This window comes from Streptomyces sp. NPDC050161 (assembly GCF_044460025.1).
Classification (GTDB): domain Bacteria; phylum Actinomycetota; class Actinomycetes; order Streptomycetales; family Streptomycetaceae; genus Streptomyces.
Genome location: NZ_JBITJM010000001.1, coordinates 625810 through 682944, shown reverse-complemented (window position 1 = coordinate 682944; position 57135 = coordinate 625810). Strand labels below are relative to the sequence as shown.

Below are 57135 nucleotides of genomic sequence, written 5' to 3'. Positions count from 1 at the left end.
TCCGGGCTGACCGCGTCGCGGATGTCCGCGGCCTGCTGCATCAGTTCCTGGTCGATACCGAGGCGGCCCGCGGTGTCGACGATGACGATGTCGTGGACCTTGGTCTTGGCGAACTCGATCGAGTCCTTGGCGACCTGGACCGGGTCGCCGACGCCGTTGCCCGGCTCGGGCGCGTAGATCGCGATGCCGGCGCGCTCGGCGACGACGGAGAGCTGGTTGACGGCGTTGGGGCGCTGAAGGTCGCAGGCGACCAGCAGCGGGCTGTGGCCCTGGCCCTTGAGCCAGTGGCCGAGCTTGCCGGCGAGGGTGGTCTTACCCGCGCCCTGGAGGCCGGCCAGCATGATGACGGTCGGCGCGGTCTTGGCGAAGCGCAGCCGGCGGGTCTCGCCACCGAGGATGCCGACGAGCTCCTCGTTGACGATCTTGACGATCTGCTGGGCCGGGTTGAGGGCCCGTGAGACCTCGGAGCCGCTGGCGCGCTCCTTGACCTGCTTGATGAAGGCGCGGACGACGGGCAGCGCGACGTCGGCCTCAAGGAGGGCGATACGGATCTCGCGCGCCGTGGCGTCGATGTCCGCCTCGGAGAGGCGGCCCTTGCCCCGAAGGTTTTTGAAGGTACTCGCCAAGCGGTCGGAAAGCGTATCGAACACGGCGGTCGTCGATCCTCGGGGTCGGGGGCGGAGACAATCGCCTCCTAGGGTATCCGGCCCGGCAAGCGTGCCACCCTGGCCGGTCGGATTCGCCCGGACGGCCCCGTCAGCGCAGGGCCCTCTCCACCGAATCGGCCAGCGCCGCCGCTTCCGTCTCCGTCAGCGGCGAGCCGTCCTCGTGTGTGACGTAGACGGTGTCGACCGCGTCCGCGCCCAGGGTGCTCACGTGCGCGCTGCGCACCCGTACCCCGGCCGCGTCCAGGGCGCATCCGATGCGGTGCAGCAGGCCGTGGGTGTCGTGCGCGCGGACCTCGATGACGGTGGCGGTGCGGGAGCTGCCGGGGACGGCGGTGACCCGGGGCGGCGGGGCGAGGAGTGCGCGGGAGCGGCGTGCGTAGGCGCGTTCGCGTTCGGCGAGGCGGGCGGGGATGTCGAGGGAGCCGTCGAGGGCCCGTACGAGGTCGGCGCGGAGCCGGGCGGCCTGGGGAAGTGAGCCGTATGCGGCGGCCACCCGCCAGCTGAGGAGGAGGACGTGGCCTTCGCCGACGGGGTCGATGGCGCGCAGGTCGGCGGCGCGGACGGTGAGGCGGTGCAGGGCCAGGACGCCGGTGGCGGCGGCGAGCACACCGGGCCTGTCGGGGACGGCGATGAGCAGTTCGACGCCGACGGGCTCGGGTGCGGCGGTCGCGTCCTGCGGTGTCGCGGCGGGCGGGTCGGCGCGGGGGTGCAGGGCGAGGACGGGTTCGCCGGTGCGGGCGGCTTCGACGGCCAGCCGTTCCTGTTCGGCCGTCGGCGCGTCCGTGCCGCTCTCCGCCGCGGGTTCGCCCGCGAGCTGTGCCGCGACGCGGCGGACGAGGTCGGCGACGAGGCCGCCGCGCCAGGCGCTCCAGGCGGCGGGCCCGGTGGCGAGCGCGTCGGCCTCGGTGAGGGCGTGCAGCAGTTCCAGGGTGCCGGTGCTGCCGACGGCGGTGGCGACGGCGGTGAGGGTGTCGGGGTCGTCGAGGTCGCGCCGGGTGGCGGTCTCGATGAGCAGCAGGTGGTGGCGTACGAGGGTGGCGATGACGGCGGTGTCGTGGCTGTCGAAGCCGAGCCGGGTGGCCGTGTCGCGGGCGATGGTCTCGCCCGCGACGCTGTGGTCGCCGGGCCAGCCCTTGCCGATGTCGTGCAGCAGGGCGGCGACGAGCAGCAGGTCGGGGCGGTGCACGCGGCGGGTGAGTGCGGCGGCCCGGACGGCGGTTTCGACGAGATGGCGGTCGACGGTCCAGGTGTGGACGGCGTTGCGCTGCGGGCGGCAGCGGACCCGTTCCCAGTCGGGCAGCAGCCGCGTGACGATGCCCTCGGCCTCCAGGGATTCCCACACGGGCACGGTGGGGGCGCCCGCGCCGAGCAGGGTCACCAGCTGTTCGCGTGCCTCGGCCGGCCACGGTACGGGCAGGGCCGCCCCGGCGGCGGCGCAGCGGCGGACGGCGTGCAGCGAGAGCGGCAGCCCGGCCTGGGCCGCGGCGGCTGCGGCGCGCAGGATCAGGGCCGGGTCGCGTTCGGGCCGTGCGGTGCGGGCCAGTACGGCTTCGCCGTCGAGTTCGACGACGCCGTCGGCGAGCGGGGAGCGCTCTCCCCTGCCCGCGGTGCGGCTGCCGCTGAGCAGGCCGCGCAGCAGCGGACGGACGGACCGGGCGCGCAGTACCCGGCCGGCCTCGCGCCAGGTGACGTCGGTGGCGTAGGAGATCGTGCGGGCGGCTTCGTAGGTCTGCCGCAGCAGGGTGTCGGCGTCGAGCACGCCGAGGGCGGCGGCGACCTGGTCCTGTTCCTGGAGGGCGAGCCGGTCGGTGGCCCGGCCGGTCACCAGGTGGAGCGCGTCGCGGGTGTCGAGGAGGCGGGTGCGGGCGGCTTCGAGGCCGTCGCGGGGGGCGTCGGCGAGCCAGGAGGCGGCGACGGCGCGGAGTGCGGTGGCGTCGCGCAGTCCGCCGCGGGCGTCCTTGAGGTCGGGTTCGACGAGGTATTGGAGTTCGCCCTGCCGGTCGGCGCGTTCGCGCCACAGGTCGTGGAGTTCGGGCAGCCGCTTGGGTGCGCTCTCGCGCCAGTCGGCGTAGGCGGTGGTGCGCAGTGCGGCGGTGAGTGCGGGGTCTCCTGCGATGTGCCGGGCGTCGAGCAGGCCGAGCTGCACCTTCAGGTCGTCGCGTGCCGCCTTGCGGGCCTGGGCGGGGGTGCGGACGGAGTGGTCGAGGTCGATGCCGAGGTCCCAGACGGGGTACCAGAGGTGGTCGGCGAGTGCGGCCACGGCGGCGGGTCCTGCCCGGCCGTCGTGGAGCAGGAGGAGGTCGAGGTCGCTGCGCGGGGAGAGTTCGCCGCGGCCGTAGCCGCCGACCGCGACGAGGGCGGCGCCCGGCACGCCGGATGCCGCCGACGCCGCGGTCAGCAGGGCGGCCAGCCAGTCGTCGGTGAGCCGGGCCAGTGCGGCGCGGCGGTCGGGGCCGCGCGATGCGGGGTCCTGGAGGAGTCGCAGCCGGGCGCCCGGGTAGCCGCCGTCCTGGGAGGCAGGGTGCGGTGCGGGTGCGGCGGTGTCCTCGGCGCTGTCGGTCAACTCGGGTGCTCCTCGGTCGTGGTCCCCCGCGTGTTTCCGGCCCCCGGTGTGTCCTTGTCCGCCGTCGTCACAGGGCGTCGGGGCCGCGCTCGCCGGTGCGTACCCGGACCGCGTCGTCGACGGGGACGCTCCACACCTTCCCGTCGCCGATCTTGCCGGTGCGGGCGGCCTCGACGACGACGTCCACCAGCTGTTCGGCGTCGGCGTCCGTCACGAGGACCTCGATGCGGATCTTCGGCACCAGGTCGACGGTGTACTCGGCGCCGCGGTAGACCTCGGTGTGGCCGTGCTGCCTGCCGTAGCCGCTGGCCTCGGTGACGGTCAGGCCGTGCACGCCGAACGACTGGAGTGCCTCCTTCACCTCGTCGAGGCGGTGCGGCTTGATGACTGCCGTGATGAGCTTCATGCGTCCACCTTCTTCGCCGTGTCCGGGCCCGTGCCCCGGTCCGTGCTCTGCGTGTGTGCCGGGGCCGGGACGGCCTTGCGGGCCAGCACGCCGCCGCCCGCGCCGGTGAAGTCGTACGCCGTCTCGGCGTGCGCGGCCTGGTCGACGCCGGTGATCTCCTCGTCCTCGGCGATCCGGAAGCCCATCACCCGGTCGACGGCCTTGGCAAGGAGGTAGCTGACGACCAGGGAGTAGAGCAGGACGCCGAACACGCCGACGGCCTGCTTGCCGAGCTGTTCGAGGCCGCCGCCGTAGAAGAGGCCCTTGGCCTTGCTCTGTACGCCGCCGGTCGCGAACAGGCCCACCAGCAGCGATCCCGCGATGCCGCCGACGAGGTGGACGCCGATGACGTCGAGGGAGTCGTCGTAGCCGAACCGGTACTTCAGGCCGACCGCCATCGCGCACAGCACGCCGGCGATGGCGCCGACGGCGAGGGCACCGAGCGGGCTGACCGCGCCGCAGGCCGGGGTGATCGCGACGAGTCCGGCGACCGCGCCGGATGCGGCGCCCAGGGTGGTGAAGGCGCCGTGCCGCAGCTTTTCGTAGGCGAGCCAGCCGAGCATCGCGGCGGCGGTGGCGACCTGGGTGTTGACGAAGGCGACGGCGCCGACGCCGTCGTCGTTGCCGAGCCAGGAACCGGCGTTGAAGCCGAACCAGCCGAACCAGAGCAGGCCGGCGCCGAGCATCACCAGGGGCAGGCTGTGCGGTCGCATCGGGTCCTTCTTGAAGCCGATGCGCTTGCCGACGACCAGGAGGACGCCGAGCGCCGCGGCGCCCGCGTTGATGTGCACGGCGGTGCCGCCGGCGAAGTCGATGACACCCAGCTTGAAGAGCCAGCCGCCCTCGCCCCACACCCAGTGGGCGACGGGGAAGTAGACGACGGTGACCCACAGGGCGGTGAACAGCGTCCAGGCGGTGAACTTGACGCGGTCGGCGAGCGCCCCGCTGATCAGCGCGGGGGTGATCACCGCGAACATCAGCTGGAAGACGGCGAAGACGTAGACGGGGACGGTGGTGGAGCCCCACAGTTCGGTCAGGCCGATGCCGCTGAGCCCGGCGAAGTCGCCGTCCCAGCCGATGACGCCGCCGCGGTCGGAGCCGAAGGCGAGGCCGAATCCGTACAGGACCCAGAGGACCGTGACGATGCCCAGGCTGATGAAGCTCATCATCAGCATGTTGAGCACGCTCTTGACCCGGACCATGCCGCCGTAGAAGAAGGCGAGGCCGGGCGTCATGACCATCACGAGTGCGGAACAGATCAGCAGGAACCCGGTGTTGGCCGGGCTCAGTGTGACCTTGTCGGCCGCGAGGCCGTCTGCGAGCGTCAGGATGCCTGGGGGCATCGGCGTCTCCTCGTCGTCGATGCGGCCCGTGCGGGGTGCCGTGCCAGGGCGGGCCGTCGTTCGTCACGAGGCTGTCGCAGCGCGGTTTCGGCCACCACCCGCCGGTGTTTCGCCACCGTGACGAAGGCCGCGCCGGTGTTACGCGCGGGTGAATTCCCGGTCCCGCCGGGCGGCTGCCCGTACGGCTCGCCGCCCCCGCCGTGGCACCGGGCGGCGCCCGCGCGGACACTGCCGCTCGTGCCGCTGGACGTGGCCCGGCCGCGGTCGCCACCCGTGTGACCTGGCGTGGGGAAGCCGAGTCGGGCTGTACGGGGTGGTGGCCGCGGCCGGGGGCTGGGGGGCGGGTGCCGTCAGACGGCCTCCGATTCGGGGAGCTGCCTGGCCAGTTCGTCGCTGAGCCGGATCACCTCGGCGACGCCGTCGTAGTCCCGTACGGCGCTGTCCACGGTCTTCCGCAGCCGGGTGTTGACCCGTTCCGAGCGGACCTGCTGGGCGAACGGGATCGCCTGCTGCGCGAGCTCGGCGCACCGCTCGGGCTCCCGCTGGAGCAGGTGCACGGAGGCCATCCCGATGAGGTTGAGTGCATACGACCGCTGGTGCTCGGGGTCCTTGCCGAAGAGTTCGACCGCGCGCTCCATGATCGGCTCGGCGAGCGAGGCGTAGGTGGGGCTGCGGCCCGCCACGTAGGCGAGGTCGCGGTAGGAGTGGGCGTTCTCGGCGTTCAGTTCGGCCTCGGAGAAGAAGCGGATCCAGTCCGGCTCGGGCTCGCCCGGCACGGTGTCGGAGAAGGTGTCCTCGGCCATCCGCACGGCCCGCTTGACCTTGCTGGGCTGGCCCATCCCCGCGTACGCGCGCGCCTCCATCGCGTACAGCATGGCCTGGGTGCGCGCGGTGGCCGTCTCGCGGCTGCCGTACTGGGCGAGGTGGATCAGCTCCAGCGCGTCGTCAGGGCGGCCGAGGTGGATCATCTGCCGGCTCATGCTGGAGAGGATGTACGAGCCGAGCGGCCGGTCGCCGGCTTCCTTGGCGGCGTGCAGGGCGAGCACGAAGTACTTCTGGGCGGTGGGCTGGAGCCCGATGTCGTAGCTCATCCAGCCGGCCAGTTCGGCCAGTTCGGCGGCGACGTTGAACAGCCGCCTGGCGATGTGCTCGGGCTGCGGTTCCTGGAGGAGGTCGGTGACCTCGTGCAGCTGGCCGACGACGGCCTTGCGCCGCAGCCCGCCGCCGCACTGCGCGTCCCACTGCCGGAACATCGCGGTGGTCTGCTCCAGCAGGTCGAGTTCCGGTTCCGACAGCCGCGCCGGGCGCCTGCCGCGCTCCTGGCCCGTGTCGGCTCCGTGCGCGCCCGGCGTGGCGGGGACCGGCACCAGCCAGCGCTGCATCGGCTCGATGAGGGTGGGCCCGGCGGCCAGCGCGAGGGAGGTGCCGAGGAATCCGCGACGCGCCAGCATCAGGTCACTGCGGGAGAACTCGCTGATCAGGGTGACGGTCTGCGGCCCGGCCCAGGGCAGGTCGACGCCGGAGACGGACGGGGACTGGCGTGCGGAGCGCAGGCCGAGTTCCTCGATGCCGACGACGCAGCCGAAGCGTTCGGAGAACAGCTCGGACAGGATCCGTGGGATGGGCTCGCGCGGCTGTTCACCGTCCAGCCAGCGGCGGACGCGTGAGGTGTCGGTACTGATGTGGTGTGCGCCCATCTGCCGGGCTCTGCGGTTGACCTGCCGCGCCAGTTCGCCCTTGGACCAGCCGCTGCGCACAAACCATGATCCCAACTGCGCGTTGGGACGCTTTTCGGCAGTGCCGCTGCCGTTGCCGCCCACTGGAACGCCCCCAAACGTTGTCGCCCGCCGCGAACTCTCCACAGGAGGCCGCCTGTTGCCGCATCTTCCCCGGGCACCTCCACCCGACCACTGAATCCGGCCACCTCGTCCGGCCGGATGCGGCGCGGTCCTTGCCACCGGCATACCCGTGCGAACGATGCCACTTCCGGGTTCGTGTACTGAACGTAATCCGACGATCACGCTCCTCGCGAGGTCGATCGCAGAAACGCCACCATTCGCCACCCCTTCGAATGAACTCCCGGCCTGCTCCGCACGATTGACTTGACACCGGTCGAGCACGATCGGACGGATCGGGGTCCGCAGCGGTGCCCGCGCCCCGGCGCACCACCCCTGGAGCGGCGCCCCTCTCGGGGGCCCCGCGGGCCCGGCGGCCCGCCAACGGAACGTCACTGCACGGCACTTGACTCCGCCCGTCGGCTCGCCACCACCGGCACACACGCACCACCCGTAGGAGAGGGCATGGACTTCACCATCGGCGGCATCCGGGAGATCCGGTCCGGCTCACGGCGCCGCGCCCGCTCACCCGAGAGCACGGCGGTGGCGGAGTACACCGGCCTGTGGGGCTGGGACGTCGTCCCCGGCGCCCGCGCGGCACGCACCGGCAGCGGCCGTACGGACTGCTCGTGCGGCGACGCCGACTGCCCGGCCCCCGGCGCGCATCCGCTGTCCTTCGGCCGTGAGGTCCCCGCCGGGGCCACCCTGGAGAGCGCGGTCGACGCCTGGTCGCGGACCCCGGGGGCGGCGGTGCTCCTCCCGGTGGGGCGGTCGTTCGACGTGCTCGACGTCCCCGCGGACGCGGGCCGGTGCGCCCTGGCGCGCCTGGAACGGATGGGGCTGCCGCGCGGCCCGGTGGCGCTGGCCCCCACGGGGCGCGCGTGGTTCTTCGTCGCCCCCGGTGCCGCCGCCGGACTACCCGATCTGCTCTACCGGACGGGCTGGGACGACGCGGCGCTCGACCTGCGCCCGCTGGGGGACGGCGACCACCTCACCGCTCCCCCGTCCGACCTCGGCGCGCTCGGCCCGGTGCGCTGGCTGCGCCCGCCCACCCTGGACACCGCGGGCCGCCCGCCGCAGGCCCGGTTGCTGCTGGGCACGCTCGCGTATGCCTGCCAGCGGTCGGTGCGCCGTCCGGTGCGCTGAGACACCGGGTACGACGGGCCGTCCGGCAGCCGGGCGGGACGACGGACACCGCGGGCCGGGAACCGGGAGCCGGAGCGCACGCCGGTGGCGGGGGCGCACGCCGGGCGTGGAGCACTGCGCCGGACAGGGTGATCGCGCGCCGGGCGCGGCGGCCGTACCGCCGCGTCCGCGGTGGCCGGCGACCCCGGATTTCCCCTCACATATGACCGAAACCGTGTTCCGCGCCACTGCGTTCGCCGCCCGCCCGGCCCCGCCGGACCGCCGCCCGCCCGCACAACGGCACCGGCCTCCGCCGCCCGCTCCTGGCGGGTGACGGAGGCCGGTGCGTTCCGGGCTCCGGGGAGCGGTCGTGCGCTCCTGGTCCGGGGATTCAGTCGCCGATCAGCGCGTCGACGAACGCCTCGGGCTCGAACGGCGCCAGGTCGTCGGCGCCCTCGCCGAGACCGATGAGCTTGACCGGCACCCCCAGCTCCCGCTGGACCGCGACGATGATGCCGCCCTTGGCGGTGCCGTCGAGCTTGGTCAGCACCACACCGGTGATGTCCACGACCTCGGCGAAGACCCGCGCCTGCACCAGGCCGTTCTGCCCGGTGGTGGCGTCCAGGACGAGCAGCACCTCGCCGACCGGGCCGTGCTTCTCCACGACCCGCTTGACCTTGCCCAGCTCGTCCATCAGACCGGTCTTGGTGTGCAGCCGGCCTGCGGTGTCGATGAGGACGACGTCGGCGCTCTCCGCGATGCCCTCCTTCACCGCGTCGAAGGCGATGGACGCCGGGTCGCCGCCCTCGGGGCCGCGGACCGTACGGGCGCCGACCCGCTCGCCCCAGGTCTGGAGCTGGTCGGCGGCGGCGGCACGGAAGGTGTCGGCCGCGCCCAGGACGACGGACTTGCCGTCGGCGACCAGGACCCGGGCGAGCTTGCCCGTGGTGGTGGTCTTGCCGGTGCCGTTGACGCCGACGACCATGACGACACCGGGGATCTCGCCGCCGCCGTTGCCGATGCCGTTGCCGGTGTGCACGGAGCGGTCGGCCTCGGTGCCGATGAGGGTGAGCAGCTCCTCGCGCAGCAGCTCGCGCAGCCCCTCGGGGGTGCGGGTGCCGAGGACCTTGACCCGCTCGCGCAGCCGGTCGACCAGTTCCTGGGTGGGGGCGACGCCGACGTCCGCGGTGAGGAGGGTGTCCTCGATCTCCTCCCAGGTGTCCTCGTCGAGGTGTTCCCGGGAGAGCAGCGTCAGCAGGCCCTTGCCCAGGGTGTTCTGCGAACGCGAGAGCCGGGCGCGCAGCCGCACCAGGCGGCCCGCGGTCGGCTCGGGGATCTCGATCTCCGGGGCGGCGGGCGCCTCGGGCTCGGCGACCGGCGCCTCGGCCACGGGGGCCTCGGCGGTCGGCAGGCCGACTTCTTCGATGGTGCGACGGGGTTCGTCGCGTGGGGTCTCGGCTTCCTCACCGACCTGCGGCTCTGCAGGCGGCGCGGTGACGGATGGCGTAGGGGAGGCGGCCGGCGGGGACGGCGGCAGCTGCTTCTTCTTGCGGCTGCTGACGACGAGCCCGCTGATCGCGCCGAGCGCGACCACGGCGATGACTACAGCAAGGATGACGATTTCCATAACCCCCCCAGTATCAGCCACGCACCGCCGCCCGTGGCCGCACGCGCCGATCCCGTGGGCGCCGCGTCCCGATCCGGTCCTGCGGCCGGGTCAGGGGTGCGCACGGGGCCGACGAGACCCCGGACACTGTCCGAAAAGTGCTGGTCAGAGCGGTACGGGCGGTCCGGTTCGGGCTTTCGTCGGAAGTGGTCGGGGCGCCTGCTCGTCGGTGGATCCAAGTGGACGTACGGCGCGAAGTTGGACCAAAGTACGATGGTGGACGGCTGCGCAACGCGCGTAGAGTCCTGCCAACCGAAGCTGGCCGGGCACCACAGCCGCTGCCTTGGCGCCTCTCTTCCGGGGGTGCCTCCCAGATCCCGCGCACGGAGACACCTGCACCATGGGCACCACGTCCACTCCCGAAACCGACGGCGCCGTCGAGACACGAGGCATCGAGCCCGTACCCGACAGCGAACGCCACGGCCGCGTCCGCGAGCTCTTCCCCACGTGGGTCGCGGCCAACATCAGCGTGCTGCTGCTCACCATGGGGGCCTCCCTGGTGGTCACCAACGGGCTGAACTTCTGGCAGGTCGTCCTGGTGGCCGCCATCGCCGTGTCGATCGCGTTCGGCATGGTCGGCGTGCTCTCGGTGTCCGGGAAGTGGGGCGGTGCGCCCGGCGCGATGCTCTCCCGGGCCACCTTCGGCGTCCGCGGCAACTACTTCCCCGGGGCGATCCTGTGGGTGGCCCGCTTCGGCTGGGAGACCATCAACGCGGTCACCGGCGCGTACGCGGTGCTGACGGTGCTGAACCTGCTGTTCGGCGTCCGGAGCAACAACGCCCTGATCGTCATCACCCTGCTCGCCTTCGTGGCCTGCACGTTCCTGGTCAGCGGGATGGGCCGCAAGGCGCTGAACATCTGCAACCGGTACTCGACGTATCTGTTCGGCCTGTTCACGGTGATGGTGCTGGTCTACCTGATCGCCACGATGGACTGGCACGCGATCTTCACGAAGAAGGCGGGCACCACCGCGATGGTGATCGCCGGCATCGGCACCATCGCGGCGGGCGGCATCAGCTGGGTGCCCACCGGCCCCGACTTCGCGCGCTACCTGCCGCACTCCGCGTCCGGCCGCAAGATCGTCGGCACCACCGTCTCCGGCGCGGCCCTGGTGCTGCTCCCGATGGTGCTGATGGGCGGTGTGATGGCGGTGTCCAACCCGAAGCTGGCCGGTCAGAACACCGACCCGATGTCGTTCCTCGGCACGATCCTGCCGACCTGGCTCGCGGTCCCCTACCTGGTCACCGCGCTGGTCGGGATGGTGCTGATCAACAGCCTGTCGATGTACTCCGCCGGCTTCACGGCGCAGACCATGGGCGTCAAGCTGCCGCGGGCCCTGGCGGTGAGCATCAACGCCGTCATCAGCCTCGTCGGCGGCCTGTTCATGATGCTGGTGGCCAAGGACTTCATCGGGCAGTTCATCACCTTCCTGACGCTCCTCGCGGTCTCCTTCTCGGCCTGGATCGGCGTCTACGGCGTGGACATGGCCCGCCGCCGCGCCCTGGCGGTCCGCTACGACGCGGAGAGCCTGATGAACACCGGCCGCGGCAGCCGCTACTGGTACGCAGGCGGCTTCTGCTGGCAGGCCATGACGGCCTGGGCGGTGGCGCTCGCCGCGGGCATCTGCTTCACCAAGGTCCAGTGGTTCACCGGCCCGCTGGCCACCACCTGGATCGGCGCGAACGGCCTGGGCTGGGCGGCCACGATCCTGATCGCGGCGGCGCTCTTCGCCCTGCTGCCCCGGCCGAAGGAGACCGTCCGGGCCGACGGCCCGCGCACCTCCGGCGCCCCCGAGGAGCAGCACCCGGCCGAGGTCGGCTGACCACGACCGCACGGCAGCCGCAGCCCCGGGGAACCGCACCGTTCCCCGGGGCTGCGGCCAACCCACGCCCCGGCGGCCGTGGTTGACTCCCACTCCCACCCCCTAGAAATCTGACGTCGCGTCAGTTAGCGTCCCCTGCGCCACCCACCCGGCGAAGGGGACGCTGCCATGCCCGTCACGGTCCTGCGCTTCAATCTCGTCGACCCCTCCCCCACCGCCGACACCCTCGGCGCCCGCTACCGCGCCGCGCTGGAGATGGCCGCGTTCGCCGACGACCGCGGCCTGACCACCGTGCAGACCGAGGAACACCACGCCACCACCAACGGCTGGATGCCCGCACCGCTCGCCTTCGCCGGCGCGGTCTTCGGCGCCACCCGCCGGATCAACGTCACCGTCTCCGCGCTGATCACGCCGCTGCACGACCCGCTGCGGCTGGCCGAGGACATCGCCGTGCTCGACCTGCTCAGCGGCGGCCGGCTGGTCACCGTCGCCGGAATCGGCTACCGGCCGCAGGAGTACGCGGCGCACGGCAAGGACTGGAAGGGCCGCGGCGCGCTCCAGGACGAGGTGCTCGCGACGCTGCTCGCCGCCTGGACCGGCGAGCCGTTCCGCTACCGGGACCGCACCGTGCAGGTCACCCCGCGCCCGTACACCCGGCCGCATCCGCTGCTGCTGATCGGCGGCAGTTCCCGGGCCGCGGCCCGCCGCGCCGCCCGTCTTGGCCTCCCCCTCTTCCCCAGCGCGCACCTGCCCGAGCTGGAGGCGTACTACCACGAGCGGTGCGCCGCGTACGGCACCGAGGGCTGGGTGCTCCAACCGGCCGCCCGCACCTGCCTGTTGCACGTGTCGGACGACCCGGACCGCACCTGGGCGACGTACGGGGCCCACCTGCTGCACGAGGCCCGCACCTACGCGTCCTGGCAGTCCGACGACATCCGCTCGGCCGTACGCTCCGGCGCGCGGGATGTGGCGGAGCTGCGCGCGGAAGGCATCTACCGCGTGGTCACCCCCGACGCGTGTGTGCGGATGGCCGAAGAGGCGGGCCCGCAGGGCTCGTTGGTCCTGCACCCGCTGTGCGGCGGGATGCCGGTGGACGAGGGCTGGCGGTCGTTGCACCTGTTCGCCGAGCAGGTGCTGCCGCGGATCGGGGCGGGGGCCGGCGGCGGGGGCTGAGGCGGCGGCCGGCCCGGGGACCGGCCGCCGCCCGGAGTTCAGCCCTCCGGGTAGAAAACGAACAGGGTGCAGCCCTTGGCGGACTGCGGAATGTGCCAGGATCCGGCCGGCGCGTGGATGAACGTGCCCGCGGGGTGCGCGCAGTCCCCGTCGTGGAACACCCCGTCGACCACGAAGACTTCCTCAGGTCCCGGCTCGTGCAGATCGACGCCTTCCCAGCAGCTCCCCGGATCCAGCTCCACGACCATGGCGCTGGCACCGTTCTCGCCGGTCCACAGCGGCCGGCAGCGGATCCCGGGGAACACCTCCTGCACGGGGGCGTCGGCCACCGTACGGTGCAGGTATCCGGCCGTGCCGCCGACCGCACCGCCCTGCGCCGGCAGCGGCACGCCGCCGTCCACGACCGTTGCCGTCGTGCCGGTCTCCGCGGCCCCACGCGTATCCGTATCCATGTCCCTGTCCATATCCCTGTTCATACCCATCGTCTTCTCGATATCCGCCCCCGTAGCGCTGATCCTGTCGGGTATCGCGGGGGATATCCACGGCTCCGGCATCCGGGCGTGGCGATCGGTACGGGAGTTGACGCCGCCATTACGCGGCGCTGCCCCGGCTCTCCGAATGAGCCGGGGCAGCGTCCACGTGCGAGGAGAAGGACTGGCGGGGTGGTTAGCCCATCTCCTCCAACGCCTTGCCCTTGGTCTCCTTCACGAACTTCAGCACGAAGGGGATCGAGAGCAGGGCGAAGAACATGTAGATCACGTAGGTGCCGGAGAGGTTCCAGTCCGACAGGCTCGGGAAGCTCGCCGTGATGGCCCAGTTGGCGATCCACTGCGCGGATGCGGCGACGCCCAGCGCGGCGGCGCGGATGCGGTTGGGGAACATCTCGCCGAGGAAGACCCAGACCACGACGCCCCAGGAGAGGGCGAAGAAGAGCACGAACCCGTGGGCGGCGATCAGGGCGACGGCGCCCTCGGTGCCGGGCAGCGTGCCGGCCGCGGTCTTGGCCGAGAAGGCCCAGGCTTCCAGGGCGAGCGCGACGGCCATACCGGCCGAGCCGATGAGCGCCAGCGGGCGGCGGCCGATCCGGTCGACGAAGATCATCGCGATCACGGTGCCGATGATGTTGATGATCGACGTCGTGAAGCTGTAGAAGAACGAGCTGCTCGGGTTGATGCCGACGGACTGCCACAGCGTCGACGAGTAGTAGAACGCGACGTTGATGCCGACCAGTTGCTGGAACACCGACAGGCCGATGCCGACCCAGACGATCGGCAGGAAGCCCTTCTTGCCGCCGAGCAGGTCGGTGAACTTCGACTTGTGCTCGCGGTGCATCGCCTCCTCGATCTCGACCACCCGCGCGTCGAGATCGACCGTCGTGCCCTCGACGTCGGCCAGCACCTTCTTGGCCTTGTCGACCTTGCCGACGGAGATCAGGAAGCGCGGCGACTCGGGAATGACGAAGGAGAGCAGGCCGTAGACGAGCGCCGGGACGACCATCACGCCGAGCATCCACTGCCACGCCTCGAAGCCGGCGAGCTTGCCGCGCTGGTTGCCGTCGGCGAGGTTGAGGATGCCCCAGTTGACGAGCTGGGAGACGGCGATGCCGATGACGATCGCGGCCTGCTGGAAGGAGCCGAGCCGGCCGCGGTAGGCGGGCGGCGACACCTCGGCGATGTAGGCGGGGCCGATGACCGAGGCCATGCCGATCGCGATCCCGCCGAACACCCGCCACATGGCCAGGTCCCAGAGGGCGAACGGCAGGGCCGAGCCGATCGCGCTGATGATGAACAGCACCGCGGCGATCTGCATCACGCGGATGCGGCCGATGCGGTCCGCGATCCGGCCGGCCGTGGCAGCGCCGATGGCGCAGCCGATCAGCGCGATGGCGATCACCTGGGCCAGGATGGCCGACCCGACGTCGTAGCGCCCGCGGATCGCCTCGACGGCACCGTTGATCACGGAGCTGTCATAGCCGAAGAGGAAGCCGCCCATCGCGGCAGCCGCGGTGATGAAGATGACATGGCCGAGGTGTTCCGGCTGGGCCTTGCGGCCTTCCGGGACCGCCGGCTGCGCGGTGCTGGTCAACGTGTACTCCAGTGGCCCGGCTGCGCTGCCGGGCGTAGGGGGCTGGCCCTCCCAGTGGCGCATACGTTGGGGACACCCACCACTTGAAGGTAAAAACAACGTTGCCGAGACTATGCCTTCAAGTTTCTAAGTCAATAGGGCGTGATGGATTTGTTTCACGGCACCACAGAGCCCACTTCATTCAAGTTCTGAAGAGAGGCTGGCTGACCTCAGCAAAGGCCCCCGCGGCCTCAGTGCAGCCGCTGGCTGATGACCTTGGACACCCCGTCGCCCTGCATCGAAACGCCGTACAGGGCGTCGGCGACCTCCATCGTCCGCTTCTGGTGCGTGATCACGATCAGCTGGGAGCTCTCCTGAAGCTCCTCCATGATCCCGATCAGCCGCTGGAGGTTGGTGTCGTCGAGCGCCGCCTCCACCTCGTCCATCACGTAGAACGGGCTGGGCCGCGCCTTGAAGATCGACACCAGCAGCGCCACGGCCGTCAGCGACCGCTCGCCGCCGGACAGCAGCGAGAGCCGCTTGACCTTCTTCCCCGGCGGGCGCGCCTCCACGTCCACACCGGTGGTCAGCATGTTGCCGGGGTCGGTCAGCACCAACCGGCCCTCGCCGCCCGGGAAGAGCCGCGCGAAGACCCCCTCGAACTCCCGCGCGGTGTCCTCGTACGCCTCGGTGAAGACCTGCTCGACCCGCTCGTCGACCTCCTTGACCACCTGCATCAGGTCGGCCCTGGTCTTCTTCAAGTCTTCAAGCTGTTCACTGAGGAAGCGGTGCCGCTCCTCCAACGCCGCGAACTCCTCAAGCGCCAGCGGGTTCACCTTCCCGAGCTGCTGGTACGCCCGCTCGGCCGCCTTCAGCCGCTTCTCCTGCTCGGCCCGTACGTACGCCACCGGCAGGTTCCGCGGATGCTCCGGGTCATCGGGCAGCTGCTCGCCGTCGGCGGCGGGCGACGGCGGCACCGGCTGGTCGGGGCCGTACTCCGCGACCAGACCGGCAGGCTCCACCCCCAGCTCCTCCAGCGCCTTGGTCTCCAACTGCTCGATCCGCATGCGCTTCTCGGCGCCCAGCACCTCGCCGCGGTGCACCGAGTCCGTCAGCTTGTCCAGCTCGGACGCCAGCTCCCGGCTCCGGCCGCGCTCCGCCACCAGGGACTGCTCGCGCTCCCCCTTCGCCCGCTCCGCCGCCGCCCGCTCCTCCTCGGCCCGGACGACCGACACCTCGACGTGCGCCAGCAGCTGCCGCGCGCCGGAGGCGACCGCGGCGGCCACCTCCGCCTCGTGCCGCAGCCGGGCGCGCCGCTGCTCGGCCCGCGCCCGCGCCTCACGCTCCGCCCGCGCCCCGCGGTCCAGCGCGTCCGCGCGCCCGGCGAGCGCCTTCACCCGCTCCTCGTGCGTACGCGCCTGGAGCCGCGCCTCCATCTCCGTCTGCCGCGCGTTCGCGCCGTCCGCCGCCAGCCGGTCCCGTACCGAGGTGTCCGGCTCCTCATCGGCCGGCTCCTCCTCGGCGACGGCCAGCCGTTCGGCCAGCTCCTCGGCCTCCTCGGTGGCCCGCAGCAGCGCCTCATCGGCCTTCGCCGCCGCGGCGGCGGACCGCTCCGCCTCGCCCGCGGCGGCCCTGGCCTGCCCGCCGAGCCGCCCCAGGTCCCCGGCGATCCGCGACTTCTCCCGGTCGGCCGCCCGCCGCCCGGCATCGGCCTCCTCGACCTGCGCGGCGGCGACGGTGCGCCGCTCGGCCGCCGCCCGCTGCTCCTGCGCCAGCGCCGTGCAGCGGGTGGCCAGTTCCGCCAGTTCGGCCGCCGCCTCGTCGACGGCCGCCTGCACCTCCAGCAGGCTCGGCGCACCGGCCGACCCGCCGTGCGCGAAGTGCGCGCCGAGCACGTCGCCCTCGCCGGTGACCGCCGTCAGCTCCGGCCGCGCGGCGACCAGATGCTCGGCGTCCTCCAGCGTCCCGACGACCACCACGTCCCGCAGCAGCCGGTGCGCCGCGTCCGCCAACTCCGTCGGCCCGCCGACGAGTTCGGCGGCCCGCACCGGCGCGCCACGGGGCCCGGGAACCCGGTGCGCCGCGTCCTGCCCCGCGCCGGACGGCCGGGCCGGCCCCGGCACCCGCGGGGATTCCTGCGGCCCCGCACCCCCGTCCGTACGGGCCGACGCGGTCTCCTGCCCGGACGCCGCACCCGCGGGCACGGACTGCCGTGCCTCGTCCCCGACGGCGGCGCCGAGCAGCATCGCCGCCCGGCCCGCGTCCTGCTCCCGCAGCAGACGGATGGCACCCGCAGCGGCGGTGGGCCCGGTGAGCGCGACGGCATCGGCGGCGACCCCCAGCGCGGCGGCGACCGGGATCTCGAAGCCGGGCGCGATGGTGAGCAGTTCGGCCGCGGGCCCGAGCAGGCCGGTCAAGGATCCGGCGGCGGCGAGCAGGGCGCCGCTGCCGTCCTTGCGGCGCAGGCCGAGCGCCAGCGCGTCGTGCCGGGCCGATGTCGCGGCCCGCTGCCGCTCGGCCGAGGTCAGCGCCTCACGGGCGGCGCTCAGCGCCTCCTCCGCACCGGCCAGCTCCCGCCGGGCCGCCGCGTACCGCTCGGCGGGCTCCGCCTCCCCCGCGCCGGTCCCGTCCACCTCGGCCTGCAGCTGCTCGTACTCCTCCTGGGCCGCCGCCGCACGCCGCCCGGCGTCGTCCCTGGCCTCGACGAGCCGGCCGATCTCCGCCTGCGCCGAAGCGGCCCGCCCGCGCGCCGCGCTGACCTGCCCGCTGAGCCTGGCCAGTCCCTCGCGCCGGTCGGCGATGGCACGGGCCGCGTCCCGCAGCCGCCGCTCCTCGTCCGCCAACTGCCGCTCAAGACCGGCACGGTGCTCGACGGTGTCCTCCAGCGCCCGGCTCGCCGCGTCCAGCGCGGCCGTCAACTCCGCCTCCTGCTCCCGGATCCGGGCCGCCTCGCGCTCCATGTCCTCCGGGTCGCGCCCGCGCCGCTCGTCCGGCGGCGCCGCCGAAGCGCTGGCGACCCTGGCCTCGGCCAGCGAGACCGTGCCGCGCACCCGCTCCGCGAACCGCGACAGCTCGTACCAGGTCTGCTGGGCCCCCTGCACCCGCGGCGCCAGCGTACGGACCTCGTCCTCCAGCACCGCCTCGCGCCGCTGCGCGACACGCAACCGGGCCTCCGCCTCTTCCTTGCGCTGCTTGAGCGCCGCCTCATCGGCGATCTCGGCGTGCAGCGCGCGGCGCAGCGTGACGAGGTCGTCGGCGAGCAGCCGCAGCCGGGTGTCGCGCAGATCGGCCTGGATCACGGCGGCCCGCCGGGCGACCGCGGCCTGCCTGCCGAGCGGCTTGAGCTGACGGCGCAGCTCATCGGTCAGGTCCTGCACCCGGGCCAGGTTGGCCTGCATCGCCTCCAGCTTCCGCAGCGCCTTCTCCTTGCGCTTACGGTGCTTGAGTACACCGGCCGCCTCCTCGATGAACGCCCTGCGCCCCATCGGGTCGGCGTGCAGCACGCCGTCCAGCTGGCCCTGGCCGACGATCACGTGCATCTCCCGGCCGATGCCGGAGTCGCTGAGCAGTTCCTGGATGTCCAGCAGCCGGCAGGTGTCACCGTTGATCTGGTATTCGCTGCCGCCGTTGCGGAACATGATCCGGGTGAGGGTGACTTCGGCGTACTCGATGGGCAGCGCCCCGTCGGAGTTGTCGATGGTCAGCGAGACCTCGGCGCGGCCCAGCGGCAGCCGCCCGGTGGTGCCGGCGAAGATGACGTCTTCCATCTTGCCGCCGCGCAGCGATTTGGCGCCCTGCTCGCCCATGACCCAGGACAGCGCGTCCACGACATTGGACTTGCCGGAGCCGTTGGGGCCCACGACGCAGGTGATGCCCGGTTCGAACCGGAGTGTCGTGGCGGAGGCGAAGGATTTGAATCCCCGCAGGGTCAGACTCTTGAGATGCACGCCGTTGGACTCTACCGGCCGCCTCCGGGCGGGCCGTCCCAACATTCCGCCCCCGGCGACCGCCGCGTACCGGGCCGCCGTTTCCTTTCGGTTTCACCGAGTGTGGCGCAGGGCACATCATGCGGTAAGGGAGGGCCGGAACGGGAACGAGGAGCGGAAACGACGAAGGGACGCCGAAGCGTCCCTTGCAGATCCTGCTGAGTGATGCCTCAGGCGGCTGGTGCGGCTCGCCGGCCCTGAGGACGGGGTCAGGTGAGCGCGGGCTCCGCCTGGGGTACGTCGATGCCGTCGAGCATCGAGTCGTCGTGACGTGCGGCAGCGGACAGCATGTCGTTTTCGGCCTGCATCCGGATCAGTTCGGATTCCAGGTCTTGAACGCGCTGCTGAAGCCGTCGCATCTCGGAGAGGACTCGGGGGTCGGAGCCGCCGACGTAACCGAGAAGCGCCTTTGCCATGATGGATGGTCCTCCACAATGAGTGACCGACCGAAGCGGTTGGGTCGTGAGGGATTCGCACCCGCGGTGCTTGTCATTTATGGGGTTCTGAATGCCAAACAGCTAAGGTGCGCGGGGATTCCAGAGTCTCACCAAAAGTTTTGACGGTCAACACGATCACACCGCGTATCCACGGGCGCCCGAGAGTGCGCCGCCTCGAAGGCATGGCGCCGACTCCCCAGAAAGGCCCCGCCGGGTGTGGAGATCATCCGTACAGCGGCAGCCTTGCACGGGTCGGCCGAGTTGGCAACCACCAGCCGAAATATCCCGTGAGCGGGCACCAGGAACGGGCCACGAAGATCATTTTTTGCGCGGCACGGAGGGATTTCCCGGGATCGCTCAGCGGATCGCGAAGCCGTCGTAACCCCCGCGCGGGGTGTCCCATATCTCAGTGACGCCGTCGACCCGGCCGGGCGTGTCTCCGGTGCGCAGCCATTCCAGCAACTGCTCGCAATGGTCCTTGGGGCCTTCGGCGACGACCTGGACCCGGCCGTCCCCGAGATTCAGCGCGAATCCGGCGAGGCTCCCGATGCGCAGCGCGTTGGCGCGGGTGAACCAGCGGAACCCGACGCCTTGTACCTGGCCGCGCACCCAGGCGGTCAGACGGACATCTTCGTTCATGTGTGCACGGTAACCGGCCAATTGCCCACCGAGCACATCGCCCCCGTAGCCCATGGCGTACAGTCGCCCGGCAATCGCGTTCACCCGTATGGGTGAAGCATGTTGACGCTGAGGACGGAAGGAAGTCAGCGGATGGGCCGCCATCGACGCTCTGCTCCCCACGCCCCGGAACCCGTGGGAGCGCCGCCTGTTGGCGCACCGCACCCGGCCGGGCCCGTGACGTCCGCGCGCGGACGCCGTGCGGCGCGCGGGCGCCGCTCCGCGCCGGTACGCACCGGGCTGCTCGGCGCATCCGCCGCGGTCGCCATGGGCACCGTGGCGGTCGCCTCCGGGCTGCTCCCCGGGGGCGGGCCGTTCGAGGTGGGCGGCGGTGACCGCAGCGAGCGGGTGCGCGCCGACGCACTGCCTGACACCGGGCCGCAGGGCACCGAATCGGCGGCGCCCAGCGAGCGCGCCACGCACCCCGCGAGCCGCGGCGGTACCCGGTCGGCGGCGCCCGGCACCGACCGCCCGGCCTCCGCCGCCGCACCGTCCGCCACCCCGTCCCCCGGGCGGTCCACCGCCTCCGCACCGGCCCGTGACGGTTCGCCGCACGCCGGGCGGCACGGTGCGAGCTCCCCCGGCACCGCGTCCGCGACGCCGGGGACCACCGCGTCCGCGAGCCCGAAGAAGGCCCCGGCCGCCGGGTCTTCCGCGCAGGCGCAGGTGCTGTCCCTGGTCAATCAGGAGCGGGCACAGGCGGGCTGCTCGCCGGTCCGCGCGGACGGTGAACTGGCCTCCCTGGCGCAGGCGTTCAGCGACGACATGGCCGCGCGCGACTTCTTCGACCACACCGACCCGGACGGCGCGAGCCCCTGGGACCGCGCCCGCAAGGCCGGCGTCTCCGACCTCGGCGGCGAGAACATCGCCCGCGGCCAGCCCGACGCCCGCGCGGTCATGGAGTCCTGGATGAACAGCCCGGGACACCGCGCCAACATCCTCAACTGCGACTACCGGACCCTCGGCGTCGGCATCCACACCGGCCCCGGCGGCCCCTGGTGGACGCAGGACTTCGGGTTCTGACCGGGCGGGCCGGTATCCCGGCCCGCCTCCTTGTGCCGCGTCGGGCGGGGCCCGGCGCGGCACAGGTCACGGCCGCGGCGGTCGCTGGCAGCGCGGGCAGAAGTAGCTGGAGCGGTTCATCCAGGGACGGCGGCGGATCGGGGTGCCGCACCGGCGGCAGGGTTCGTCCTCGCGGCCGTACGCGTCCAGCGAGCGCTCGAAGTAGCCCGATTCGCCGTTGACGTTGACGTAGAGGCTGTCGAAGCTCGTGCCGCCGACGTCGAGGGCGGCGGTCATCACCTCCCGTACGTGGCCGAGGAGTTCGGCGGTGCGGGGGCGGGTGAAGGGGGCGGTCGGCCGCTCGTAGTGGAGGCGCGAGCGCCACAGCGCCTCGTCGGCGTAGATGTTGCCCACGCCGCTGATCAGCGACTGGTCGAGCAGGGCGCGCTTGATGGTGGTGCGCTTGCGGCGCAGCGCGTCGTGGAAGGCGTCGTCGTCGAAGGCCGGGTCGAGCGGGTCGCGGGCGATGTGCGCGATGGCGTCCGGGAGCTGGTCGGCGTCGCCGGGGACGGTGTCGTGCAGCGAGAGGCCGCCGAAGGTGCGCTGGTCGACGAAGCGGAGTTCGGTGCCGGCCGCCTCGTCGGGCACCGGGGTGTCCGTGTCGTCGAAGCGGATCCTGATGCGCAGGTGCTTCTCGTCGGGGGCGTCCTGCGGCTGGACCAGCAGCTGGCCGCTCATGCCGAGGTGGGCGAGGACGGCGAGGCCGTGGGTGACGGAGGTGGTGACCGTCGGCGCGATGCCTTCGGCTGCGGTCTGCGCGGCGGGGCCGCCGCCGGTCACCGGCAGCCAGAGGTACTTGCCGCGGCGACGTGCGACGCCGATCCGCAGCCCCTTCAGCCGGGCTGCGAAGTCGGCCGCGCCCGCGGTGTGCCGGCGGATGGCGCGCGGATGCAGCACCTCGACGGTGTCGACGGTGCGTCCGCTGACCCAGCGCTCCAGTCCGCGGCGTACGACCTCGACCTCGGGCAGCTCGGGCACGGGGGCTCCTCACGTCTCGGGAAAGACTTCTGACCCCGTCCGGAGCGGCGGCACCGCTCCGGACGGGGTCAGAAAGGGGTTGTTCAGCCTGCCGACGACGCGGAGTCGCCGGAAGCCGGGGCCTCGTCGGCGGCGGCCGGCGACGTCTCGCCAGCGGGAGCCGCTTCCTCGGCCTTGGCCGCTTCCTCCGCCTTGGCGTGAATGGCACGCCACGCGGACTCCGCCGCCTGCTGTTCGGCTTCCTTCTTGCTGCGGCCGGTGCCGGTGCCGTACGAGACACCACCGACGCGGGCAGCAGCAGTGAACGTCTTCTCGTGGTCGGGGCCGGTCTCACTGACCAGGTACTCCGGGACGCCGAGACCTTCGGTCGCGGTGAGTTCCTGGAGGCTCGTCTTCCAGTCGAGGCCGGCGCCCAGGCTGGAGGACTTCTCGATGAGCGGGTCGAAGAGCCGGTGCACCAGCTCGCCTGCCGCGTCGAGTCCCTGATCGAGATAGACCGCGCCGATCACCGCTTCGAGGGTGTCGGCGAGGATCGATGCCTTGTCCCTGCCGCCCGTGCCCTCTTCGCCCCGTCCGAGGCGGATGAAGGCGCCGAGGTCGAGGCCGCGGCCCACCTCGGCGAGCGCACGCGAGTTGACCACCGCGGCCCGGAGCTTGGCCAACTGGCCTTCCGGGAGATCGGGGTGGATGCGGTACAGCGTGTCCGTGACCACCAGGCCGAGCACCGAATCCCCGAGGAATTCGAGCCGCTCGTTGGTGGGCAGACCGCCGTTCTCGTATGCGTACGAGCGGTGCGTCAGCGCACGCACCAGAAGGGCGGACTCGAGGTGGTACCCGAGCCGCCCTTCCAGAAGCGTGTGGGACGAGGCCGTGTCCGCCGGAGTCGGTTCATCCCGCTTACGGGACGACGAATGGGCGTCTTCCGCCTTTTTGGGGCTAGACACAGTGCCTGTCACCAGCCGCTCAGACCTCGAGGACCTGGCGCTTGTTGTAGGTGCCGCAGCTCGGGCACGCGATGTGCTGCTGCTTCGGCTCGTGGCAGCGCTCGCACGCCACCAGGGTGGGGACCGCAGCCTTCCACTGCGACCGGCGGTGGCGCGTGTTGCTGCGCGACATCTTCCGCTTCGGAACAGCCACGGCTACTTCTCCTGAGGTTCATCCCCGCCGACGCGGGGGTCATTGTCGATCTCGCCGTCCTGGTCGGACCCGACGAGTCCCTGCAATGCCGCCCAACGGATGTCGACGGCTTCATGGTGGTGGTCCGGGTCGTCCGCGAGCCGCACTCCGCATTCGGAGCACAGACCCGGGCAGTCTTCCCGGCACACCGGCTGCAACGGCAGTGCGAGCACCACCGCGTCCCGCAGCACGGGTTCGAGGTCGAACATGTCGTCCTCGAGGGAGAGGGTGTCCTCCTCGTCCTCGGCGTCGTCGCCGGATTCCGCGGGGCGGGTCCGGGCGTCGGCGTCGGGGTAGGCGAACATCTCCTGGAAGTCCGCTTCGAGCTCTCGCTCCAGCGGCTCCAGACACCTTACGCACTCCCCCTTCACGGTTGCACGGCCGGTGCCTGTGACAAGCACCCCGTCCATGACCGATTCCTGGCGGAGTTCGATGGCGATCGGGGCGCCCTCGGGCACACCGATGACCTCGTTGCCGAGGTCCCTGGGGGCCTCGGCGGTGCGGGAGAGCCGCTTGAGCGCGCCGGGACGACGGCCCAGCTCGCGTGTGTCGAACACAAGCGGGGAACGGTGGTCGAGGCGGGCGTTGATGGCTTCCTGCTTTCTGTACTGCGGAGGAGCCGCCCGTCACCGGATCGGCGAGTGGGCAGCAGCGATCGCGGATGTACACGCGACCGAACAGCCAGGATACTGGACGGGCCCCGATAGGCCCAATCCGCTCCCCTTCGGCCGTCGGACCCGCTACTGGCGGCCCTCTTCGTACTGCCGCAGCTGGTCGAGGTTGATCATGCTGGTGTCGAACAGGCTGGTCTCGTCCAGGGCGCCGGCCTGCGGGGGGTGCCCCTGCGCGGCGTGGTCCTGCGGGGCCTGCTGGGGCTGCGGCGGTGCCTGCTGCGGGACGTAGCCGGCCTGGGGGTCGTAGCCCTGCTGCTGGGGCTGCTGCCAGCCGTAGCCGTACGGGTCCTGCTGCTGGGCGTACTGCGCCTGCTGGTAGGCGTACGCCTCCTGCTGCTGGGTGTAGCCCTGGTCCTGGTAGTAGCCCTGCTGCGGCTGGAGCTGGGACGGGTAGGGCTGCTGTTCCTGCTGCGGCACCTGGGGCTGGGCGGGGGCCTGCTGCGGGGGCTGTGCGGGGGCGATGTCGGCGAGCCCGGCGAGGTAGTCCGCGTCGGCCTGGTGGCCAGCGGTCTGCGCGTCGTCCTGGGCCGCGAGGTGGGCGCCGAGTTCGTCGATCGCCCGCGCGCCCTGGAGCTTGTCGCGGCCCCGGCCGACCGCTTCGAGCGTCTTGGTCAGCACGGCCTGGAAGGCGCCGAACTTGGCGTCCACATAGGCGTCGGCGCGCTGGGTGAGGGTCGCCGGGTCGGTGCTGCGCTCGGGCGCCTCGGTGTCCGCGTAGCCCTGCTCGTCGAGCCCCGGGCCCCGGCCGAGCAGCTTCTCGCGACCGCGGTCGACGGATCCGATGGTCTTGGTGAGGACGACCTCGAAGTTGGCGAGCTTGCTGTCGACGTAGTCGTCGGCCTCGGCGCGGATCTCCTCGGCCTCCCTGCGGGCCTCGGACAGGATGCGGTCGGCCTCGTCCTGGGACTGCCTGGCGACCTCGGTGTCGGAGATCAGCGAGCCGCGGTGGGCGTGCGCGGACTCGATGATCCGCTCCGCCTCGGCGCGCGCCTCCTCGACCATCTGCTCCCGCCCGCCGAGCAACTCCTGGGCCTGCGCGAGCGATCCGGGCAGCGCGCCGCGCACCTCTTCCAGCAGGGCGAGCAACTCGGCGCGGTTGACGACGCAGGACGCCGACATGGGCACGGAACGGGCGCTGCCGATGGCCTCGACGATCTCGTCGAGCTTCTTCTGCACGTCCACCTTGGACTCGCCACTCTCTGAAGGGATGGAACGAGGGACGGGACGACTGTACGGCCACGGACCGCCGGTCCGACACCTACTGACGCCCCGTCAGCCCTTCGTCACGGGCCTGCGTGGCCCGCGCGGCGGTCTCACTGCTGCCGGAGCCGCTCGGTCAGCGCTTCGAGGACGAACCCCGGGACGAGGTGGGCGACGTCGCCGCCCCAGGCCGCAACCTCCTTGACGAGGCTGGAGGAGAGGAAGCTGTAGGTGGGGTTGGTGGGGACGAACAGGGTCTCCACTCCGGAGAGCCCGTTGTTCATCTGGGCCATCTGCAGCTCGTAGTCGAAGTCGCTGACCGCGCGCAGGCCCTTGACGATCGCGGGGATGTCGCGCTGCTTGCAGAAGTCCACGAGCAGTCCGTGGAAGGACTCGACCTCAACGTTGCCGTACTCGGCGGTGGCCCGGCGGATCAGCTCGATCCGCTCGTCGACCGTGAACAGGCCCTGCTTGGACTGGTTGATCATCACGGCGACGTGGACGACGTCGTACAGCTTGGAGGCACGGGCGATGATGTCCAGGTGACCATTGGTGATGGGGTCGAAGGACCCCGGACAGACGGCGCGGCGCAACTCTGGTTCCTCGCTCTCCGATGCGTTCATGACACGCGTTCCGCCGTCTCGTCAGCGGACGCCGGAGCGGCGCGACCGTACCAAAGCGTCCCCTCGCCGTAGCGACGGGCCTTGATCGCTTCGAAACCGTCCGGCCAGGGAAACGCGCCGCCTCTGGTGCTCCGTTCCACGGTGACGAGTGCGTCGTCCACAAACCAGCCCTGACCACGGAGTGTGAGCAGGATCTCGCACAGCTCGGCGTCGGTGACGGCGTACGGCGGGTCGAGGAAGGCGATGTCGTACGGGTCGCCGGGCGGCGGGGCGGCGGCGGTCTGTTCGGCCTTGCCGGAACGGACTTCGGCGCCCGGCAGGCCGACCGTGCGGACGTTCTCGCGGAGGGTGCGGACGGCGCGCGGGTCGGCCTCGACGAGCAGGACGTGCGCGGCGCCGCGGGACAGCGCCTCCAGGCCGACGGCGCCGGAACCGCCGTAGAGGTCGAGCACCCGGGCGCCGGTCAGCGGTCCGTCCAGTGATTCCCAGGTGGAGAAGAGGCCCTCGCGCGCGCGGTCGGATGTCGGGCGGGTGCCGTTTCCTGGTGGCACGGCCAGGCGGCGTCCGCCGGCCGTGCCGGCGATCACGCGGGTCATGGGGCCTGTCCTTACGTGGTGCGGGTCGGTGGTGGGGCGGCGGCCAGGGTACGGCGCCGCTCCCCCACGATATTCCCGCCGAGGCCGGCGGGCGCCGCGGCCCTCGCCCGCGGCCCCGCTCCGCCGGCCGCCGGACACCGCGTCCCGGCCCTTCCCGTCTCAGCCCTTGTCGAGGTACTCCTCCCGCTCGGCGTCCAGCAGCGCGGACAGCGCCGTTCGCAGTTCCGGATGGCCGTCCAGCGCGGGATCGGCGGTGACGACGGCGGTGGCCTCCTCGCGGGCGGCGGCGATGACTTCCTCGTCGTCGATGACCGAGAGCATCCGCAGCGAGGACCTGACGCCGGACTGGGCCTGCCCCAGGACGTCGCCCTCGCGGCGCTGTTCGAGGTCGATGCGGGAGAGTTCGAAGCCGTCGAGGGTGCCGGCGACGGCGGCGAGCCGGGCGCGCGCCGGACTGGCCTCGGGCATCTCGCTCACCAGCAGGCACAGTCCCGGCGCCGCGCCACGGCCGACCCGGCCGCGCAGCTGGTGCAGCTGGGAGACGCCGAAGCGGTCGGCGTCCATGATCACCATGGCGGTGGCGTTCGGGACGTTGACGCCGACCTCGATGACGGTGGTGGCGACCAGGACGTCCAGCTCGCCGGCGGCGAACCTGCGCATCACGTCGTCCTTGTCGTCGGGCGCCATCCGGCCGTGCAGCGCGGCCACCCGCAGTCCGGCCAGCGGTCCCGCGGTGAGCTGGGCCGCGATGTCGAGCACCGCGAGCGGGGGGCGCTTCTCCTCGCCGTCCGGCGGCGGTTCCTCCTTGCCCGCCGCGCTCTTCTTCCCGCTCCCCTTGGCCGGTTCTTCCTCGTCGCCGATGCGCGGGCACACGACGTAGCCCTGGTGCCCCGCCGCCACCTCTTCACGGACCCGCTCCCAGGCCCGTGCGAGGAAGTGCGGCTTGTCCTTGGCAGGCACGACGTGGCTGGCGATCGGCGAGCGTCCGGCGGGGAGTTGGTCCAGGACGGAGGTCTCCAGATCGCCGAAGACGGTCATGGCGACCGTGCGCGGGATGGGGGTCGCGGTCATCACCAGGAGGTGCGGCATGCGCTTCTCCCCCTGGGAGTGGCCCTTGCCGCGCAGGGCGTCGCGCTGCTCGACGCCGAAGCGGTGCTGTTCGTCGACGACCACCAGGCCGAGGTCGTGGAACTGCACCTTGTCCTCGATCAGGGCGTGCGTCCCGATGACGATGCCGGCCTCGCCGGTGACGAGGTCGAGCAGCGCCTGGCGGCGGGCGGCCGTCCCCATGGAGCCGGTGAGCAGCACCACTTTGGTGCCGTGCTCGGCGCCGCCCAGCATGCCTCCTTCGGCCAGCTCCCCCATCATCTCGGTGATCGAGCGGTGGTGCTGCTGGGCGAGCACCTCGGTCGGCGCGAGCATCGCGGCCTGCCCGCCGCTGTCGACCACGCCGAGCATCGCGCGCAGCGCCACCATGGTCTTGCCCGAACCCACCTCGCCCTGGAGGAGGCGGTGCATCGGGTGGTCGGTCGCCAGGTCGTCGAAGATCTCCCGGCTGACCTTCTGCTGGCCTTCGGTGAGGGTGAAAGGCAGCTCGGCGTCGAACGCGTCGAGGATGCCGTCCTTGCTCAACGGGCGGGGCACCGCGGGGAGTTGGGTCTCGGCGATGCGGCGTCTGGCCAGCGCGACCTGGAGGACGAACGCCTCGTCCCACTTCAGCCTGGCGCGCGCGTCCGCGATGTCGGCCTTGGTGCCCGGCCGGTGGATCTTGAGCAGCGCCTCGGGGAGCGGCACCAGGGCCCGGCCCTCGCGCAGCGCGTCGGGGAGCGGGTCGACGGCCTCCTGCGCGCTGGGCAGCACCGCGTCGACGGCCTTGGCGAGCTTCCAGGACGCCATCTGCTGGCAGGCGGGGTAGATCGGGATGAGCTGCCCGGCGAAGGCGTCGACGGCCTCGCTGTCCGCCTCCTGGTCGAGGAGTGCGTATTCGGGGTGGGCGAGCTGGAGTTTGCGGTTGAAGACCGAGACCTTGCCCGCGAACATCGCGCGGCGTCCTGGCAGGAGTTCCTTGTGCGGTTTGTGGACGCCCTTTCCGAAGAAGACCAGTTGGAGCCGTCCGCTGCCGTCGGTGAGCGTGACTTCGAGACGCTTGCCCCGGCCGCCGTTGAACGTCAGCACGCGGGCGTCGGACACCTGGGCGACGACCGTGACGTGTTCGTCCAGCGGGAGGTCGGCGAGGCGGGTCAGCTCGCCGCGTTCGGCATAGCGGCGGGGGTAGTGGTGCAGGAGATCGCCGACGGTGTGCAGGCCGAGGTGCTCGGCGAGCACCTTCGCGGTGGTGCCACCGAGGGTTTTCTTCAGGGATTCTTCGAGCGCGGCCACGGGATCCATTGCACACCATGCCTCTGACAACGGACCACCTCGCCGCCGCACCGCACGCCGCGGAATGCGGGGGAATACCGGTGGAATGCGCGCGGAATGCGTGCGGCGCGGAATGCCGGGGGCGGTGCGCGCGGTTCTCGCCGCCGCTGTTCGGCGCCGCCTTTCCGGCCGCTATTCGACGCCGATGAGCAGCGGCGGCGCGTACCGGCCGCCCTCGTAGACGACGGTGTCCACGGCGAGAAAACGCTCGCGTACGTGGCGCTCCAGGTCTTCGGCGAGCCCTTCGGGAGCGTGCGCGCCGAGTACCAGGGTGACCATTTCGCCGCCCGCCGACAGCATCCGGTCGAGCACCGTCAGCGCGGTCCGGGTCAGGTCGCCGCCGATCACCGCGACGTCGCCGTCGATCAGGCCGAGTACGTCGCCCGCCTGGCAGACGCCGGCCATCGTCCATGCCTGCCGCTCGGCGACGGCGAGTTCGGCGTAGCGGGTGGCACCGGCGGCCGAGGTCATCGCCACGGCGTCCTCGTCGAAGCTGCGGTCCGGCTCGTGCACGGCGAGCGCCGCGATGCCCTGGACCGCGGAGCGGGTGGGGATGAGCGCGACCCGTACGCCCTCGGTGCGGGCCGCTTCCGCGGCGGCGGCAGCGGTGTGCCGCAGTTCGGGGTCGTTGGGCAGCAGCATCACCTCGCGGGCGTGCGCCTGGCGGATGGCCTGCACCAGTTCGCCCGACGCGGGCGGCTCCCCCGGGCGCACGGAGACGGCCCGCGCCCCGGCCTCCTCGCACAGCACGGCGAGCCCCTCGCCCGACACCACGACGACCACCGCGCGGGCCAGCATCGCGGGCGCGGCCTCCCGGGCGTCCCCGGCGCCGTCGAAGTGGGTGATGCGGATCCGGTACGGGCGGCCCGCCTCGATGCCGGCTTCGACGGCGGCGCCCGCGTCGTCGACGTGGACATGGACGTGCCACAGGCCGTCCCCGCCGACCACCACCAGGGAGTCGCCGAGACCGTCGAGCCTGGCGCGCAGCCTGGCCACCTCGGCGTCGCCCGCCTCCAGGAGGTAGATCACTTCGAAGGCGGGCCCCGGTGCGTGCGCGTGCTCGGTCGCGGAGCAGCCATCGGCCACCGCGGCGGCGCCCGCCGCCTCGGGGAGCGGCGCGTCGGCCCGTACGGTCACCGGCGCCGCGGTCACCTCCCCGGACAGGGCGTCGGCGAGCGCGCCCAGGAGCGCGACCAGGCCGCAGCCGCCCGCGTCCACGACACCGGCCCTGCCCAGCACGGCGAGCTGCCCGGGGGTGGCCCGCAGCGCGGTGCGGGCGCCGTCGTGGGCGGCCCGCGCCACCGTGGCGGCGTCGGGGGCGGTGCCCGCGTCCCGCTCGGCGGCGTCGGCGGCGGCGGTCGCGACGGTCAGTACGGTGCCCTCGACGGGGTGGGCGACGGCTTCGTACGTGGCGGCGGCGGCCCGGCGCAGCGCCCGGCTCAGGGTGGCGGGCGGGCAGCCGGGGCCCGGCTCGTCGGCGGCCAGCACCTCCGTCATGCCGCGCAGCAGCTGCGCGAGGATCGTGCCGGAGTTGCCGTGGGCCCCTATCAGGGCGCCGTGCGCCATGGCGCCGATGGCGTCGGCGAGGCAGGGGGTGGTGTCCGCCGAAGCGTGCCCTTCGAAGGCGGCCTCCACGGCTCGGGCCGCGGATTCGACGGTCAGATAGAGGTTGGTGCCGGTGTCGCCGTCCGCCACGGGGTACACGTTGATCGCGTCGATCCGTGCGCGCTCCCGGCCGAGCGCCTCCAGGGCCAGCCCGCACCAGGCGCGGACCGCGGCGGCGTCGAGCGGGTGCGGCACGGTGTCCTCCTGGGGCTTGGGGTGCCCCGCACAGTAGCCGCGGTCACACCGGGAGGCCGGGGCGGGGGCCGGGGCGACCGTGGTAGTTTCGTTCTACGGGAGCGGCCGTTGTATGCTGCTCCGGTTGCCCGATGAGAATCGGGCCATTCCTCTCCTGGCGGCGCCGGTCGGTCAATGCACTCGGCTCGTCGGGATTTACCGTAAGTGCATCTGAAGTCTTTGGAGTGACCCGTGGCTGCCAACTGCGACGTCTGTGGCAAGGGGCCGGGCTTCGGCAAGAGTGTCTCGCACTCGCATCGCCGTACCAACCGTCGTTGGAACCCCAACATCCAGACGGTGCGTGCAGTGATCGGGCGCACGCCGAAGCGGCTGAACGCCTGCACCTCGTGCATCAAGGCCGGCAAGGTCTCGCGCTGACGTCTTAGCCGTAGCGCAGCCAAGCCGGTTGCTTGACGGAAGCCGGTCCACCGAAAGGTGGGCCGGCTTCCGTCTTTTCCGCGTTCCCTGGGACGCGGAAACGGGGCGGCTGCTTCCGGTGAGGTGAACGGCGTCGCCGCCCCGGGAGTCCGCCCCGTGCCGCCGCGTCCTCAGCCGTCGCCGCGCAGCCGCCAGCCGTGGTCCACGGGTCCGATGCCGGTGCCGAGCCGGAAGCCGGCCGCGAGGGCGCCGGTGACGTAGTCCTTGGCGGCGGCGACCGCCTGCGGGACGGTGTCGCCGTGGGCGAGGCGGGCGGCGACGGCGCTGGCGAGGGTGCAGCCGGTGCCGTGCGTGTGCCGGTTGTCGTGCCGCGGGGCGCGCAGCCAGTGTTCCTCGCTGCCGTCGGTGAGCAGGTCGACGGCGCTGCCGGCCGCGTGGCCGGGGCCGGTCGGCAGGTGGCCGCCCTTGATGAGGGCCCAGCGCGGCCCGAAGGCGAGGATCGCGTCGGCCGCCCGCCGCATGCCGGATTCCTCCTGGACGCGGACGCCGGTGAGCTGGGCCACTTCGTCGAGGTTGGGGGTGGCGACGGTCGCGGTCGGCAGCAGCTTGGTGCGGACCGCGTCCAGGGCGGTGGCGGCGAGCAGCGCGTCGCCGTGCTTGGAGACGCCGACCGGGTCGATGACGACGGGCACGTCGAGTTCCGCGAGCAGCCCGGCGACGGTCTCCACCAGTTCGGGCGAGGAGAGCATCCCGGTCTTCACTGCCTGTGTCCCGATGTCGTCGACGACGCTGCGGAACTGGGCCCGTACGGCCTCGGCCGGCAGGTCCCACGCGCCCTGCACACCGAGCGAGTTCTGCGCGGTGACGGCGGTGAGCACGCTCATGCCGTGCGTGCCCAGCGCGAGCATCGTCTTCAGGTCGGCCTGGATGCCCGCGCCGCCCCCGGAGTCGGAGCCGGCGATGGTCAACACGCGGGGTGGGGTCTGCATGCCGCCGAATCTACAAGCCCGTCGTGTGCGGGACGGGCCCGGCCCCCGCGGCCTATTCGGCGTCGCCGTTGTCCCCGAAGTGGTCCCAGCCGGCCTTCGCCCAGGGGGCGCCGTCCACCGTCACCTGCGGCAGCGCGGACGGATGGAGCACCTCGCCGATGACCTTCCACCGGGCGGGCAGCTTCACGTCGGCGGGGAAGGTCGCGACGATCGCGTGGTCCTCGCCGCCGTTGAGCACCCACTGCATGGGGTCGACGCCGACGGCCGTGCCGATGTCGGACATCTGCGTGGGGATGTCGATCTTCGCGGAGCGCAGGTCGATGCGGACCTTGCTGGCCTCGGCGATGTGCCCGAGGTCGGCGACGAGACCGTCGCTGACGTCGGTCATGGCGGTGGCGCCGAGCCCGGCCGCCGCGGGGCCCGCGTGGTACGGCGGCTCCGGGCGGCGGTGCGCCTCGACGAAGGCGCGCGGGGAGCGGAAGCCGCGGGAGAGCACCGCGAATCCGGCGGCTGACCAGCCGAGCCAGCCGGTCACCGCGACCACGTCGCCGGGCTGGGCGCCCGCCCGGGTCACCGGTTCGGCGTTGCGCAGGTCCCCGAGCGCGGTGACCGAGACCGTGATGGTGTCACCGCGTACGACGTCGCCGCCGACCACCGCCGCACCCGCGACCTGGCACTCGTCGCGCAGCCCGTCCATCAGCTCGGTGACCCAGGTGGCGGGGAGTTCGGCGGGGACGACGAGACCCAGCAGGATCGCGGTGGGCACCGCGCCCATGGCCGCGATGTCGGCGAGGTTCTGGGCGGCGGCCTTGCGGCCGACGTCGTATGCGGTGGACCAGTCGCGGCGGAAGTGCCGGCCCTCCAGCAGGATGTCGGTGCTGGCCACGACCCTGCGGTCGGGTGCGGTGACCACGGCGGCGTCGTCGCCAGGACCGATCCGTACCGCCGGGGTGGAGGTGAGCCGGGAGGTCAGCTCCCTGATCAGCCCGAATTCCCCCAGCTCGCCCACGGTGCCCTTCATGCTGTTGCCCTTCTCATGCGTACGGACGGCCCGTACTCCGCTGACGACTGCGCCGCACCTGCCGCGTTCACCGCGCGGGTCTCCCCGCTCCGCCCGGTGACGCGGTACCGTGGCGTCTCTTCTCTTCCCACATGATCCTCGAAGCCGCCCTGGAGGTGCCGTGGTACAGGCGTACATCCTGATCCAGACCGAGGTCGGCAGAGCTTCGGCGGTCGCCGAGGTGATCGCGAAGATCCCTGGAGTGATCCAGGCCGAGGACGTGACCGGCCCCTACGACGTCATCGTGCGCGCACAGGCCGACACCGTCGATGAGCTGGGCCGCATGGTGGTGGCCAACGTGCAGCGGGTGGACGGCATCACGCGCACCCTGACCTGCCCGGTCGTCCATATCTAGCTCCCGTATGCTCGGCCGGGTGATCTCTTCGCGCCGCTGGTCCCTGGTACTGCCCTCGCTCACCGTGCTGTGCTGCGCGGTGGGCTGTTCCGCTGCGGCCGAGGTCACACCTCCCACGCCCGAAGGCGCGTCCGTCCGGCACTGCCGGGCCCTCCACAAGGAGTTGCCGCAGACCGTCGACGGGCTGAAGCGGACGAGCGCGGAGCCCGCGTCGGACTTCACTGCCGTATGGGGCGATCCTGCCGTGCAGCTGCGCTGTGGAGTACCGAAGCCCGCCGACCTGACGCCCGGGAGTGAACATTACAACCCCGACTCCACTGCCGCGGAAGTCAACGGCGTCAAATGGTTTTTCGAGAAGCAGGACGACGGGTACCGCTTCACGACGGTGTTGCGGAAGACGTACGTCGAGGTGAACGTCCCCGGGAAGTACGCACCTGAGGTCAATACGCTCACCGATCTCGCCGCCGCGGTGAAGAAGACCGTCCCCGAAGGGGTCTGAGCCGGGCCCCTCCGTCGGGGCCCGGCGCCGGACGTGCGGTGTCAGCGCAGGCCGGTGGAGCGGCGCAGCGCCGCCTGGAGCAGCCGGTCGATCAGCTCGGCGTAGTCCACTCCGCTCTTCTGCCACATCAGCGGGTACATCGAGATGGGCGTGAAGCCGGGCAGCGTGTTGATCTCGTTGATCACGAACTCGCCGTTGTCCTGAAGGAAGAAGTCCGCCCGGACCAGCCCCTCGCAGGACGCCGCCTCGAAGGCCGCGACGGCCAGTTCCTGGACCTCGGCGGTCTCGTCGGCGGTCAGCGGTGCGGGCACCAGACCGGCGGCCGAGTCGATGTACTTCGCCTCGAAGTCGTAGAAGTCGTGCGCGGTGACCGGCGGGATCTCGGCCGGCACGCTGGCCCGCGGCCCGTCGTCGAACTCCAGGACCCCGCACTCGATCTCGCGGCCGCTCAGCAGCGACTCGACCAGGATCTTGGGGTCGTGGCGGCGTGCCTCCTCGACCGCGTCGTCCAGTCCTGCGAGGTCGTCGACCTTGGTGATGCCCATCGACGAGCCGGCGCGGGCGGGCTTCACGAACAGCGGCCAGCCGTGCTCGGCGGCGAAGTCCACGATCTTCTTGCGGGCCGCCGCGGGATCCAGCTCCCACTCGCGCGGGCGGATGACCTCGTACGGGCCGACCGGCAGCCCGAAGGAGGTGAACACCCGCTTCATGTAGTCCTTGTCCTGGCCGACGGCCGAGGCGAGCACGCCCGAGCCGACGTAGGGGATGCCGGACAGTTCCAGCAGTCCCTGGAGGGTGCCGTCCTCGCCGTACGGGCCGTGCAGGACGGGGAAGACGACGTCGACCTCGCCGAGCGCCTTGGGGACCGAGCCCGGTTCGCTGTAGACGACTTCGCGGTTGGTCGGGTCGACCGGCAGCAGGACGCCGCCGTCGGTGGACTCGGCGAGTTCGGCGACGCTCGGCAGCTTCCGGTCCGCGATGGCCATCCGCTCGGGGTCGTCGGCGGTCAGCGCCCAACGGCCGTCGACGGTGATGCCGATGGGCAGCACGTCGTACTTCTCACGGTCGATGGCGCGCAGGACGGCTCCCGCGGTGACCACGGAGATCGCGTGCTCGGAGCTGCGGCCACCGAACACGACGGCGACACGGGGCTTGTGGGGAGGTGTCTGGCTGCTCATATCGGGTTGAGGGTACCTGCTGTCGGACAGGGAGTCGGTGCGGCTGCGGCCGTTGGCGGCGCTGTGTCCGCGCGCGGCCCGGGACGCGGTGTCCGAGCCGCCCGCCGGGCCCGGCGGGCGGAAGGTGGCGTCAGTGCCGCTCGGGCTTGGCGCTGCGCGACATCAGGTCCTTGAGGGCGACCAGCGGCGGCTTGCCCGCGTGCACGATGTCGACGACCGTGTCGGTGAGCGGCATCTCGACGCCGTGCCTGCGGGCCAGATCCTGCACGGATTCACAGGACTTGACGCCCTCGGCGGTCTGCTTGGTGACCGCGATGGTCTCCGCCAGCGACATGCCGCGGCCGAGGTTGCGGCCGAAGGTGTTGTTGCGCGACAGCGGCGACGAGCAGGTGGCGACGAGGTCGCCCATGCCGGCGAGGCCGGCGAAGGTGTGCTCGTCGGCGCCCATGGCGAGGCCGAGCCGGGTGGTCTCCGCGAGGCCGCGGGTGATCAGCGACGCCTTGGCGTTGTCGCCGAGCCCCATGCCTGCCGCGATGCCGACGGCCAGCGCGATGACGTTCTTGACCGCGCCGCCCAGTTCACAGCCGATCACGTCGGTGTTGGTGTACGGGCGGAAGTACGGGGTGTGGCAGGCGGTCTGGAGCCGGCGGGCGACCGCTTCGTCGGCGCAGGCGACGACGGCGGCGGCGGGCTGCCGGGCGGCGATCTCCTTGGCGAGGTTGGGTCCGGTGAGCACCGCGACGCGCTCCGCCGGGGCCTTGGCGACCTCCTCGATGACCTCGCTCATCCGCTTGGCCGTGCCCAGTTCGACGCCCTTCATCAGGGAGACCAGGACCGTGTCGGAGGGCAGCAGCGGCGCCCAGTCGGCGAGGTTGGCGCGCAGCGTCTGGGAGGGTACGGCGAGGACGGTGAAGTCCGCGCCGTCGGCCGCCTCCGCCGGGTCGGTGGTGGCCCGTACCGATGCGGGCAGCTCGACCCCCGGCAGGTAGTCGGGGTTCGTCCGGCCGTTGTTGACGGCGTCGACGAGGCCCGAGCGGCGTCCCCACAGGGTCACCTCGCAGCCCGCGTCGGCGAGCACCATCGCGAATGCGGTGCCCCAGGACCCCGTGCCGTAGACGGCGCAGCGCGTCACTTGCCTTCATCCTCCTGTGCCTGCTGGGTGCTTCGGGCCTGCTGCGGTGCGGCGGCCGGCGTCGCGGCCTTCGCCGCCTCGCGGGCGGCGCGGCGCTCGCGGGCGATGGTCTTGCGGTGGTCGTACGGCTCGGCGGGGGCGTCCTCGCCGCGAACCTCCGCCAGTTGCACGGTGATCGCGGCCATGATGACGTCGGTGACCTCGCGCAGCACCTCGGCCGTGGGCTCCTTGCCGTAGTACGCGCTGAGGTCGACCGGCGGCCCCGCCTGCACCCGCAGCGTCTTGCGCGGCAGGAGGCGGAGCTTCTTCTCCTTGGCGTACGGCGGCATCACGTCGTTGGCGCCCCACTGTGCGACCGGAATCACCGGCGCCTTGGTGAGCAACGCCACTCGCGCGGCACCGGTCTTGCCCTGCATCGGCCACATCGCGGGGTCGCGGGTCAGGGTGCCCTCGGGATAGAAGGCGACGCATTCGCCCTTCTCGATGGCGGCGACCGCGGCGCGGAAGGCCGTGGCGGCGTCGGTGGTTTCGCGGTAGACGGGGATCTGTCCGGTGCCGCGCATCATCAGGCCGACAAAGCCGCTCCGAAAGAGCCCGGCCTTGGCCAGGAATCGGGGAACCCGGCCGGTGTTGTACTGATAGTGCGCATACGACAGCGGATCGAGATACGAGTTGTGGTTGACCGCGGTGATAAATCCGCCGTCGGCCGGAATGTTCTCCATTCCGTGCCAGTCCCGCTTGAACAGAACCAAGAGCGGCGGTTTGCAGATGACCGCGGCCAAGCGGTACCAGAAGCCGATTCTGCGGCGGGACACTGGGACACCCTCCTTGTGGGGACCTGCTGAGCTGCTGCGAGCCGGCAGCCGCACAAGTGTCGCCCCAGGTACCCGCTATGTCGAGAACACCGTAACCCCGCGGCTCCCGGAGAGCTGCGGCAGCAGGGGAAAATGAAGCCGATGCGAAGAGACGGAGCGGATGTGGTCTGGAGCCTGGTCGTACCACTGAAACCGCTGGTGCGGGCCAAGAGCAGGCTTTCCCGGGCCGCCGGTGAGGAGTTCCGGCCCCGGTTGGCGCTCGCTTTCGCACTGGACACCGTGACCGCCGCGCTGGCCTGCGCCGACGTCGCGGATGTGGCGGTTGTCACGGACGATCCGCTGGCCGGTGAGCGGCTCGCGGCGCTCGGGGCGCGCATCGTGCCTGACACACCGGCCCGCGGACTCAACGCCGCGCTCGCCCATGGCGCGAGTGCGATACGGGCCCGCCGCCCGGACGCCGCGGTCGCCGCCCTGAACGCGGATCTCCCCGCGCTGCGGACCGCGGAACTGGCGCGGGTACTCCATTGCGCCGCGCTATTTCCCCGCGCATTTCTCGCCGATGCCGCGGATATCGGCACCACACTTCTCACCGCGAGTTCCGGCGTGGAATTGGCACCGGCATTCGGCGGCTGCTCACGGGCACGCCACCTCGCGTCGGGTGCGCGCGAGATCACCGCGGCGGACACCGCTTCGGTCCGCAGGGACGTGGACACCGGCGAGGACCTGCGGGCCGCGCTCGCGCTCGGCGTGGGGGCGCACACCGCGCTGCTGGCCGGTGCGGCGGACGGCGCCGGGGATGCGGGCCGGAGCGGGCTGTGCGTCCGTCTCAGAGCGTCTGAAGGGTGACGAGCGTGATCCGGCGGGCCTCGCCCTCGCCGGTGACCTCGATCCGTACCCGCTGCCCCGGCCGCAGCAGGCGCAGTCCGCCCGCGTCGAAGGCGGCGGCGTCGAAGGGCACCGGGGTGCCGTCGTCCAGCAGGACGCTGCCGGAGCGGGAGTCGGAGTCGTAGGTGTACGCGGTGGCCTGCATGGGACAGAGCCTAAGGCAGCGCGTCCGGGGGCGGACCGGCCGCCCGTGCGGTCCGCGCTGAACCGCCCCTGAACGCGCCGCGGGCCGGGCTCCCCGAAGGGAGACCGGCCCGACGCGTGGCGTCGCCGCTGCTGGAATTACCGCTTGCGGGCGGTGGTCTTCTTGGCGGTGGTCTTGCGCGCTGTGGCCTTCTTGGCCGGTGCCTTCTTCGCCGTCGCCTTCTTGGCGGGGGCGGTCTTCTTGGCAGTGGTCTTCTTGGCGGTGGCCGTGGCCTTCTTCGCCGGTGCCGCCTTCTTGGCGGTGGTCTTCTTCGCCGCGGCCTTCTTGGCGGTCGCGGTGGCGGTCGCCTTCTTCGCCGGTGCCGCCTTCTTGGCGGTGGTGGTCTTCTTCGCCGTCGCCTTCTTGGCGGTGGCCGTGGTCTTCTTCGCCGCGGCCTTCTTGGCGGTGGTGGCCTTCTTCGCGGCGGCCTTCTTGACCGTCGTACGGGTGGAAGTACCGCCCGAAAGGCTGCCCTTGGGGGCCTTCTTGACGGCCACATCGTTCTTCGGGAGCTTCTTCGAGCCGCTCACCAGGTCCTTGAAGCCCTGGCCCGCGCGGAATCGCGGCACGGAGGTCTTCTTGACCCGCACCCGCTCACCCGTCTGCGGGTTACGGGCGTAGCGGGCCGGGCGGTCGACCTTTTCGAACGACCCGAATCCGGTGACCGAAACGCGGTCGCCGGAGACAACTGCACGGACGACTGCGTCCAGTACGGCGTCCACCGCGTCCGCGGCGTTCTGACGGCCGCCGAGCTTGTCGGCAATGGCTTCTACGAGCTGCGCCTTGTTCACGTCTTCCCCTTCGGAGACATTGCTGGAACGAAAGATTCCAAGCTTTTTCGCACGTTAGGCAGATATATACCGCAAATCAAACACGAAACGGGCTAATCACCCTTGTGCCGCAACGAACTCGAACCTCACGTACTTCCGTCGGTGTGCACGTCTTCGGGATAACGACCTTCATCGAGGTCGGCCATGAACCACTCCAGACGCCTTGCCGCGTCCGCAAGATCGTGTTTTGCCGCGGCCGTGATGACGAGCAGCTTCCGGGTCAGCGCCATCCGTACGCCCTCCGGGACTTGCAGTGTCCGCACTCTTGCGTGTGCGTCCTTGAGCCGGTCGGCGACGTGGCCGTAGAGCTTGAGTTGGCCGTCGCGTTCCATGCGCTAATTGTGCCATCTGCGGCGAGTTGTCGCTTCACGGGGCCTCAACAGCTGCCTCGACAAGCTGATGCGCCCCCTGCCAACTTCACAGGGGGCGCATCGTACGCAATATGTCTTTGAGCCAAAAGCCCGAGGTCAGACCTCCACTGTACGCGGTTTGAACGACGGCCTGTTCGCCTCGTACTCCACGATGGAGGACTCCTCCCGAAGAGTGAGGCTGATGTCGTCCAGCCCTTCCAGCAGCCGCCAGCGGGCGTTCTCGTCCAACTCGAAGTCCGCGCTGATGCCCTCGGCCCGTACCTGCCGGCCCACCAGGTCGACCGTCACCTCAGTGGTGGGGTCGGTCTCGGCGAGCTTCTGCAGCCGGTCGACGGTCTCCTGCGGCAGGACCACCGTCAGCAGCCCGTTCTTGAGGGAGTTGCCACGGAAGATGTCCGCGAACCGCGAGGAGATGACGGCCTTGAAGCCGTAGTTCTGCAGCGCCCAGACGGCGTGCTCACGCGAGGAGCCGGTGCCGAAGTCGGGGCCCGCCACCAGGACCGTGGCGCCCTTGTGCGCCTCCTGGTTGAGGACGAAGGCGGGGTCCTTGCGCCACGCTTCGAACAATCCGTCCTCGAAGCCGTCGCGGGTGACCTTCTTCAGCCAGTGCGCCGGGATGATCTGGTCGGTGTCGACGTTGCTGCGGCGCAGCGGGACGGCCCGGCCGGTGTGGGTGGTGAAAGCTTCCATGGTTATCGGACTCCCGCGGGCGTACGAACGTCGGTGTCGGACAGGTCGGCCGGTGAGGCCAGATGGCCGAGAACCGCTGTTGCGGCGGCAACCTCGGGCGAGACCAGGTGCGTACGGCCTCCCTTGCCCTGCCGGCCCTCGAAGTTGCGGTTGGAGGTGGACGCGGAGCGCTCGCCCGGTGCCAGCTGGTCGGGGTTCATGCCCAGACACATCGAGCAGCCCGCGTGCCGCCACTCGGCGCCGGCCGCGGTGAAGACCTTGTCCAGGCCCTCGGCCACGGCTTCCAGCGACACCCGGACCGAGCCGGGAACGACCAGCATCCGTACACCGTCGGCGACCTTGCGGCCCTCCAGGACCGAGGCCGCGGAGCGCAGGTCCTCGATGCGGCCGTTGGTGCACGAACCTACGAAGACGGTGTCGACGGCGATCTCGCGCAGCGGCTGACCCGCCGTCAACCCCATGTATTCCAGGGCCTTTTCGGCGGCGAAACGCTCCGAGGCGTCCTCGTACGAAGCGGGGTCGGGGACGTCCGCGGAAAGCGGTGCGCCCTGACCGGGGTTGGTGCCCCAGGTGACGAACGGCGCCAGCTCGGACGCGTCGATGACGACCTCGGCGTCGAAGACCGCGTCGTCGTCGGTGCGCAGCGTCTTCCAGTACGCGACGGCCGCGTCCCAGTCCGCGCCGTCGGCCGGGGCGTGGTCGCGCCCGCGCAGGTAGTCGAAGGTGGTCGCGTCGGGGGCGATCATGCCCGCCCGCGCACCGGCCTCGATCGACATGTTGCAGATGGTCATCCGGGCTTCCATCGACAGCTTCTCGATGGCGGAGCCGCGGTACTCCAGGACGTAGCCCTGGCCGCCGCCGGTGCCGATCCTGGCGATGATCGCCAGGATCAGGTCCTTGGCGGTCACACCGTCGGGCAGCTCGCCCTCGACGGTGATCGCCATCGTCCTGAACGGGGCCAGCGGCAGCGTCTGGGTGGCCAGGACGTGCTCGACCTGGCTGGTGCCGATGCCGAACGCCAGGGCGCCGAAGGCTCCGTGGGTGGAGGTGTGGCTGTCACCGCAGACCACGGTGGTGCCGGGCTGGGTCAGTCCCAACTGCGGTCCCACGACGTGGACAACGCCCTGCTCGACGTCGCCCAGCGGGTGCAGCCTGACGCCGAACTCCGCGCAGTTCTTGCGCAGCGTCTCCAGCTGGGTGCGCGAGACCGGGTCGGCGATCGGCTTGTCGATGTCGAGGGTCGGGGTGTTGTGGTCCTCGGTGGCGATGGTCAGGTCCGTGCGGCGCACCTGGCGCCCGGCCTTGCGCAGGCCGTCGAACGCCTGCGGGCTGGTGACCTCGTGCAGCAGGTGCAGATCGATGAAGAGGAGGTCGGGCTCGCCTTCCGCGCGCCGGACGACGTGGTCGTCCCAGACCTTCTCCGCGAGTGTCCGTCCCATCGCTTTCCCTCCGGCCGGCCGCATTGCCGGCCCAACTCGAACTGGTGCGAGACCCCGCCCCCCCCGTGCCGGGCCGCTCGCCGGACCCTGGTCGAGGGCCGCGTCTACAGATTGACGACTTCGCGGGAAAATTGAACTTGCGTTTCACACTGTGAGACGCGAGTATCGTTGCATGGACAACTCTAGCGGCGTCGGCGTTCTCGACAAGGCGGCTCTCGTATTGAGCGCTCTGGAGTCCGGTCCGGCCACCCTCGCCGGGCTGGTCGCGGCGACAGGGCTTGCACGACCCACGGCACACCGGCTCGCCGTGGCTCTGGAGCACCACCGGATGGTGGCGCGGGACATGCAGGGCCGGTTCATTCTCGGCCCGCGGCTGTCCGAACTGGCCGCGGCGGCCGGCGAGGACCGCCTCCTGGCGACGGCCGGACCGGTGCTCACGCACCTGCGCGACGTGACGGGCGAGAGCGCCCAGCTCTACCGGCGGCAGGGCGAGATGCGGATCTGTGTGGCGGCGGCGGAACGGCTGTCCGGACTGCGGGACACCGTCCCGGTCGGCTCCACGCTCCCCATGAAGGCCGGTTCCGCGGCCCAGATCCTGATGGCCTGGGAGGAGCCGGAGCGGCTGCACCGCGGCCTCCAGGGGGCCCGCTTCACCGCCACCGCGCTCTCCGGCGTACGGCGCCGTGGCTGGGCCCAGTCGATCGGCGAGCGGGAACCGGGGGTGGCGTCCGTCTCCGCGCCCGTACGAGGCCCTTCCAACCGCGTGGTGGCCTCCGTGTCCGTCTCCGGTCCGATCGAGCGGCTGACCCGCCACCCGGGCCGGATGCACGCCCAGGCGGTCATCGACGCCGCCGCCCGCCTCTCCGAGGGCCTGCGCCGCACCGGCTGAGCCCCCGCACACCTCACCAACGGGCCGTGGCCCGCGGACCCGCAGTGGAGGGCGGATCCGCGGGCCACGGCCCGTTGGCGCTCCCCCACCCCGGATCCCGCCGCGTCCCGGCCCGGATACGCGACGGAACGCGCGGCGGCGCAGGCGGCCCTCGTGGCCGAACTCACGCCGTACGCACGGGAGATGGGGATGGTGGTCACACGTTTTCCGGATACGACAAAGGCCCTTGCCGAAGCAAGGGCCTTTCTCTTTTCTGTACCCCCGACCGGATTCGAACCGGCGCTACCGCCTTGAGAGGGCGGCGTGCTAGGCCGCTACACAACGGGGGCCTGTTTTCTTGCAGTTGAGCTGCGCAATACAACACTCTGCGCTGGGCTACCAGGACTCGAACCTAGACTAACGGAACCAGAAACCGTCGTGCTGCCAATTACACCATAGCCCATGGTGGTTTAGACCAGTACCCCCGACCGGATTCGAACCGGCGCTACCGCCTTGAGAGGGCGGCGTGCTAGGCCGCTACACAACGGGGGCCCTAGCGATCCTCGCATCGGCACATCCGGGAGCGACCCGAAGGTGACGGAAAGAAAGGATCTGTACCCCCGACCGGATTCGAACCGGCGCTACCGCCTTGAGAGGGCGGCGTGCTAGGCCGCTACACAACGGGGGCCTGATGCTGCTATTTCAAGAGACCTTCAGATCCTCGAATTGAGGAAGATCTCTTGCTGGGCTACCAGGACTCGAACCTAGACTAACGGAACCAGAAACCGTCGTGCTGCCAATTACACCATAGCCCACCAAAACACAACCCCCCGGGGGGAGTTTGTTCGGCTTGCGCTTTCCTGCCGGGCCTCTCGGCCCTCTCGGGCGGCGCAGGAAGAACATTACCTGAAGGTGGACGGGGCTCCAAAACCGATATGCCCGCCCAGCAGGCAGGGCGGCCGGCCGGGCTCGTGAGGCGCTCCGTACCGGCCTGACGTGGCGCGCACCGGCTCAGCGGCCCACTCGCCCCTCCTCGCCCCTCCTCGTGCCCGTGCGGACCCCAGGGCCCCGCAGAGGGCGTGTGCGGCGGATATGGCGAGGGCCCGGAAGCCGTGGTGGCTTCCGGGCCCTCGTACGCGGGCGGGCAGGCTCAGCCGGCGAGCTTGGCCAGGGCCGCGTCGATGCGCTGGACGGTGCGCTCCTTGCCGAGGATCTCCAGGGACTCGAAGAGCGGCAGGCCGACCGTGCGGCCGGTGACGGCCACCCGGACCGGGGCCTGGGCCTTGCCGAGCTTGAGGCCGTGCTCCTCGCCCGCGGCGAGCACCGCGTTCTTGAGGGACTCGGGGCTGGTCCAGTCGGCGTCCAGCAGCTTGGCGCGGGCGGTGCCGAGCAGGGCCGCCGGGTCGCCCTTCATCGCCTTCGTCCAGGACGCCTCGTCCTCGACCGGCTCCTTGCGGAAGAGGAAGTCGACGTTGGCGGTGATGTCCGAGAGGACCGTCACACGGGTCTGGGCGTGCGGGGCGATGGCCTGCCAGGCGGCCTCGTCGAAGTCCTCGGGGGCCCAGTTGGCGTGCGGGGCGCGCAGCCACGGCTCGCAGGCGGCGATGAAGGACTTGATGTCCAGCTGCCGGATGTGGTCGGCGTTGATCGCCTCGGCCTTCTTGAGGTCGAAGCGGGCGGGGTTGGCGTTGACGTCCGCGATGTCGAACTTCTCGACGAGTTCGGCGACCGAGAAGATGTCCTGGTCGGCCGAGAACGACCAGCCGAGCAGCGCCAGGTAGTTGAGCAGGCCCTCGGGGAGGAAGCCGCGCTCGCGGTAGAGGTTGAGGGACGCCTGCGGGTCACGCTTGGAGAGCTTCTTGTTGCCCTCGCCCATGACGTACGGGAGGTGCCCGAAGGCGGGGATCTCCTTGGCGAAGCCCAGCTCGATCAGCGCCTTGTAGAGGGCGATCTGGCGGGGGGTGGAGGAGAGCAGGTCCTCGCCGCGCAGGACGTGGGTGATCTCCATCAGGGCGTCGTCGACGGGGTTGACGAGCGTGTAGAGGGGCGCGCCGTTGGCCCGGACGATGCCGTAGTCCGGGACGTTCTCCGGGGTGAAGGTCAGTTCGCCGCGGACGAGGTCGGTGAAGGTGATCGTCTCGTCGGGCATCCGGAAGCGGACGATGGAGCTGCGGCCCTCGGCCTCGTAGGCGGCCTTCTGCTCGTCGGTCAGGGTGCGGCAGGTGCCGTCGTAACCGGAGGGCTTGCCGGCCTTGCGGGCGGCGTCGCGGCGCGCGTCCAGCTCTTCGGTGGTGCAGTAGCAGTGGTACGCGTGGCCGGCGGCGAGCAGCTTCTCGGCGACGTCCTTGTAGAGGTCCATCCGCTGGGACTGGCGGTACGGCGCGTGCGGGCCGCCGACCTCCGGGCCTTCGTCCCAGTCGAAGCCCAGCCAGCGCATGGAGTCCAGCAGCTGGTTGTAGGACTCCTCGGAGTCACGGGCCGCGTCGGTGTCCTCGATACGGAAGACCAGAGTGCCCTGGTGGTGCCGGGCGAACGCCCAGTTGAACAGGGCGGTGCGGACCAGGCCCACGTGGGGATTGCCGGTCGGGGAGGGACAGAAACGGACGCGGACGGGGGTCGCGTTAGCCACGCTTGATCACCTTGTTGGTGAGAGTGCCGATGCCTTCGATGGTGACGGCGACCTCGTCGCCGACGTTGAGCGGGCCGACTCCGGCCGGGGTGCCCGTGAGGATGACGTCGCCGGGGAGCAGGGTCATCGCCTCGGTGATGTGGACGATCAGGTCCTCGATCGGGCGGATCAGGTCGCTGGTGCGGCCGAGCTGACGCTGTTCACCGTTGACCGTGCACTGGACGGTGAGTCCTGCGGCGATGTCGCCGGGGGTCAGGTCGGTCTCGATCCAGGGGCCGAGCGGGCAGGAGCTGTCGAAGCCCTTGGCGCGCGTCCACTGCTTCTCGCGCCGCTGGATGTCCCGTGCGGTGACGTCGTTGGCGCAGGTGTAGCCGAGGATGACGTCCTTGACGCGCTCCCTGGGCACCTCGCGGCACATCCGGCCGATGACGACGGCCAGTTCCGCTTCGTGGTGCACCTCCTGCGAGAAGGAGGGGTACGCGATGGGGTCGCCGGGGCCGGTCACGGAGGTGGAGGGCTTGAGGAAGACGACCGGGGTCTCGGGGACCTCGTTGCCCAGCTCCGCGGCGTGCTCGGCGTAGTTGCGGCCGATCGCCAGGACCTTGTTGGGGAGCACCGGGGGCAGCAGACGGACCTTGTCGAGCGGGACCTTCTGGCCGGAGCGCTCGAATTCCGCGAACGGATGGCCCTTGATGACGTCGAGTTCGTCGCCCTCTAGGACGCCGAAGCCGACGTTGCCGTCGATGGAGAATCTGGCGATGCGCACGGGTGCCGCTGCCCCTCATTGATCACTGGCCGGAGTTGACACTCCAGGCTAACGCGGGGCGGCGGCCGTTCCGCTGCGGATCTACGCCGTGACGTCCTGCTGGGGCGCGTCCATGAGGACGGTGCGGCGGGGGTTGGCGGTCTGCGTCGGCAGTTCGACGGTGTGCTCCGGGGCCTCGGCCGCCGCGGTGTGCAGCTCGTCGGCGTCCTTGAGGTGCGCCAGCGTGGTGCGCCGCGGGTTGGCTATGTTGCGGAACATCATCGTGGTCTTCACTGCTTCACGCCTCGCGTATGTCGGGGATGGAAAAGGGGAACTCGCGGGGAGTCGCCCTTGTCATTGTGGGCACCTGTGTAAAGCGTCAGGCTAAGCGGGCTATTCCCTGCGATGCCGTGGGAAAGTCAACGATCTTCCTGTGAGTTTCCTCACTGAGGGTGTGACAAAAGCCGCATTTCCCATGATCAACATCCGTGGGTAAATGAGACGTAAGGCGATTAAAGGCGTCATTCCGCCCCTGATCACCGCACCTGGGACAGCTGAGCCGGGCCAGCGATTCGAGGGCATAAGTCCGTTATCAGCGGCAGAACCCTCTACGTGTCGTGACATGGTCCGCACATTGCGTCACCCATGTCACAGGGCACGGCTCCGCTCTTGTTGGAGATCCGGCACTGTGCTGGAATTCCACGGACCGCCGCACGTTTCAGCCGGCGCGCAGGGCGCGATGTAGCGCAGCGCGGTGGTGTTGCTCTCTCGGCCAGAGAGGGAAGCCCGCCGGTCACTCACGACCGCCACGGGGGACTTGCGGTCCCCCACGACTCGACACCGTCCCGCCGTTCACGCGGAGGGACGCCTGGTCCAGAGGTTGCGACGCTAGTGCAGGGACGTTTCAAGAGGGATGGCATGGAGCCTCCCCAGGCCCGCAAGGGGCGCGGGGAAGCTGCTGCGGAGCCGGAGCTGCGCGGCGGGACCGACCGCGCCTCCTCTCCCCAGCGTGCCCAGGGCAACGGTCCGGCGGGCGGCACGACGCCGTCCGACCGGGGCGGCCAGGCTGCCGAATCCGCCGAGCGCAGCACGCCCAAGGAACCGAAGGGCCCCAGTGGCCCCGGCTCCCGCATGGCGCTGCGCAACTGGCGCATCAGCACCCGCCTGATCTCCCTGCTCGCGCTTCCCGTGGTCGCCGCGACCTCGCTGGGCGCCATCCGTATCCAGGACTCGATGGAGAACATCGACCAGCTGGACAAGATGGAGATGCTCACCGAGATGACGCGGCAGGCGACCGAACTCGCCGACGCGCTGCAGACGGAGCGGGACAAGTCAGCGGGCCCGCTGACCGGTTCGGGCAACACCAAGGACGACACGAACGTCGTCGCGCCGCGGGAGACCACCGACCGCGCCCGCACCTCCTTCGACCAGGCCACCGGCGACATCCAGGGCGATGACGCCACGATGACCGGTGTGCGGGCCACCATCGTGGAGATCGGGCGCCAGCTCAACACCCTCAACGAGATCCGCGGCAACGCCTACAAGGACGACGACAACGCCGCGCGGACGATCACCAGTTACAACCAGCTGATCGACTCGCTGCTCTCGCTCTCCCAGGACATGGCGCAGGCGACCAGCAACCCGGAGATGATCCGCAGCACCCGTGCCCTGGCGGCGTTCTCGTCCGCCAAGGAGTACGCGTCGATGCAGCGTGCCCTGGTCAGCGCCGGTCTCGCGCACAAGGGCGGCCCCGAACTCTCCGCCAACGACCGGCTCGCGGGCCGTACCGCGGAGGACAACGAGAAGGCCGCCAGGGACCGCTTCTCGCAGATCTACGCGAACAACGCCGGTGCGCTGACCCGCGGTCTGGACGGCAACAACGACGAGATCAAGGCCGCGGTCGCCTTCGCGCACCGCGCCTTCGGGACCGGCAGCGGCATCCGCAGCCAGGAGTACAAGTACCTCGACTGGTACGACTCCGACACCGTCAAGATCGACGAGATGTCCCGCGTCGAGACCTCGCTGCTCACCGAGATGGAGCAGAACTCCCGCGAGCTGCGCAACAGCGCCACCCGGGACGCGATCATCAACGGTGCGCTGATCCTGCTGGTGCTCGGCGTCTCGCTGGTCGGCGCCTTCGTCGTGGCCCGGTCCATGGTCCGCTCGCTGCGCCGCCTCCAGGACACCGCGCAGAAGGTCGCCCAGGACCGGCTGCCCGAGCTGGTCAAGCAGCTGTCGGACACCGACCCGCAGGACGTGGACACCTCCGTCGAGTCGGTCGGTGTGCACAGCAAGGACGAGATCGGCCGGGTGGCCGCGGCCTTCGACGACGTGCACCGCGAGGCCGTCCGGCTGGCGTCCGAGCAGGCGCTGCTGCGGGGCAACGTCAACGCGATGTTCACCAACCTCTCGCGCCGCAGCCAGGGCCTCATCCAGCGCCAGCTGTCGCTGATCTCCGAACTGGAGTCCCGCGAGGCCGACCCGGACCAGCTGTCCTCGCTCTTCAAGCTCGACCACCTCGCGACCCGCATGCGCCGTAACGGCGAGAACCTCCTCGTCCTCGCGGGCGAGGAGCCGGGCCGCCGCTGGACCCGTCCGGTGCCGCTGGTCGACGTCCTGCGCGCGGCGGCATCCGAGGTGGAGCAGTACGAGCGGATCGAGCTGAACGCCGTTCCGCAGACCGAGGTCGCGGGGCGGGTCGTCAACGACCTCGTGCACCTGCTCGCCGAGCTGCTGGAGAACGCCACGTCGTTCTCGTCGCCGCAGACCAAGGTCAAGGTCACCGGCCACGCACTGCCCGACGGCCGGGTGCTGGTCGAGATCCACGACACCGGTATCGGCCTGTCGCCCGAGGACCTGTCGGCGATCAACGAGCGGCTGGCGAGCCCGCCGACCGTGGACGTCTCGGTCTCCCGCCGGATGGGCCTGTTCGTGGTCGGCCGGCTGTCGCTGCGGCACGGCATCCGCATCCAGCTGCGTCCGTCCGACTCGGGTGGCACCACCGCCCTGGTCATGCTGCCCGTCGACGTCGCGCAGGGCGGCAAGAAGCCGACGCCGAGCACCGCCAAGAGCGCGGGCGGTTCGGACGTCGGCGGCCCCTCGTCCTCCAGCAGGCTCGCCGGGCTCCAGCCGCGCGGCCAGGTCGGCTCGGGTCCTGGCGCGAACGGGCGGCCCGCGCTGCCAGGACGCGGCGGACCCGGCAGCGGCCAGAACGCGTTCGGGGCACCGGCCCCCGCGGGCGGCCGTCCGCAGGCTCCCGGCGCGCCCGCCGCACCGGCCAGGGGCGAGTCCCGTCCGGCGGCTGCGCCGTCCGGCGGCGGCCGTCCCGCGCTGCCCACCCGTGACGTCGGCGCACGCGGCGAGAACACCCGTGACGCGTCCGGCCGGACGCCGACCGTGGCACCGCCCACCGGCGCGCCCCAGGACGAGCGTCCGCAGCTGCCGCCCCGGAACTCCCCGGCGGAGCTGCCCGGCTCGGGTGCGCCCGCCGACGGCCGTGGCGGCCAGCCGGCCGGCACCACCAGCTGGGGCGTCCGCCGCGAGCGCGGCGCGTCCGACGACTGGCCGCTGGCACCGCGCGACACCCAGGACGTGCCGCGCGGCCACGACGAGCCGGAGACCACCGGCAGCTTCGAGCGCCCGGCGCCCGGCGGCGGTCCCGGTGACACCACGGCCTTCGCCCGCCCCGACTTCAACGGCCCGCCGCCCGGCTCGGGCACTCCCGAGGCGAACCGCGGTCCGGCCGCCGCCGACGGGTCCGCCCCGCAGGCCGGCGCCCAGGCGCCGGGCGACACCGGACAGTTCGCGCTGCCGGCGCCGGGACGCGACGGCGGCCCCGCCGAGCCCGGTCTGTTCGCCCGACCCGAATCCGGGTCCGGGCAGTTCGAGCGGCCCGCGTCCGAGACCGGCGAGTTCGAGCAACCCGCCTCCCGCACCGGCGAGTTCGAGCGGCCCGCGTCCGGGACCGGGCAGTTCGAGCAACCGGCTTCCGGTACCGGCGAGTTCGAGCAACCCGCTTCGCGTACCGGGCAGTTCGCGCGTCCCGAGGGCGAGGCCGACCTGTTCGGCGGGCGTCCCGCGCAGCCGCAGGACACCGGGCAGTTCCCGGTGCAGCAGGCGCGGGACGGCGCGGCCGGCCCGTCGTCGGACTGGCTCGGCGAGACGCCTGCCGGTCCCGGTGACGGCCGCACCCCGATCTTCGACACCATCGAGTCGAACTGGTTCCACACGCCGGAGGCCGCCGCAGCGGGTGTCCCGCAGCAGCCGGCCGACGACGTCGACGTGCCGCTGCCGGGCCGCGTTCCGGCCGCCGACGGCCAGGAGAACGCGCCGGTCAACGGCGCGTCCGCCGAGAACCCTGGCGGCTCGCAGTGGCGCAGCTCGCCCAATGACGAGCGCTGGCGGCAGGCGGAGCAGATCCGTCAGCCCGCCGCCGGCGGCATCACCACCTCAGGGCTGCCCCGCCGTGTCCCGCGTGCGAATCTCGTCGCGGGTACCGCACAGCAGCAGTCCGCCCAGAGCGGTCCGCAGGTCTCGCGTGCGCCCAGTGACGTACGCGGCCGGCTGACCAATCTCCGTCGGGGTATCCAGCAGGGCCGCCAGGCCGGTGGCACGGACACCGGCAACCACGGCATTGTTGACCCCACTCACCAGCAGGAGCGTTAGTTGAGTCCGATGAGCCAGGCGGCGCAGAACCTGAACTGGTTGATCACCAACTTCGTGGACAACACCCCGGGGGTGTCCCACACAGTGGTGGTCTCCGCGGACGGGCTGCTCCTCGCGATGTCCGAAGGTTTTCCGCGTGACCGCGCGGACCAGTTGGCGGCGGTGGCCTCCGGCCTGACCTCGCTGACCTCCGGCGCCTCCCGCATCTTCGAAGGCGGGAGCGTCAACCAGACCGTGGTGGAGATGGAGCGCGGCTTCCTCTTCATCATGTCCGTCTCCGACGGATCGTCGCTGGCCGTACTGGCGCACCCCGAGTGCGACATCGGCCTCGTCGGTTACGAGATGGCCCTGCTCGTCGACCGCGCAGGCAGCGTCCTCACGCCGGACCTGCGCGCCGAACTCCAGGGCAGCCTGTTGCACTGAGATACGCCGCAGCACTTCCCCCGTACACCGAACGAGCTGCCCACCGTCCATCGTGCCGCACCCCCCACCGGCCCAACCCGACGACTGTCAGTTGTCCCGCCCGGAGGACTCATGACCCCGCCACCCACGTCAGGACCGTACGACTCCTATAGCCAGGCGTCGTACGGCGGCGAAGGCGACCAGCCGCTGGTCCGCCCGTACGCCATGACGGGCGGCCGTACCAGGCCGCGTTACCAGCTCGCCATCGAGGCGCTGGTCAGCACCACGGCCGACCCCTCCCAGCTGCCAGGACTGCTGCCGGAGCACCAGCGGATCTGCCACCTGTGCCGGGAGGTCAAGTCGGTCGCCGAGGTCTCCGCGCTGCTGCACATACCGCTGGGCGTGGCACGGATTCTGGTCGCCGACCTGGCCGAGGCCGGCATGGTGGCGATCCATCAGCCCGGCGGCAGCGGCGAGGCCGGCGGCACGCCCGACGTGACGCTGCTGGAGAGGGTGCTCAGTGGACTTCGCAAGCTCTGACGGCGGCTCGGGCGAGGGCGAGGCCCGCTCGACCACGTCCGCCAAGATCGTGGTGGCGGGCGGGTTCGGCGTGGGCAAGACCACGTTCGTGGGCGCCGTCTCGGAGATCAACCCGCTGCGCACGGAGGCCGTGATGACCTCCGCTTCGGCCGGTATCGACGACCTGAGCCACGTCCAGGACAAGACGACCACGACCGTGGCGATGGACTTCGGCCGGATCACCCTGGACCAGGACCTGATCCTGTACCTCTTCGGTACGCCGGGGCAGGACCGTTTCTGGTTCATGTGGGACGACCTCGTACGCGGTGCGATCGGTGCCGTCGTGCTGGTCGACACCCGGCGGCTGGCGGACTGCTTCCCGGCCGTCGACTACTTCGAGAACAGCGGCCTGCCGTTCGTCATCGCCCTCAACGGTTTCGAGGGCCACCAGCCCTACACGCCGGACGAGGTGCGCGAGGCGCTGCAGATCGGCCCCGGTACGCCGATCATCACCACCGACGCCCGGCACCGCAGCGAGGCCAAGAGCGCGCTCATCACGCTCGTCGAGCACGCCCTGATGGCACGGCTGCGGTAGCCGTCCGCGCCGCGTGCTCAACGGGCGGGCCGGTTCACGGTTCCCCAGTGGATCTGTGTCCTTGGACACGCTGTCGATGGCGTTCATAACGTTTCGACAGTGAATCGGCCCGCCGTCAACACCCCTTGCGCACGTCCGGTTTCGCTGCGCTCACATTCACCCCGCCTTTTGCCGCGGCTCGCCCTTAACGCCCCTTTTATGTGACGCCTCTCAGGTCTTGCTCAGGTTTTGCTCAGTGTTTGGAACGCACCACCCTGACGTGCTGAAATTCGCTGAACTCCGGAGTAGTGACGCCAAGAAGAAACGGCACAGCAGACCGTGCCGCGCCGAGAGGTTGTTGGTCGAGTGAGGCGAAGCACGTCGAGCCCCGAGCCGCAGGAACCGCGGCGGGGCAACTTCACCCCGCCGTCGCGAAGTACGGCGCCCGCTTCCGGCGCGCCCGCACACCCGGTCGTCACTCCGGACACCGGCGGCGGACGGTTCACGCCGCGCAACTGGCGGGTGGCCACCCGCCTGAACGCCATCCTGCTGATCCCCGTACTGGCCGCCCTGGTCTTCGGCGGGCTGCGGGTCAACAGCTCGTTCGCGACCTGGCAGGACGCCCAGGACGCCGAGAAGACCGCGAAGCTCGTGCGCGCGGCCCTTTCCTACAGCAACGCCCTGATCGACGAACGCGACCGCACCGCGGAACTGCTCCTGAACGGCAAGAAGGACGACCCGGTCGTCGAGGAGGCGCGCTCGGCGACCGACTCCGCGGCGGACACCTTCCACGACGCCGTGAAGTCCATGCCGGCCAAGGAGGGCCTGCAACGCCGCCTCGCCGCCTTCCGGAAGGCGGAGCCCGGCCTCGGCGAGCTGCGGGAGTCCGCCTACACCCCGAAGCTGCACGGCGTGCGGACCGAAGAGGGCTACGTCGAGATCCAGCATCCGCTGATGGAGTTCGCCAACGAACTCGGCCTGGGCACCGGCAACATCACCTCCTACGGCCGTACCGTCTACGCCGTCTCGCTGGCCAAGGCCGCCGAGTCGCTGGAGCGCTCGATCGGCACCCACCTGCTGGTCGACCCGGCGTCCCCGCAGGGCGGCAAGGAGCACAAGCTCCAGCTGACCGCTTTCGCCTCGTACAAGTACCTCGAAGGCATCGCCATCGGTGAGTACACATCCGGCGGCACCCCCGAGGACGTGCAGCGGCTGAAGCAGGACGCCGCGAAGCTGGAGAAGACCGCGAAGGCGAAGTCCGAGCGGGCCGGGCAGGAAGCGGCGGCGGCGGGACGGAAGTTCCGTGCCCCGCCCTCCATGGACGCCATGGCCACCGAGATCGGTTCCGGCGCCACACCGGCGCAGCTGGCCGCCAAGGGCATCACACCCGATGTCTGGTTCGCCGCCGCTACCGGCAAATTCGACATGTACCGGTCCATCGAGAAGGACCTGTCCGACAAGGCCGTGAACGAAGCGGCGCAGATCTCCGCCGACGCCAAGCGGTCCACCTTCATCGACTCCGCGATCGTGCTCGCGGCCCTGATCGTCGCCTTCCTCGTCGCCGGTCTGATGGCCCGCCGGATGAGCCGCAACATGCGCACGCTGCGCACCGCGGCCTTCGGCATCGCCGAGCAGCGGCTGCCGATGCTGGTCGACCAGCTCTCGCGCGCCGAGCCCGGCCGGGTCGACACCCGGGTGCAGCCGATCCCGATCGCCACCACGGACGAGATCGGCGAGGTCGCCCGCGCCTTCGACCAGGTGCACCGCGAGGCCGTCCGGCTCGCCGCCGAGCAGGCCCTGCTGCGGGGCAACGTCAACGCGATCTTCACCAACCTCTCGCGCCGCAACCAGGGCCTGATCGAGCGGCAGTTGACGCTCATCACCGACCTGGAGAACAACGAGGCGGACCCGGACCAGCTGGAGAACCTCTTCCGGATGGACCACCTCGCCACGCGCATGCGGCGCAACGGCGAGAACCTCCTCATCCTCGCGGGCGAGGAGCCGGGCCGCCGCTGGACCCAGCCGGTGCCGCTGATCGACGTGCTGCGCGCGGCCACGTCCGAGGTGGAGTCCTACGAGCGCATCGAGCTGACCGGCGTCCCCGAGAGCGAGATCCACGGCACCGCCGTGACCGACCTCGTGCACCTGCTCTCCGAACTGCTGGAGAACGCCACGACGTTCTCCTCGCCGCAGACCAAGGTGCGGGTGTCCGCGACCCGGCTGCCCGACGGCCGCGTCATGATCGAGATCCACGACAAGGGCATCGGGCTCACCCCCGAGGACTTCGCGGACATCAACCACAAGCTGGCGAACCCGCCGAGCGTGGACGCCGCGGTCTCCCAGCGCATGGGCCTGTTCGTGGTCGGCCGCCTCTCCGACCGGCACGGCATCCGCGTCCAGCTGCGCCCGTCGGGCGAGCAGGCGGGCACCACGTCGCTGGTCATGCTGCCCGAGGCGATCACCCACGGCGGTGGCGGCGAGGAGCAGTTCCAGGACGCTTTCACGGTGTCGCGGATCGTTCCCGAGCACGAGCAGGCGGCGTACGAGACCGGCCACCGCAGCGCGGCCGAGCTGGGCTTCGACGAGTTCCGGCACGGCCAGGCCGCCGATGCCGCCGGCGGCGGCCCGCTGCCGCGCGGCGAGCACCGTGCGGCGCCCGACGACCGGTCGGGCGGCGGGCAGCCGGACGAGCGCCCCTTGTTCCGCGACGAGTTGACGCCCGGTGACGGATTTGCCGGCCACTCCGCGCCGACGGCATATGCGGAAGCCGATCAACCGCTGTACGACGACCGCTCGTTCGGTACCGATGCTTTCCAGCCGCCGACCGGTCCGGAGGCCACCGGCCAGCAGCCGTACGCCGCCTTCGATCCGGCTGCGCACGGCGACGGGTACGAACCCACCGCGTACGATGGGCACTTCGGCACCGAAGCGGAATCTGACCGGAATACACCTGCCGCTCCCGCCGATGCGTCCGAGCGCGTAACATTCGACCATCCGGGCCCCTCCCCGAGCGACATCCACTCGCTGACCGACGCCGGCCTTCCGCGCCGCGGAGGCCGCACCGAGCAGGCACAGCAGGCTCATCAGCAGTGGGCGCAGCCCGAGGAGCCGGTGGCGCCTCCGCAGCAGCGGAGCACATCGGAATCGGGCCAGGACGGCTCCGAATGGCGCAGCTCCAACGACGAGCGCTGGGAGCGGGCGGAAGCACTGCGCGAGCCGAAGGCTGGCGGGGTCACCCCGTCCGGTCTCCCGCGACGGGTGCCCAAGGCCAATTTGGTCGAGGGCACGGCGGAGCAGACCTCGCAGGGCGGCCCCCAGGTCTCCCGGGCTCCGGAGGACGTCCGCGGCAGGTTGAGCAATCTGCGCCGTGGTGTCCAGCAGGGCCGCAACGCGGGGACGGACCGCTCGGAGGTCCCCCACAATGACCAACAGGGCTTCGGCCCCGGCAGCACCTACGATCAGGAGCGTTAGTGTGAGCCCGATGAGCCAGGCGGCGCAGAACCTGAACTGGTTGATCACCAACTTCGTGGACAACACCCCTGGTGTCTCCCACACGGTCGTGGTCTCCGCGGACGGTCTTCTCCTCGCCATGTCCGAGGGCTTCCCTCGGGACAGAGCCGATCAGTTGGCGGCGGTGGCCTCCGGCCTGACCTCGCTGACCTCCGGCGCCTCCCGCATCTTCGAAGGCGGGAGCGTCAACCAGACCGTGGTGGAGATGGAGCGCGGCTTCCTCTTCATCATGTCCGTCTCCGACGGATCGTCGCTGGCCGTTCTCGCGCACCCCGAGTGCGACATCGGCCTCGTCGGTTACGAGATGGCCCTGCTCGTCGACCGCGCAGGCAGCGTCCTCACGCCGGACCTGCGCGCCGAACTCCAGGGCAGCCTTCTCAACTAGCAGACAAGCAGTGCGTTTCCCGCCGCCCGCCCATTAGGGTTCGGTGGCGCGACCGGCGTCAGACAGGCAAGTTGGAGGAGGAGACGTGGCTACGCCCCCTAGCGGATACCCGTACGGTTCCGGACAGCAGTCCGGGCCACAGGGCGAGACCCATCACAACCGCTTCAACTTCCCGTCCGCGCCGAGCCGTCGGCCGCAGCGGCCCCAGCCGCCGCAGCAGCAGCGTCCCGAACAGCCCCAGCACCGCTCGTACGACTCCCAGCCGTACGAGCCGTCGGTGTACGAACAGCCGCAGGCGCCGCGCATCCAGCCGGTGCAGCCGCAGCGGCAGGCACCCGAGCCGTCGCCCGTGGGCGGCGCGCACAACCCGCTGGTGCGCCCGTACGCCATGACCGGAGGCCGGACCAGGCCGCGCTACCAGCTCGCCATCGAGGCGCTGGTCAGCACGACCGCCGACCCCTCCCGGCTACAGGGCCAGCTGCCGGAGCACCAGCGCATCTGCCACCTCTGCCGCGAGATCAAGTCAGTTGCCGAGATCTCCGCGCTTCTCTCCATCCCCCTCGGCGTCGCCCGGATCCTCGTCGCCGACCTGGCAGAGGCCGGGCTCGTCGCCATCCATCAGCCCGGCGGGGACGACACCGCCGGCGGACAGCCAGATGTGACACTGCTCGAAAGGGTGCTCAGTGGACTTCGCAAGCTCTAGCGGTGCAGCCCGCTCCACCACCTCCGCGAAAATCGTGGTGGCGGGCGGCTTCGGCGTGGGCAAGACCACGTTCGTCGGGGCCGTCTCAGAGATCAACCCGCTGCGCACCGAAGCCGTCATGACGTCAGCGTCGGCGGGCATCGACGATCTCACGCATGCTCCGGACAAGACGACCACGACCGTGGCGATGGACTTCGGCCGGATCACCCTGGACCAGGACCTGATCCTGTACCTCTTCGGTACGCCGGGGCAGGACCGGTTCTGGTTCATGTGGGACGACCTCGTACGCGGCGCGATCGGCGCCGTCGTCCTGGTCGACACCCGGAGACTCGCCGACTGCTTCCCGGCCGTCGACTACTTCGAGAACAGCGGCCTGCCGTTCGTCATCGCCCTCAACGGCTTCGACGGACACCAGCCCTACACGCCGGACGAGGTGCGCGAGGCCCTGCAGATCGGCCCCGACGCACCGATCATCACCACCGACGCCCGGCACCGCAGCGAGGCCAAGAGCGCGCTCATCACGCTCGTCGAGCACGCCCTGATGGCACGGCTGCGCTGACCCGGCCGGGACGCGCCTCGCGTCCGCGCCATACCGAAAGGCCCCCGCACACCTGCCAGGTGCGGGGGCCTTCGGTGTGCGCGGGGAGGCGCCGGGTCAGTCGCCCAGGGTGTCGCCGACCGCGGTCAGGATGAGGGCGAGGGAGACGGCGCCGGCGTCGGGGTGGCCGTAGCCGAGCGCGCCCATCCGGGCCGCGCGGCCCCGGGCCGGGGTGAGTTCGGCGGTGTCGGCGGCGGCGCGGGTCGCGGCCTCGGCCGCCGCCCGCCACGCCTTGCCGAGCCCTTCGCCCGCGCGTGCCCGCAGCTCGCGGCGGAACGGGTCGAGCGAGTCGAGCATGGTCTTCTCCCCCACCTCGGCGCCGCCCAGTTGGGCGACGGCCCGCTGGGCGGCGTCCGCGGCG

51 protein-coding genes and 5 tRNA genes (2 of these 56 cut by a window edge) are annotated in these 57135 nt (G+C 71.4%); 17 read left to right on the top strand and 39 right to left on the bottom strand.

Annotated features, from left to right (window positions below; translation table 11 throughout):
* From ffh to ACIBK8_RS02960, 5 genes are all read right to left on the bottom strand, one after another.
* A protein-coding gene (gene ffh / locus ACIBK8_RS02980) for a signal recognition particle protein (RefSeq protein WP_399039722.1) crosses the window boundary here: on the bottom strand, positions 1-650 show its start. 901 nt of this gene lie to the left of the window's left edge; only the first 650 of its 1551 coding nucleotides appear in the window; its start codon is at positions 648-650; its stop codon lies off the left edge, out of view.
* 106 nt (positions 651-756) lie between these two features.
* Positions 757-3231 carry a [protein-PII] uridylyltransferase gene (locus tag ACIBK8_RS02975; protein ID WP_399039721.1) on the bottom strand — a complete coding sequence of 825 codons (2475 nt, stop codon included), beginning with the start codon at positions 3229-3231 and terminating at the stop codon, positions 757-759.
* Between the two features lie 67 nt (positions 3232-3298).
* Positions 3299-3637, bottom strand: coding sequence for a P-II family nitrogen regulator (locus ACIBK8_RS02970; RefSeq protein ID WP_393687621.1), 339 nt, complete (start codon positions 3635-3637; stop codon positions 3299-3301).
* Positions 3634-5019, bottom strand: a complete 1386-nt coding sequence (locus tag ACIBK8_RS02965; protein ID WP_399039720.1) for an ammonium transporter — start codon at positions 5017-5019, stop codon at positions 3634-3636. Before ACIBK8_RS02965 ends, ACIBK8_RS02970 begins: the two co-directional genes overlap by 4 nt.
* Before the next feature lie 350 nt (positions 5020-5369).
* A complete protein-coding gene (locus tag ACIBK8_RS02960; protein WP_399039718.1) occupies positions 5370-6839 on the bottom strand; it encodes a hypothetical protein in 1470 nt (489 codons plus the stop codon).
* A gap of 480 nt (positions 6840-7319) precedes the next feature.
* Here ACIBK8_RS02960 and ACIBK8_RS02955 point away from each other — a divergent pair, with 480 nt between their 5' ends.
* A complete protein-coding gene (locus ACIBK8_RS02955; protein WP_399039717.1) occupies positions 7320-8000 on the top strand; it encodes a bifunctional DNA primase/polymerase in 681 nt (226 codons plus the stop codon).
* A gap of 370 nt (positions 8001-8370) precedes the next feature.
* On the opposite strand, the gene ftsY is transcribed toward ACIBK8_RS02955, so the two are convergent.
* Positions 8371-9606: a signal recognition particle-docking protein FtsY gene (gene ftsY, locus ACIBK8_RS02950; protein ID WP_393687617.1), complete on the bottom strand. Its 1236-nt coding sequence runs from the start codon at positions 9604-9606 to the stop codon at positions 8371-8373.
* Positions 9607-9985: 379 nt separating this feature from the next.
* Here ftsY and ACIBK8_RS02945 point away from each other — a divergent pair, with 379 nt between their 5' ends.
* Both ACIBK8_RS02945 and ACIBK8_RS02940 read left to right on the top strand, forming a co-directional pair.
* Positions 9986-11467: a purine-cytosine permease family protein gene (locus ACIBK8_RS02945; RefSeq protein ID WP_399039716.1), complete on the top strand. Its 1482-nt coding sequence runs from the start codon at positions 9986-9988 to the stop codon at positions 11465-11467.
* 168 nt (positions 11468-11635) lie between these two features.
* The gene (locus tag ACIBK8_RS02940) at positions 11636-12640 is read left to right on the top strand and encodes an LLM class flavin-dependent oxidoreductase (protein WP_399039715.1); all 1005 of its coding nucleotides are present in this window, start codon (positions 11636-11638) and stop codon (positions 12638-12640) included.
* Between the two features lie 38 nt (positions 12641-12678).
* Here ACIBK8_RS02940 and ACIBK8_RS02935 read toward each other — a convergent pair whose 3' ends face one another.
* The 5 genes from ACIBK8_RS02935 to ACIBK8_RS02915 all read right to left on the bottom strand — a co-directional run bounded on the left by ACIBK8_RS02935 (position 12679) and on the right by ACIBK8_RS02915 (position 19766).
* Complete coding sequence (locus ACIBK8_RS02935) at positions 12679-13023, bottom strand: cupin domain-containing protein (protein ID WP_399039794.1); 345 nt, start codon at positions 13021-13023, stop codon at positions 12679-12681.
* Between the two features lie 283 nt (positions 13024-13306).
* Positions 13307-14725 carry a sugar porter family MFS transporter gene (locus tag ACIBK8_RS02930; protein WP_399039714.1) on the bottom strand — a complete coding sequence of 473 codons (1419 nt, stop codon included), beginning with the start codon at positions 14723-14725 and terminating at the stop codon, positions 13307-13309.
* Positions 14726-14955: 230 nt separating this feature from the next.
* Complete coding sequence (locus ACIBK8_RS02925) at positions 14956-18651, bottom strand: chromosome segregation SMC family protein (protein WP_399039713.1); 3696 nt, start codon at positions 18649-18651, stop codon at positions 14956-14958.
* Positions 18652-18899: 248 nt separating this feature from the next.
* Positions 18900-19106 carry a hypothetical protein gene (locus ACIBK8_RS02920; protein WP_030018387.1) on the bottom strand — a complete coding sequence of 69 codons (207 nt, stop codon included), beginning with the start codon at positions 19104-19106 and terminating at the stop codon, positions 18900-18902.
* 378 nt (positions 19107-19484) lie between these two features.
* The gene (locus ACIBK8_RS02915; RefSeq protein ID WP_393687612.1) at positions 19485-19766 is read right to left on the bottom strand and encodes an acylphosphatase; all 282 of its coding nucleotides are present in this window, start codon (positions 19764-19766) and stop codon (positions 19485-19487) included.
* A gap of 132 nt (positions 19767-19898) precedes the next feature.
* Between ACIBK8_RS02915 and ACIBK8_RS02910 the strand changes: the two genes are divergently transcribed.
* Positions 19899-20828, top strand: coding sequence for a CAP domain-containing protein (locus ACIBK8_RS02910; protein WP_399039712.1), 930 nt, complete (start codon positions 19899-19901; stop codon positions 20826-20828).
* A gap of 66 nt (positions 20829-20894) precedes the next feature.
* Here the strand turns inward: ACIBK8_RS02910 and mutM are convergent, their stop codons facing one another.
* From mutM to ACIBK8_RS02865, 9 genes are all read right to left on the bottom strand, one after another.
* Positions 20895-21845, bottom strand: coding sequence for a bifunctional DNA-formamidopyrimidine glycosylase/DNA-(apurinic or apyrimidinic site) lyase (mutM, locus tag ACIBK8_RS02905; RefSeq protein WP_399039710.1), 951 nt, complete (start codon positions 21843-21845; stop codon positions 20895-20897).
* An 83-nt stretch (positions 21846-21928) separates the two neighbouring features.
* Positions 21929-22801, bottom strand: a complete 873-nt coding sequence (gene rnc, locus ACIBK8_RS02900; RefSeq protein ID WP_399039709.1) for a ribonuclease III — start codon at positions 22799-22801, stop codon at positions 21929-21931.
* Between the two features lie 7 nt (positions 22802-22808).
* Positions 22809-22982, bottom strand: coding sequence for a 50S ribosomal protein L32 (gene rpmF / locus ACIBK8_RS02895; RefSeq protein ID WP_003951102.1), 174 nt, complete (start codon positions 22980-22982; stop codon positions 22809-22811).
* 2 nt (positions 22983-22984) lie between these two features.
* Positions 22985-23578 carry a YceD family protein gene (locus ACIBK8_RS02890; protein ID WP_399039708.1) on the bottom strand — a complete coding sequence of 198 codons (594 nt, stop codon included), beginning with the start codon at positions 23576-23578 and terminating at the stop codon, positions 22985-22987.
* Between the two features lie 183 nt (positions 23579-23761).
* Entirely contained in the window at positions 23762-24877 is a 1116-nt protein-coding gene (locus ACIBK8_RS02885; protein ID WP_399039707.1) for an ATP synthase F0 subunit B, read from the bottom strand.
* A gap of 131 nt (positions 24878-25008) precedes the next feature.
* Entirely contained in the window at positions 25009-25488 is a 480-nt protein-coding gene (gene coaD, locus ACIBK8_RS02880) for a pantetheine-phosphate adenylyltransferase (protein ID WP_393687727.1), read from the bottom strand.
* A 26-nt stretch (positions 25489-25514) separates the two neighbouring features.
* On the bottom strand, positions 25515-26114 hold the full coding sequence (gene rsmD / locus ACIBK8_RS02875) for a 16S rRNA (guanine(966)-N(2))-methyltransferase RsmD (RefSeq protein WP_399039706.1): 600 nt from the start codon (positions 26112-26114) through the stop codon (positions 25515-25517).
* 159 nt (positions 26115-26273) lie between these two features.
* Complete coding sequence (gene recG / locus ACIBK8_RS02870; protein WP_399039705.1) at positions 26274-28502, bottom strand: ATP-dependent DNA helicase RecG; 2229 nt, start codon at positions 28500-28502, stop codon at positions 26274-26276.
* Positions 28503-28664: 162 nt separating this feature from the next.
* On the bottom strand, positions 28665-30332 hold the full coding sequence (locus tag ACIBK8_RS02865) for a DAK2 domain-containing protein (RefSeq protein WP_399039704.1): 1668 nt from the start codon (positions 30330-30332) through the stop codon (positions 28665-28667).
* 231 nt (positions 30333-30563) lie between these two features.
* Here ACIBK8_RS02865 and rpmB point away from each other — a divergent pair, with 231 nt between their 5' ends.
* Complete coding sequence (rpmB, locus tag ACIBK8_RS02860; RefSeq protein ID WP_018087178.1) at positions 30564-30749, top strand: 50S ribosomal protein L28; 186 nt, start codon at positions 30564-30566, stop codon at positions 30747-30749.
* A 170-nt stretch (positions 30750-30919) separates the two neighbouring features.
* Here the strand turns inward: rpmB and thiD are convergent, their stop codons facing one another.
* Together thiD and ACIBK8_RS02850 are read right to left on the bottom strand one after the other, a co-directional pair.
* Positions 30920-31738 carry a bifunctional hydroxymethylpyrimidine kinase/phosphomethylpyrimidine kinase gene (gene thiD, locus ACIBK8_RS02855; RefSeq protein ID WP_399039702.1) on the bottom strand — a complete coding sequence of 273 codons (819 nt, stop codon included), beginning with the start codon at positions 31736-31738 and terminating at the stop codon, positions 30920-30922.
* Between the two features lie 52 nt (positions 31739-31790).
* Positions 31791-32759, bottom strand: a complete 969-nt coding sequence (locus ACIBK8_RS02850) for a thiamine-phosphate kinase (protein ID WP_393687602.1) — start codon at positions 32757-32759, stop codon at positions 31791-31793.
* 160 nt (positions 32760-32919) lie between these two features.
* Between ACIBK8_RS02850 and ACIBK8_RS02845 the strand changes: the two genes are divergently transcribed.
* Both ACIBK8_RS02845 and ACIBK8_RS02840 read left to right on the top strand, forming a co-directional pair.
* Positions 32920-33153: an Lrp/AsnC family transcriptional regulator gene (locus tag ACIBK8_RS02845; RefSeq protein ID WP_393687601.1), complete on the top strand. Its 234-nt coding sequence runs from the start codon at positions 32920-32922 to the stop codon at positions 33151-33153.
* Between the two features lie 7 nt (positions 33154-33160).
* Positions 33161-33652 (top strand): DUF3515 domain-containing protein, encoded by a 492-nt coding sequence (locus tag ACIBK8_RS02840; protein ID WP_399039700.1) that lies wholly within the window; start codon positions 33161-33163, stop codon positions 33650-33652.
* Positions 33653-33693: 41 nt separating this feature from the next.
* Here ACIBK8_RS02840 and ACIBK8_RS02835 read toward each other — a convergent pair whose 3' ends face one another.
* The 3 genes from ACIBK8_RS02835 to ACIBK8_RS02825 all read right to left on the bottom strand — a co-directional run bounded on the left by ACIBK8_RS02835 (position 33694) and on the right by ACIBK8_RS02825 (position 36777).
* Positions 33694-34830 (bottom strand): D-alanine--D-alanine ligase family protein, encoded by a 1137-nt coding sequence (locus ACIBK8_RS02835; protein WP_399039699.1) that lies wholly within the window; start codon positions 34828-34830, stop codon positions 33694-33696.
* A gap of 130 nt (positions 34831-34960) precedes the next feature.
* Positions 34961-35962, bottom strand: a complete 1002-nt coding sequence (locus tag ACIBK8_RS02830; RefSeq protein ID WP_399039698.1) for an NAD(P)H-dependent glycerol-3-phosphate dehydrogenase — start codon at positions 35960-35962, stop codon at positions 34961-34963.
* Positions 35959-36777, bottom strand: coding sequence for a lysophospholipid acyltransferase family protein (locus ACIBK8_RS02825; RefSeq protein WP_399039697.1), 819 nt, complete (start codon positions 36775-36777; stop codon positions 35959-35961). The genes ACIBK8_RS02830 and ACIBK8_RS02825 overlap by 4 nt, the downstream gene beginning before the upstream one ends.
* A gap of 141 nt (positions 36778-36918) precedes the next feature.
* Here ACIBK8_RS02825 and cofC point away from each other — a divergent pair, with 141 nt between their 5' ends.
* Complete coding sequence (cofC, locus tag ACIBK8_RS02820; protein ID WP_393687596.1) at positions 36919-37623, top strand: 2-phospho-L-lactate guanylyltransferase; 705 nt, start codon at positions 36919-36921, stop codon at positions 37621-37623.
* Here cofC and ACIBK8_RS02815 read toward each other — a convergent pair.
* The 5 genes from ACIBK8_RS02815 to leuC all read right to left on the bottom strand — a co-directional run bounded on the left by ACIBK8_RS02815 (position 37604) and on the right by leuC (position 41176).
* Complete coding sequence (locus ACIBK8_RS02815) at positions 37604-37807, bottom strand: hypothetical protein (protein WP_393687595.1); 204 nt, start codon at positions 37805-37807, stop codon at positions 37604-37606. The genes cofC and ACIBK8_RS02815 overlap by 20 nt on opposite strands.
* A 137-nt stretch (positions 37808-37944) precedes the next feature.
* Complete coding sequence (locus ACIBK8_RS02810) at positions 37945-38637, bottom strand: HU family DNA-binding protein (RefSeq protein ID WP_393687594.1); 693 nt, start codon at positions 38635-38637, stop codon at positions 37945-37947.
* 125 nt (positions 38638-38762) lie between these two features.
* A complete protein-coding gene (locus ACIBK8_RS02805; protein WP_399039696.1) occupies positions 38763-39008 on the bottom strand; it encodes a hypothetical protein in 246 nt (81 codons plus the stop codon).
* 135 nt (positions 39009-39143) lie between these two features.
* Positions 39144-39737, bottom strand: a complete 594-nt coding sequence (gene leuD, locus ACIBK8_RS02800) for a 3-isopropylmalate dehydratase small subunit (RefSeq protein ID WP_399039695.1) — start codon at positions 39735-39737, stop codon at positions 39144-39146.
* Between the two features lie 2 nt (positions 39738-39739).
* The gene (leuC, locus tag ACIBK8_RS02795; RefSeq protein WP_399039693.1) at positions 39740-41176 is read right to left on the bottom strand and encodes a 3-isopropylmalate dehydratase large subunit; all 1437 of its coding nucleotides are present in this window, start codon (positions 41174-41176) and stop codon (positions 39740-39742) included.
* A 172-nt stretch (positions 41177-41348) separates the two neighbouring features.
* Here leuC and ndgR point away from each other — a divergent pair, with 172 nt between their 5' ends.
* Positions 41349-42065 (top strand): IclR family transcriptional regulator NdgR, encoded by a 717-nt coding sequence (ndgR, locus tag ACIBK8_RS02790; RefSeq protein WP_227049296.1) that lies wholly within the window; start codon positions 41349-41351, stop codon positions 42063-42065.
* Positions 42066-42321: 256 nt separating this feature from the next.
* Here ndgR and ACIBK8_RS02785 read toward each other — a convergent pair.
* From ACIBK8_RS02785 to ACIBK8_RS02750, 8 genes are all read right to left on the bottom strand, one after another.
* Positions 42322-42394: transfer RNA gene (locus ACIBK8_RS02785), tRNA-Glu, on the bottom strand.
* Between the two features lie 41 nt (positions 42395-42435).
* A tRNA-Gln gene (locus ACIBK8_RS02780) sits at positions 42436-42507 on the bottom strand.
* A gap of 16 nt (positions 42508-42523) precedes the next feature.
* Positions 42524-42596, bottom strand: a tRNA-Glu gene (locus ACIBK8_RS02775).
* Between the two features lie 63 nt (positions 42597-42659).
* Positions 42660-42732 (bottom strand) — tRNA-Glu (locus ACIBK8_RS02770).
* 55 nt (positions 42733-42787) lie between these two features.
* Positions 42788-42859, bottom strand: a tRNA-Gln gene (locus tag ACIBK8_RS02765).
* Between the two features lie 335 nt (positions 42860-43194).
* The gene (gene gltX / locus ACIBK8_RS02760) at positions 43195-44673 is read right to left on the bottom strand and encodes a glutamate--tRNA ligase (RefSeq protein ID WP_399039692.1); all 1479 of its coding nucleotides are present in this window, start codon (positions 44671-44673) and stop codon (positions 43195-43197) included.
* On the bottom strand, positions 44666-45439 hold the full coding sequence (locus tag ACIBK8_RS02755; RefSeq protein WP_399039691.1) for a fumarylacetoacetate hydrolase family protein: 774 nt from the start codon (positions 45437-45439) through the stop codon (positions 44666-44668). Before ACIBK8_RS02755 ends, gltX begins: the two co-directional genes overlap by 8 nt.
* A gap of 81 nt (positions 45440-45520) precedes the next feature.
* Positions 45521-45712 (bottom strand): hypothetical protein, encoded by a 192-nt coding sequence (locus ACIBK8_RS02750; RefSeq protein WP_399039689.1) that lies wholly within the window; start codon positions 45710-45712, stop codon positions 45521-45523.
* A gap of 624 nt (positions 45713-46336) precedes the next feature.
* Here ACIBK8_RS02750 and ACIBK8_RS02745 point away from each other — a divergent pair.
* The 8 genes from ACIBK8_RS02745 to ACIBK8_RS02710 all read left to right on the top strand — a co-directional run bounded on the left by ACIBK8_RS02745 (position 46337) and on the right by ACIBK8_RS02710 (position 56735).
* Positions 46337-50083 carry a nitrate- and nitrite sensing domain-containing protein gene (locus ACIBK8_RS02745; RefSeq protein WP_399039688.1) on the top strand — a complete coding sequence of 1249 codons (3747 nt, stop codon included), beginning with the start codon at positions 46337-46339 and terminating at the stop codon, positions 50081-50083.
* Between the two features lie 9 nt (positions 50084-50092).
* On the top strand, positions 50093-50506 hold the full coding sequence (locus ACIBK8_RS02740; protein ID WP_227050197.1) for a roadblock/LC7 domain-containing protein: 414 nt from the start codon (positions 50093-50095) through the stop codon (positions 50504-50506).
* Positions 50507-50617: 111 nt separating this feature from the next.
* Complete coding sequence (locus ACIBK8_RS02735) at positions 50618-51025, top strand: DUF742 domain-containing protein (protein ID WP_393687587.1); 408 nt, start codon at positions 50618-50620, stop codon at positions 51023-51025.
* Positions 51006-51599 carry a GTP-binding protein gene (locus ACIBK8_RS02730; protein WP_399039687.1) on the top strand — a complete coding sequence of 198 codons (594 nt, stop codon included), beginning with the start codon at positions 51006-51008 and terminating at the stop codon, positions 51597-51599. Before ACIBK8_RS02735 ends, ACIBK8_RS02730 begins: the two co-directional genes overlap by 20 nt.
* A gap of 345 nt (positions 51600-51944) precedes the next feature.
* The gene (locus tag ACIBK8_RS02725; protein WP_399039686.1) at positions 51945-55049 is read left to right on the top strand and encodes a nitrate- and nitrite sensing domain-containing protein; all 3105 of its coding nucleotides are present in this window, start codon (positions 51945-51947) and stop codon (positions 55047-55049) included.
* A gap of 10 nt (positions 55050-55059) precedes the next feature.
* Positions 55060-55473, top strand: coding sequence for a roadblock/LC7 domain-containing protein (locus ACIBK8_RS02720; protein WP_030257992.1), 414 nt, complete (start codon positions 55060-55062; stop codon positions 55471-55473).
* A gap of 85 nt (positions 55474-55558) precedes the next feature.
* Positions 55559-56176 carry a DUF742 domain-containing protein gene (locus ACIBK8_RS02715; RefSeq protein ID WP_399039685.1) on the top strand — a complete coding sequence of 206 codons (618 nt, stop codon included), beginning with the start codon at positions 55559-55561 and terminating at the stop codon, positions 56174-56176.
* Entirely contained in the window at positions 56157-56735 is a 579-nt protein-coding gene (locus ACIBK8_RS02710) for an ATP/GTP-binding protein (RefSeq protein ID WP_073447656.1), read from the top strand. Before ACIBK8_RS02715 ends, ACIBK8_RS02710 begins: the two co-directional genes overlap by 20 nt.
* Before the next feature lie 96 nt (positions 56736-56831).
* Here the strand turns inward: ACIBK8_RS02710 and ACIBK8_RS02705 are convergent, their stop codons facing one another.
* A protein-coding gene (locus tag ACIBK8_RS02705; RefSeq protein WP_399039684.1) for a dihydroxyacetone kinase family protein crosses the window boundary here: on the bottom strand, positions 56832-57135 show its 3' portion. It continues 1478 nt past the right edge of the window; 304 of the gene's 1782 nt are visible here — the last part of the coding sequence; its start codon lies beyond the right edge, outside the window; it ends in the stop codon at positions 56832-56834.

Excerpts from the sequence above, each read along its gene's own strand:
- ACIBK8_RS02970 (WP_393687621.1), bottom strand. The coding sequence starts at position 3,637 with ATGAAGCTCATCACGGCAGTCATCAAGCCGCACCGCCTCGACGAGGTG.
- ACIBK8_RS02965 (WP_399039720.1), bottom strand. The coding sequence starts at position 5,019 with ATGCCCCCAGGCATCCTGACGCTCGCAGACGGCCTCGCGGCCGACAAG.
- ACIBK8_RS02955 (WP_399039717.1), top strand. The coding sequence starts at position 7,320 with ATGGACTTCACCATCGGCGGCATCCGGGAGATCCGGTCCGGCTCACGG.
- ftsY (WP_393687617.1), bottom strand. The coding sequence starts at position 9,606 with ATGGAAATCGTCATCCTTGCTGTAGTCATCGCCGTGGTCGCGCTCGGC.
- ACIBK8_RS02945 (WP_399039716.1), top strand. The coding sequence starts at position 9,986 with ATGGGCACCACGTCCACTCCCGAAACCGACGGCGCCGTCGAGACACGA.
- ACIBK8_RS02940 (WP_399039715.1), top strand. The coding sequence starts at position 11,636 with ATGCCCGTCACGGTCCTGCGCTTCAATCTCGTCGACCCCTCCCCCACC.
- ACIBK8_RS02920 (WP_030018387.1), bottom strand. The coding sequence starts at position 19,106 with ATGGCAAAGGCGCTTCTCGGTTACGTCGGCGGCTCCGACCCCCGAGTC.
- ACIBK8_RS02915 (WP_393687612.1), bottom strand. The coding sequence starts at position 19,766 with ATGAACGAAGATGTCCGTCTGACCGCCTGGGTGCGCGGCCAGGTACAA.
- ACIBK8_RS02910 (WP_399039712.1), top strand. The coding sequence starts at position 19,899 with ATGGGCCGCCATCGACGCTCTGCTCCCCACGCCCCGGAACCCGTGGGA.
- rsmD (WP_399039706.1), bottom strand. The coding sequence starts at position 26,114 with ATGACCCGCGTGATCGCCGGCACGGCCGGCGGACGCCGCCTGGCCGTG.
- recG (WP_399039705.1), bottom strand. The coding sequence starts at position 28,502 with ATGGATCCCGTGGCCGCGCTCGAAGAATCCCTGAAGAAAACCCTCGGT.
- thiD (WP_399039702.1), bottom strand. The coding sequence starts at position 31,738 with ATGCAGACCCCACCCCGCGTGTTGACCATCGCCGGCTCCGACTCCGGG.
- ACIBK8_RS02850 (WP_393687602.1), bottom strand. The coding sequence starts at position 32,759 with ATGAAGGGCACCGTGGGCGAGCTGGGGGAATTCGGGCTGATCAGGGAG.
- ACIBK8_RS02840 (WP_399039700.1), top strand. The coding sequence starts at position 33,161 with ATGCTCGGCCGGGTGATCTCTTCGCGCCGCTGGTCCCTGGTACTGCCC.
- ACIBK8_RS02835 (WP_399039699.1), bottom strand. The coding sequence starts at position 34,830 with ATGAGCAGCCAGACACCTCCCCACAAGCCCCGTGTCGCCGTCGTGTTC.
- cofC (WP_393687596.1), top strand. The coding sequence starts at position 36,919 with ATGCGAAGAGACGGAGCGGATGTGGTCTGGAGCCTGGTCGTACCACTG.
- ACIBK8_RS02815 (WP_393687595.1), bottom strand. The coding sequence starts at position 37,807 with ATGCAGGCCACCGCGTACACCTACGACTCCGACTCCCGCTCCGGCAGC.
- ACIBK8_RS02805 (WP_399039696.1), bottom strand. The coding sequence starts at position 39,008 with ATGGAACGCGACGGCCAACTCAAGCTCTACGGCCACGTCGCCGACCGG.
- leuD (WP_399039695.1), bottom strand. The coding sequence starts at position 39,737 with ATGGAAGCTTTCACCACCCACACCGGCCGGGCCGTCCCGCTGCGCCGC.
- leuC (WP_399039693.1), bottom strand. The coding sequence starts at position 41,176 with ATGGGACGGACACTCGCGGAGAAGGTCTGGGACGACCACGTCGTCCGG.
- ndgR (WP_227049296.1), top strand. The coding sequence starts at position 41,349 with ATGGACAACTCTAGCGGCGTCGGCGTTCTCGACAAGGCGGCTCTCGTA.
- ACIBK8_RS02745 (WP_399039688.1), top strand. The coding sequence starts at position 46,337 with ATGGAGCCTCCCCAGGCCCGCAAGGGGCGCGGGGAAGCTGCTGCGGAG.
- ACIBK8_RS02740 (WP_227050197.1), top strand. The coding sequence starts at position 50,093 with ATGAGCCAGGCGGCGCAGAACCTGAACTGGTTGATCACCAACTTCGTG.
- ACIBK8_RS02735 (WP_393687587.1), top strand. The coding sequence starts at position 50,618 with ATGACCCCGCCACCCACGTCAGGACCGTACGACTCCTATAGCCAGGCG.
- ACIBK8_RS02720 (WP_030257992.1), top strand. The coding sequence starts at position 55,060 with ATGAGCCAGGCGGCGCAGAACCTGAACTGGTTGATCACCAACTTCGTG.